Source organism: Streptomyces sp. NPDC048349 (assembly GCF_040651925.1).
Taxonomy (GTDB): Bacteria; Actinomycetota; Actinomycetes; order Streptomycetales; family Streptomycetaceae; genus Streptomyces.
Genome location: NZ_JBEZLA010000024.1, coordinates 1 through 42106, shown reverse-complemented (window position 1 = coordinate 42106; position 42106 = coordinate 1). Strand labels below are relative to the sequence as shown.

The 42106-nt window shown below is 72.6% G+C and carries 38 protein-coding genes, 1 pseudogene and 1 riboswitch; of the genes and pseudogenes, 14 read left to right on the top strand and 25 right to left on the bottom strand.

Annotation, left to right across the window (positions count from 1 at the left end; translation table 11 throughout):
- Window positions 1-775 precede the first annotated feature (775 nt).
- The 16 genes from AB0D44_RS15690 to rsmH all read right to left on the bottom strand — a co-directional run bounded on the left by AB0D44_RS15690 (window position 776) and on the right by rsmH (window position 18866).
- The gene (locus AB0D44_RS15690) at window positions 776-1948 is read right to left on the bottom strand and encodes a DivIVA domain-containing protein (RefSeq protein ID WP_362590209.1); all 1173 of its coding nucleotides are present in this window, start codon (window positions 1946-1948) and stop codon (window positions 776-778) included.
- Between the two features lie 82 nt (window positions 1949-2030).
- Complete coding sequence (locus tag AB0D44_RS15685) at window positions 2031-2327, bottom strand: YggT family protein (RefSeq protein WP_073774433.1); 297 nt, start codon at window positions 2325-2327, stop codon at window positions 2031-2033.
- Between the two features lie 60 nt (window positions 2328-2387).
- On the bottom strand, window positions 2388-3011 hold the full coding sequence (sepF, locus tag AB0D44_RS15680; RefSeq protein ID WP_362590205.1) for a cell division protein SepF: 624 nt from the start codon (window positions 3009-3011) through the stop codon (window positions 2388-2390).
- Window positions 3012-3160: 149 nt separating this feature from the next.
- Window positions 3161-3880, bottom strand: coding sequence for a YggS family pyridoxal phosphate-dependent enzyme (locus tag AB0D44_RS15675; RefSeq protein ID WP_362590202.1), 720 nt, complete (start codon window positions 3878-3880; stop codon window positions 3161-3163).
- 3 nt (window positions 3881-3883) lie between these two features.
- Window positions 3884-4615 carry a peptidoglycan editing factor PgeF gene (pgeF, locus tag AB0D44_RS15670; protein WP_362590199.1) on the bottom strand — a complete coding sequence of 244 codons (732 nt, stop codon included), beginning with the start codon at window positions 4613-4615 and terminating at the stop codon, window positions 3884-3886.
- Entirely contained in the window at window positions 4612-5817 is a 1206-nt protein-coding gene (ftsZ, locus tag AB0D44_RS15665) for a cell division protein FtsZ (protein ID WP_362590196.1), read from the bottom strand. Before ftsZ ends, pgeF begins: the two co-directional genes overlap by 4 nt.
- Window positions 5818-6095: 278 nt before the next feature.
- Complete coding sequence (locus AB0D44_RS15660) at window positions 6096-6800, bottom strand: FtsQ-type POTRA domain-containing protein (RefSeq protein WP_362590330.1); 705 nt, start codon at window positions 6798-6800, stop codon at window positions 6096-6098.
- Between the two features lie 166 nt (window positions 6801-6966).
- Complete coding sequence (gene murG / locus AB0D44_RS15655; protein ID WP_362590193.1) at window positions 6967-8061, bottom strand: undecaprenyldiphospho-muramoylpentapeptide beta-N-acetylglucosaminyltransferase; 1095 nt, start codon at window positions 8059-8061, stop codon at window positions 6967-6969.
- Window positions 8062-8067: 6 nt separating this feature from the next.
- On the bottom strand, window positions 8068-9429 hold the full coding sequence (gene ftsW / locus AB0D44_RS15650; protein ID WP_362590190.1) for a putative lipid II flippase FtsW: 1362 nt from the start codon (window positions 9427-9429) through the stop codon (window positions 8068-8070).
- Window positions 9430-9500: 71 nt separating this feature from the next.
- Window positions 9501-11024 (bottom strand): UDP-N-acetylmuramoyl-L-alanine--D-glutamate ligase, encoded by a 1524-nt coding sequence (murD, locus tag AB0D44_RS15645; protein WP_362590187.1) that lies wholly within the window; start codon window positions 11022-11024, stop codon window positions 9501-9503.
- Entirely contained in the window at window positions 11006-12076 is a 1071-nt protein-coding gene (gene mraY / locus AB0D44_RS15640) for a phospho-N-acetylmuramoyl-pentapeptide-transferase (RefSeq protein WP_362590184.1), read from the bottom strand. Before mraY ends, murD begins: the two co-directional genes overlap by 19 nt.
- Window positions 12073-13497: a UDP-N-acetylmuramoyl-tripeptide--D-alanyl-D-alanine ligase gene (gene murF / locus AB0D44_RS15635; RefSeq protein WP_362590182.1), complete on the bottom strand. Its 1425-nt coding sequence runs from the start codon at window positions 13495-13497 to the stop codon at window positions 12073-12075. The genes mraY and murF overlap by 4 nt, the downstream gene beginning before the upstream one ends.
- The gene (locus AB0D44_RS15630) at window positions 13494-15188 is read right to left on the bottom strand and encodes a UDP-N-acetylmuramoyl-L-alanyl-D-glutamate--2,6-diaminopimelate ligase (RefSeq protein ID WP_362590179.1); all 1695 of its coding nucleotides are present in this window, start codon (window positions 15186-15188) and stop codon (window positions 13494-13496) included. Before AB0D44_RS15630 ends, murF begins: the two co-directional genes overlap by 4 nt.
- Before the next feature lie 46 nt (window positions 15189-15234).
- A complete protein-coding gene (locus tag AB0D44_RS15625) occupies window positions 15235-17067 on the bottom strand; it encodes a penicillin-binding protein 2 (protein ID WP_362590327.1) in 1833 nt (610 codons plus the stop codon).
- 318 nt (window positions 17068-17385) lie between these two features.
- The gene (locus AB0D44_RS15620) at window positions 17386-17808 is read right to left on the bottom strand and encodes a hypothetical protein (protein ID WP_362590325.1); all 423 of its coding nucleotides are present in this window, start codon (window positions 17806-17808) and stop codon (window positions 17386-17388) included.
- Window positions 17809-17906: 98 nt separating this feature from the next.
- Window positions 17907-18866: a 16S rRNA (cytosine(1402)-N(4))-methyltransferase RsmH gene (rsmH, locus tag AB0D44_RS15615; RefSeq protein ID WP_362590176.1), complete on the bottom strand. Its 960-nt coding sequence runs from the start codon at window positions 18864-18866 to the stop codon at window positions 17907-17909.
- A gap of 311 nt (window positions 18867-19177) precedes the next feature.
- Here rsmH and AB0D44_RS15610 point away from each other — a divergent pair, with 311 nt between their 5' ends.
- The 4 genes from AB0D44_RS15610 to AB0D44_RS15595 all read left to right on the top strand — a co-directional run bounded on the left by AB0D44_RS15610 (window position 19178) and on the right by AB0D44_RS15595 (window position 24669).
- Window positions 19178-19729, top strand: coding sequence for a carbonic anhydrase (locus AB0D44_RS15610; RefSeq protein WP_362590173.1), 552 nt, complete (start codon window positions 19178-19180; stop codon window positions 19727-19729).
- A 136-nt stretch (window positions 19730-19865) separates the two neighbouring features.
- Entirely contained in the window at window positions 19866-20876 is a 1011-nt protein-coding gene (locus AB0D44_RS15605; protein WP_362590170.1) for a MoxR family ATPase, read from the top strand.
- Window positions 20876-22255, top strand: coding sequence for a DUF58 domain-containing protein (locus AB0D44_RS15600; protein WP_362590167.1), 1380 nt, complete (start codon window positions 20876-20878; stop codon window positions 22253-22255). Before AB0D44_RS15605 ends, AB0D44_RS15600 begins: the two co-directional genes overlap by 1 nt.
- Complete coding sequence (locus AB0D44_RS15595; RefSeq protein ID WP_362590164.1) at window positions 22252-24669, top strand: DUF3488 and transglutaminase-like domain-containing protein; 2418 nt, start codon at window positions 22252-22254, stop codon at window positions 24667-24669. Before AB0D44_RS15600 ends, AB0D44_RS15595 begins: the two co-directional genes overlap by 4 nt.
- A gap of 301 nt (window positions 24670-24970) precedes the next feature.
- Here AB0D44_RS15595 and AB0D44_RS15590 read toward each other — a convergent pair whose 3' ends face one another.
- From AB0D44_RS15590 to AB0D44_RS15580, 3 genes are read right to left on the bottom strand one after another with little or no spacing between them, the layout of a single operon-like run.
- On the bottom strand, window positions 24971-25594 hold the full coding sequence (locus AB0D44_RS15590) for a TetR/AcrR family transcriptional regulator (protein ID WP_362590161.1): 624 nt from the start codon (window positions 25592-25594) through the stop codon (window positions 24971-24973).
- Window positions 25595-25623: 29 nt separating this feature from the next.
- The gene (locus AB0D44_RS15585) at window positions 25624-27711 is read right to left on the bottom strand and encodes a YhgE/Pip domain-containing protein (protein ID WP_362590158.1); all 2088 of its coding nucleotides are present in this window, start codon (window positions 27709-27711) and stop codon (window positions 25624-25626) included.
- A complete protein-coding gene (locus AB0D44_RS15580; protein ID WP_362590155.1) occupies window positions 27683-28579 on the bottom strand; it encodes an ATP-binding cassette domain-containing protein in 897 nt (298 codons plus the stop codon). Before AB0D44_RS15580 ends, AB0D44_RS15585 begins: the two co-directional genes overlap by 29 nt.
- 172 nt (window positions 28580-28751) lie before the next feature.
- On the opposite strand from AB0D44_RS15580, the gene AB0D44_RS15575 reads away from it, so the two are divergent.
- The 5 genes from AB0D44_RS15575 to AB0D44_RS15555 all read left to right on the top strand — a co-directional run bounded on the left by AB0D44_RS15575 (window position 28752) and on the right by AB0D44_RS15555 (window position 33074).
- Window positions 28752-29234, top strand: a complete 483-nt coding sequence (locus AB0D44_RS15575) for an SAV_6107 family HEPN domain-containing protein (RefSeq protein ID WP_362590152.1) — start codon at window positions 28752-28754, stop codon at window positions 29232-29234.
- 188 nt (window positions 29235-29422) lie between these two features.
- Window positions 29423-30181, top strand: coding sequence for a methyltransferase (locus AB0D44_RS15570; protein ID WP_362590149.1), 759 nt, complete (start codon window positions 29423-29425; stop codon window positions 30179-30181).
- A gap of 289 nt (window positions 30182-30470) precedes the next feature.
- Window positions 30471-30872 carry a DUF3040 domain-containing protein gene (locus AB0D44_RS15565; protein ID WP_069919935.1) on the top strand — a complete coding sequence of 134 codons (402 nt, stop codon included), beginning with the start codon at window positions 30471-30473 and terminating at the stop codon, window positions 30870-30872.
- A gap of 115 nt (window positions 30873-30987) precedes the next feature.
- Window positions 30988-31617 (top strand): DUF4126 domain-containing protein, encoded by a 630-nt coding sequence (locus AB0D44_RS15560; RefSeq protein ID WP_362590146.1) that lies wholly within the window; start codon window positions 30988-30990, stop codon window positions 31615-31617.
- Between the two features lie 32 nt (window positions 31618-31649).
- A complete protein-coding gene (locus AB0D44_RS15555) occupies window positions 31650-33074 on the top strand; it encodes an NAD(P)/FAD-dependent oxidoreductase (protein WP_362590143.1) in 1425 nt (474 codons plus the stop codon).
- 61 nt (window positions 33075-33135) lie between these two features.
- Here the strand turns inward: AB0D44_RS15555 and AB0D44_RS15550 are convergent, their stop codons facing one another.
- From AB0D44_RS15550 to AB0D44_RS15530, 5 genes are all read right to left on the bottom strand, one after another.
- Window positions 33136-34065 (bottom strand): hypothetical protein, encoded by a 930-nt coding sequence (locus AB0D44_RS15550; protein ID WP_362590140.1) that lies wholly within the window; start codon window positions 34063-34065, stop codon window positions 33136-33138.
- 51 nt (window positions 34066-34116) lie between these two features.
- On the bottom strand, window positions 34117-35031 hold the full coding sequence (gene metF, locus AB0D44_RS15545; RefSeq protein WP_362590137.1) for a methylenetetrahydrofolate reductase [NAD(P)H]: 915 nt from the start codon (window positions 35029-35031) through the stop codon (window positions 34117-34119).
- A gap of 89 nt (window positions 35032-35120) precedes the next feature.
- Window positions 35121-35762 (bottom strand): thiamine phosphate synthase, encoded by a 642-nt coding sequence (gene thiE / locus AB0D44_RS15540; RefSeq protein ID WP_362590134.1) that lies wholly within the window; start codon window positions 35760-35762, stop codon window positions 35121-35123.
- 77 nt (window positions 35763-35839) lie between these two features.
- Complete coding sequence (locus AB0D44_RS15535; protein ID WP_362590131.1) at window positions 35840-36205, bottom strand: Rv2175c family DNA-binding protein; 366 nt, start codon at window positions 36203-36205, stop codon at window positions 35840-35842.
- 85 nt (window positions 36206-36290) lie between these two features.
- Window positions 36291-37457 carry an FAD-dependent oxidoreductase gene (locus tag AB0D44_RS15530; protein WP_362590322.1) on the bottom strand — a complete coding sequence of 389 codons (1167 nt, stop codon included), beginning with the start codon at window positions 37455-37457 and terminating at the stop codon, window positions 36291-36293.
- Between the two features lie 134 nt (window positions 37458-37591).
- Window positions 37592-37704, top strand: a riboswitch (TPP riboswitch).
- On the opposite strand from AB0D44_RS15530, the gene thiO reads away from it, so the two are divergent.
- The 3 genes from thiO to AB0D44_RS15515 all read left to right on the top strand — a co-directional run bounded on the left by thiO (window position 37702) and on the right by AB0D44_RS15515 (window position 39868).
- On the top strand, window positions 37702-38871 hold the full coding sequence (gene thiO, locus AB0D44_RS15525; protein ID WP_362590128.1) for a glycine oxidase ThiO: 1170 nt from the start codon (window positions 37702-37704) through the stop codon (window positions 38869-38871). (Overlaps the previous riboswitch by 3 nt.)
- The gene (gene thiS / locus AB0D44_RS15520) at window positions 38868-39068 is read left to right on the top strand and encodes a sulfur carrier protein ThiS (RefSeq protein ID WP_362590125.1); all 201 of its coding nucleotides are present in this window, start codon (window positions 38868-38870) and stop codon (window positions 39066-39068) included. Before thiO ends, thiS begins: the two co-directional genes overlap by 4 nt.
- Before the next feature lie 5 nt (window positions 39069-39073).
- A complete protein-coding gene (locus tag AB0D44_RS15515) occupies window positions 39074-39868 on the top strand; it encodes a thiazole synthase (protein ID WP_362590122.1) in 795 nt (264 codons plus the stop codon).
- 647 nt (window positions 39869-40515) lie between these two features.
- Here AB0D44_RS15515 and AB0D44_RS15510 read toward each other — a convergent pair.
- Window positions 40516-40770, bottom strand: a complete 255-nt coding sequence (locus tag AB0D44_RS15510; RefSeq protein WP_362590119.1) for a hypothetical protein — start codon at window positions 40768-40770, stop codon at window positions 40516-40518.
- Window positions 40771-40969: 199 nt separating this feature from the next.
- On the opposite strand from AB0D44_RS15510, the gene AB0D44_RS15505 reads away from it, so the two are divergent.
- Window positions 40970-41728 (top strand): GntR family transcriptional regulator, encoded by a 759-nt coding sequence (locus AB0D44_RS15505; RefSeq protein WP_362590117.1) that lies wholly within the window; start codon window positions 40970-40972, stop codon window positions 41726-41728.
- Window positions 41721-41843 (top strand): annotated as a pseudogene (locus AB0D44_RS15500) (NUDIX hydrolase); the annotation flags it as partial. The gene AB0D44_RS15505 and the pseudogene AB0D44_RS15500, both read left to right, overlap by 8 nt.
- Between the last annotated feature and the right edge of the window lie 263 nt (window positions 41844-42106).

The following is a 42106-nucleotide window of genomic DNA, read 5'->3' as shown; positions in this document are numbered from 1 at the left end:
GGCCCTGGCCGGGCCCAGCTCTCCGGGTGCGGGCCCGGCCGCCCTGGCCCTGGCCGGGCCCAGTTCTCCGGGTGCGGGCCGGTGGCCGCCTTTGCCCTGGCCGGGCGGTGCCGCTGTTCTCCGGGTGCGGGCCGGTGGCCGCGCCTCAAGCGCCGGCGGGGCTGGGTTGGGTGCCCTTGGGCGGGGTCGGGATCGGGGGGTGGGGGTGCGGTGCCGCCGGGGGGTGTCTCCTCGGCTCGGCGCGTGCGGGCATGTCACGGCCTTACCCGGTGGTTGCGCGCTCGTCCTGCGGGGACACCCCCCGCCGTCCCCACACCCCCACCCCGGCGGATCCGCACCCCGTCTCGGACGAAGCGGGGCCGTGGGGCGGGGACACTCCGGGGGCTCCCCGCAGGACGAGCGCGCAACCCAGGCCGTCTTGCCGAGACCTGGCCGCACGCGCCGAGCCGAGGAGAGCCCCCGGAGGGGCACCGCCCCACCCGAAGCCACCGCTTGCCCGACGGGTCGCACCCCGCCCAGGGGCACCCAACCCAGCCCCGCCGGCGCTTGAGGCGCGACCACCGGCCCGCACCCGGACAACAGCGGCACCGCCCCACCCGAAGCCACCGCCTGCCCCACAGGTCACACCCCGCCCAAGGCACCAAACCCAGCCCCGCCGGCGCTTGAGGCGCGACCACCGGCCCGCATCTACCGCCGGGGAACGGAAACGGGCCGGGCCCGGTGCCCCCGTGGGGGAACCGGGCCCGGCCCGTGACTGCCGACTGCGCGGCGGCGCTTAGTTGTCGTCCTCGTCGATCAGAAAGCCCCGCATGGGAGACGGCGCCTGCTGCATCGGCTGCGGCGCAGCCGGCCGCACCGGGGCCATCGGCTGGGTCATCGCCGGGGACATCTGCTGCTGGCCGCCGTACGAGGGGCCGCCCATCGGGGAGGGACCGCCCATGGGGGACGGGCCGCCCATCGAGGGACCACCCATGGAGTGCCCCATCGCACCGGCCGGAGCCATGGACGGCGACGGCGACGGCGGGAGCGCCGGACCGGCCGGGTTCCGCGGCGGGGCCAGGGAGTCGTCGGCCTGGGTCTCGAGCTGGCGCAGCTGCGACTCCAGGTAGGACTTCAGACGCGTACGGTACTCACGCTCGAAGCCCCGCAGGTCCTCGACCTTGCGCTCCAGCGTGGCGCGGGCGGACTCCAGGGAGCCCATCGCGACGCGGTGCTTCTCCTGCGCGTCCCGCTCCAGCGCGTCGGCCTTGGCACGGGCGTCCCGCTCCAGGCCCTCGGCGCGCGAACGGGCCTCGCCGACGATCTTGTTGGCCTCGGAACGGGCCTCCGCGATCGCCTGGTCGGCGGTCTGCTGCGCCAGCGACAGGACGCGGGCGGCGCTGTCGCCACCGGGGCCCTGCTGCGGAAGCTGCTGCTGCTGGTGCATCGGCTGACCCATGGGCTGCATCTGCTGCCCCATCGGCTGCATCTGCTGGCCCATGGGCTGCATCTGCTGGCCGAGCGGGTTCTGGCCGCCCATCGACTGCTGACCCATGCCCTGCGGTCCGCCCATGGGGTGCTGCTGCATGGGGCCGCCCATGCCCGGGCCCTGCGGTCCGTGTCCGCCGGGGCCGGCGGGCAGCTGCGGCTGGCCGCCGGGCAGCTGCGGCGGGCCCATCTGCGGCTGCTGCTGCTGCGGCGGGCCGGATATGGCCGCGGGCACGGGGGCGCCGGGGCCACGCTGGTCCTGGGGTTCCGGCTTGCGCATGCCCTGCTGCTGCTGGTTCTGCGCGGCGGCACGCGTGGCGGCGGCCAGCTTGGCGCGCAGGTCCTCGTTCTCGCGCAGCAGGCGCGTCAGCTCGGATTCGACCTCGTCGAGGAAGGCATCGACCTCGTCCTCGTCATAGCCTTCTCGGAGGCGGACGGTCGTGAACTGCTTGTTCCGCACGTCCTCGGGAGTCAGCGGCATGTCTTCTTCACCTCTACGTAGTCGTCGGCAGTCGGCAAGACCGTATCGGGACTGTCCCCGCGCGCGCGGAGAAGTTCATCGTTCACACGCTTCTCGCAGCGGTGCTCACGAAGCTGATGAGGATGTAAACGATGATCATCAGAACAAAGAAGGACAGGTCGAGCGCCACGCCCCCGAGACGCAACGGCGGGATGAACCGCCGAAGAAGCTTGAGCGGTGGATCGGTAAGAGTGTAGGTGGCCTCCAGAACGACCACCATCGCCTTGCCGGGTGTCCATGAACGTGCGAACTGGAACACGTAGTCCATGACCAGTCGGAAGATCAGCACGATGAGGAAGCACATCAGCGCGATGTAGACCACCTGTAGTGCGACGCCCATCCCGCGCTTCCCTCTCCCCGTTTCCCGCTCTGTTCCCGGTCCCGTATCTGACGGATCGGTCTAGCTTTGGTTGAAGAACCCGCCCTCCGCGATGCGGGCCTTGTCCTCCGCCGTGACATCGACGTTAGCAGGCGACAGCAGGAACACCTTCTGTGTCACGCGTTCAATACTGCCGTGCAGGCCGAAGACCAGACCGGCCGCGAAGTCCACGAGACGCTTCGCGTCGGTGTCGTCCATCTCCGTGAGATTCATGATCACCGGAGTGCCCTCACGGAAGTGTTCCCCGATGGTACGGGCCTCGTTGTAGGTCCGGGGGTGCAGCGTCGTGATGCGGTACGGCTCCCGCTCGGAGACGACCTTGGGCATGATCACGGGGGCGTTCTTCTCCAGGTTCGTGCGGTCAGGTGTGATGGATGCCACGGGGGCAATTCGCGCAGGACGTCCGTTTTCCACCGGAATTGGGATAGGTTCCCGCTGAGGCGGAGGCTGCACTACTCGTACCGATTCGTCCGATACGGGCGATTGGTGAACGGACTGACGGTCTCGTTCCCGGGTCCGGTCCCGCACCCGCTCCGGTTCGGGCTCGGGCTCGAACTCGTCGTCGGGGTCGTACCCCGGGTTGTCGTACCGGTCGTCCTCCACGAGGCCGAGGTAGACCGCCATCTTGCGCATCGCGCCGGCCATTCTCCGAGTCCTCCGCTCTGTGGTGGATCGCCCTGTCGCAGGTGCTGCTGTGTCACGAATGTCACCAACTGCCCGCGATCCACGTGGTCTGTCCGCCCATCAGCGGTAATGACCATATTTTCTGCTGTGGTCCGACTTTCTTGGCGACGTTACCCGAGCCGGGGTCTCGCGCCGAGTACCGCAGTGCCGACGCGTACATGTGTCGCACCGGCCACAACGGCCTGTTCCAGATCCGTACTCATCCCGGCCGACACCATCGTGGCAGCCGGATGGTCCGCGCGCAGGCGGGATGACAATTCCACGAGCCGCTCGAAAGCGGCCTGTTCGCGTCCGGCGTACGGACCGGACAGCGGGGCGACGGTCATCACGCCGTCGATCCGCAGTCCGGGCGCCGCGGCGACCAGGCCGGCCAACTCCGCGAGCTGCTCGGGCGCCGCCCCGCCCCGCGCCCCCCGCTCGCCCGACTCGGCGTCGAGGGCGATCTGCACGAGGCAGCCGAGTTCGCGGCCCGAGTTCGCGGCGGCCGCCGAGAGGGCGGTCACGAGCTTGGGGCGGTCGACCGACTGCACCACATGCGCGTATCCCGCCACGGAACGGACTTTGTTCGTCTGCAACTGGCCGACGAAGTGCCAGCTGAGCGGCAGATCCGCGCAGGCCGCGGCCTTGGGGGCGGCGTCCTGGTCACGGTTTTCCGCAACATGACGGATGCCCAGCTCCGCCAGGAGTCGTACGTCGCTCGCGGGATAGGTCTTGGTGACCACGATGAGCGTCACCTCTTCCCGCTTGCGTCCCGCGGCCGCGCAGGCGGACGAGATACGTTCCTCCACCCGCGCCAGGTTCTCCGCGAGCTCCGACTTACGGTCCGTCATTTCCTATTCCAACCAGACATATCCGGCGAGCCGCCCGGTCACCCGGTCGCGGCGGTACGAGAAGTGGTCCCGCGACTCCAGTGTGCAGACCGCCGATCGGAGACGATCCGTCACCCCCGCCTCCGCGAGCTGGGCGTGCACCCCGGCGACCACGTCCACGGCCGGAGTCCCCCAGCTGGTCTCGGCCCGGGCGGCCGGCACCGCCTCGGACACGGCGTCCCGCATCCCGGCCGGCACCTCGTAGCAGTGGCCGCAGACGGCGGGCCCGGTCCGGGCGACGATCCGACCCGGCTCGGCGCCGAGGGCGACCATCGCCTCCACCGCGGCGGGGACCACTCCGGCGACCAGCCCGGGCCGCCCGGCGTGCGCGGCCCCGGCGATCCCGGCGACGGGGTCCGCCAGCAGGACGGGGGTGCAGTCGGCGGTGAGCACGGCGAGGGCGAGTCCCCGGCGGGCGGTCACCACCGCGTCGACCGCGGGAACCCCTTCCCCCGGCGGCCACGGTCCGTCGACCACCGCGACGTCGCGGCCGTGCACCTGGTTCATCCAGACCACGAGGTCGGGGTCGAGTCCCAGGGACCGCGCCGCGCGCGCCCGGTTCGCGCGAACGGCGGCCGGGTCGTCTCCGACCGCGCCGCCGAGGTTGAGCTCTTCGTACGGAACGGCGCTCACCCCGCCCCACCGGTCGGTGAAGGCGAAGTGGGCGCCGCCCACGTGGTGCTGCTCCGGTGTCACTTCAAGAAGTCCGGGACATCCAGTTCCTCGGCCGGGCTGTCCTGGTACGGCCGGGCCGTCGGGACCTGCGGCGCGGGGGCCTGGGCCTCGGCCGGGACCGCCTCGACCGGAGCCGGGGGGTCCTCGCGCGGGGTGACCGTGCCGAGTCCGCCGAAGGCCGGGCGGGCCGGCTCGGCGGGGCGGACCGGAGCCGGGGCCGGCTCCTCGCGCTTCGTGGAAGCGGCGCCGATGACGTTGTCCCGGCGGGCCGGGGGCTGTCCGCCGTCGAACCCGGCCGCGATGACGGTGACCCGTACCTCGTCGCCGAGCGCGTCGTCGATGACGGCGCCGAAGATGATGTTCGCCTCGGGGTGCGCGGCCTCGCTCACCAGCTGCGCCGCCTCGTTGATCTCGAAGAGACCGAGGTCCGAGCCGCCGGAGATGGAGAGCAGGACGCCGCGGGCGCCGTCGATGGACGCCTCGAGCAGCGGCGAGGAGATCGCCATCTCGGCGGCGGCCACCGCGCGGTCGTCGCCGCGGGCCGAGCCGATGCCCATCAGGGCCGAGCCGGCCTCGGACATCACGGACTTGACGTCGGCGAAGTCGAGGTTGATCAGACCCGGGGTGGTGATGAGGTCGGTGATGCCCTGGACGCCCGAGAGCAGGACCTGGTCGGCCGACTTGAAGGCGTCGAGCACGCTGACCTGGCGGTCCGAGATGGACAGCAGGCGGTCGTTGGGGATGACGATGAGGGTGTCGACCTCTTCGCGGAGCTCGGCGATGCCGTCCTCCGCCTGGTTCGCGCGGCGCCGGCCCTCGAAGGTGAACGGCCGGGTGACCACACCGATCGTCAGGGCGCCCAGCGAGCGCGCGATGTTGGCGACGACGGGCGCGCCGCCCGTGCCGGTGCCGCCGCCCTCTCCGGCGGTGACGAAGACCATGTCGGCCCCCTTGAGGACCTCCTCGATCTCCTCGCGGTGGTCCTCTGCCGCCTTGCGGCCGACGGCCGGGTTGGCGCCGGCGCCGAGGCCCCGGGTGAGTTCGCGGCCGACGTCGAGCTTGACGTCGGCGTCGCTCATCAACAGCGCCTGGGCGTCCGTGTTGATGGCGATGAACTCGACGCCCTTGAGACCGACCTCGATCATTCGGTTGATGGCATTGACACCACCGCCGCCGACACCGATGACCTTGATGACTGCGAGGTAGTTCTGCGGTGCTGCCACGTCGAAGGCCTCTCGCCTCGAGTTACGTGTCGCCGCCTCGCGGGCCTGCGGTGCGACGACTGATGCCGAAATGGGGCGGTCCGAACGCGCCGACCCGAACCCTCACCCTGAAGTTTAGGGTTAGGGGTGTGTCTGTTCTCTGGACTCTTCCGAACAGGACACTAAGTCGACAAGTAGCGCGTGTTCAACGAACACGCCGAACCTCCCGTTTTTCTTTTCACCCTATGTGATCACCCGTATCGCTGGCCAACCAGGGTGCGTCGCTGTTCGACCTGACGTCAACTCCCGGACACCGCAGGGGCGGTGGGGACGCTCACGTCGAAGTGGGCGGCCTTGGGCGCGGCTTTCAGCAGAGCGGTCAGCGCACGCCCCTTCGCCTCGCTCTGTTCGCCGCTCCCCCACACCACGGTCCGGCCCCGGGACAGCTCCAGCACCACCGAATCGTACGAGCCCACCGTGACCTGCACGGTCTCCTTGGCGATCGGTTCGGGCAGGGAGCCGGCGACGAGCACGGCCTCGTGCAGCAGCCGCTCCTCGTCGAAACGGCGGGCGCTCGGGGAGTGCTTCGCGTTCAGTTCCAGGACCGGAACGCCCGCGGGTGCTTTCGCAACCGTGTCGAATCGCACACCCGAAGCGTCCACTTCCACGAACTCGGCGTTCTTCTTGATGAGCAGGACGGGTTTGCGTTCTGTCACTTTCAGCCCGATCCCGTGCGGCCAGGCCCGCACCACATCGACCGATTCGATGCGGGACAGGCGGCCGCGGACGCGGCTGCCGACCTCGTCGGTGTCCACGCTCACCAGCGGGGCGCCGACCGGAACGGCCGCCGCGGCCAGCACCTGCTCGGGGGTGAGCACCTCGGTGCCGGTCGCGGTCACCTTCTCCACGCGGAGCCAGGAGGAGCCGTAGAGCACCCAGGTGCCGCCCGCGAGGAGGAGCACCGCGGCGGCCAGGGAGGCGAGCAGGGGGCCCCGGCGGCGCAGCCGCGCGCCGGGGCCCTGCGGGCCGGATCCCCTCGACGGCTTCGGGGCTTTGGGCGGTTTGCCGGAGCCGCCGCCCTTGCGGGCGGCCGGGCCGGAGCCCGGGGCCCCGCGCTGTGCTGTCGTCGCTCCGGCCACTCGTGCCCCTCCTGCGTCTGTGCGTCCCGCCTCAGCGGTTGCGGTGGGCCGCGATCGCCTCGTACACCATGCCGACCAGCAGCTCGTCGGCGTCGCGGCGGCCGAACTCGCCCGCGGCGCGGGACATCTCGTACAGGCGGTGCGGGTCCGACAGCACCGGGAGGATCTGGCTGAGCACCCACTCGGGCGTCAGTTCCGCGTCGTCCACGAGCAGGCCGCCGCCGGCCTTGACCACCGGCTGGGCGTTGAGCCGCTGTTCGCCGTTGCCGATCGGCAGCGGGACGTAGGCGGCGGGGAGCCCGACGGCGGACAGTTCGGCGACGGTCATCGCCCCCGCGCGGCACAGCATCATGTCGGCGGCGGCGTACGCGAGATCCATCCGGTCCACGTACGGTACCGGCACATAGGGCGGCATCCCGGGCATGTTGTCGACACGCGGCAGTTCGTTCTTCGGGCCGACGGCGTGCAGGATCTGGATCCCGGAGCGCTGGAGGACCGGAGCGACCTGCTGGATCGTCTCGTTGAGGCGCCGGGCGCCCTGCGAGCCGCCGGAGACCAGCAGCGTGGGCAGGTTGGGGTCCAGGCCGAAGGCGGCCCGCGCCTCGGGGCGGACGGCGGCCCGGTCGAGGGTGGAGATGGAGCGCCGCAGCGGGATGCCCACGTACCGGGCGCCGCGCAGTTTGCTGTCGGGGGTGGAGACCGCGACGGCGTGCGCGTACCGGGAGCCGATCTTATTGGCCAGTCCGGGCCGGGCGTTGGCCTCGTGGACGATGATCGGCACCCCGAGCCGCTTGGCCGCGAGGTAGCCGGGCAGGGCCACGTAGCCGCCGAAGCCGACGACGCAGTCGGCCTTGGTGCGCTCCAGGATCTCCTCGGCGGCCTTGATCGTGCCGCGCAGCCGCCCCGGGACGGTGATCAGCTCCGGGGTGGGCTTGCGTGGCAGCGGTACGGCGGGGATCAGGCCCAGCTCGTAACCGCGTTCCGGCACGAGGCGGGTCTCCAGCCCGCGCTCCGTGCCGAGGGCGGTGATGCCCACTGAAGGGTCCTGCCTGCGCAGGGCGTCCGCGAGGGCGAGCGCCGGCTCGATGTGGCCGGCGGTCCCCCCACCGGCGAGTACGACATGCACCGAAATTCACCGCTCTCCGGACGGACGCTTCTTGACGCGCCGTCTCATCGACTTCCATCTCATCCCGGTCCGCCTCCAGCCGGTCTTCGGCTGTCGCATCGCGAGCGCCGCGCGCGCCGCCGGCTCCTCCCGCGCGAACGCGATGAGCAGTCCGACCGCGAACATCGTCGGCAGCAGGGCCGACCCCCCGTAGGAGAACAGCGGGAGCGGGACCCCGGCGATCGGCAGCAGGCCGAGCACCGCACCGATGTTGATCACGGCCTGCGCCGTGATCCAGGTGGTCACGCCTCCCGCGGCAAACCGTACGAAGGAGTCCTCCGTGCGTCCGGCCACGCGGATACCCGCATAGCCTAGAGCCGCGAACAGGGCGAGCACCGACAGCGTCCCCGCCAGTCCCAGTTCCTCCCCGGTGATGGCGAAGATGAAGTCGGTGTGGGCTTCGGGCAGTTGCCCCCATTTTTCCACACTGGCACCCAAACCGGAACCGAACCATCCGCCCGAGGCCAGGGCGTAGATCCCGTGGACCGCCTGCCAGCAGAGGTCGTTCTTGCCCGGGTCGGTCGCGCCGAGGCACTCCAGCCGGTCCATCCGGTGCGGGCTGGTCTTGATCAGCAGTGCGACGATCACACCCGCGAAGACCAGCACCCCGACGAACAGCCGCGTCGGGGCACCCGCCAGCCAGAGCAGGCCGAACAGGATGGCACCGAGGATCATCGCGGTGCCCATGTCCCCGCCGAGCATGATCAGCCCGAGCAGCAGGAAGGCCACCGGGACCAGCGGCACCAGCAGGTGCTTCCACTGGCTGAGCAGCCCCTTGTCGCCCTTGCGCGCCAACAGGTCGGCGCCCCACAGGATCAGCGCCAGTTTGCCGAACTCACTGGGCTGCAGCATGAACGGACCGCCAAGGGAGATCCAATTCTGGTTGCCGTTGATGGCGACCCCTATCCCGGGGACCTGGACCAGGACCATCAGGAACAGGGTGCCCGCCAGCACCGGATAGGACAGCGCCCGGTGCAGTTTGACGGGCATCCGGGAGGCGACCAGCAGCAGTCCGGTGCCGATCAGGGCGGCCAGGAACTGCTTCTTGAAGAAGTACGCGTCGCCCAGGCCGAGCTGGAGCGCCTTGATCATGGAGGCCGAGTAGACCATCACCAGGCCCAGCACGGTGATGAGCAGCGAACTGCCGAAGATCAGGTAATACGCCGTGAGGGGACGGTCCCAGGCCTTGCGCAGCTGTTCCTGCGTCCGCCTGAGCCGGGTCAGCGGCCCGCGCCGGGCGGGCCGTCGCGCGCTCGCCACAGGACGTTTGCGGCCCTGTGCCTTGACGGCGGACGGCCGCCGCCCCGGCAGCATCTGCTTGACCGGCATCTGTGATCTTCCCCTCCACTCGTACGAGGCGAGCCACCGGCCGGCCGGAGGGAGGGAACCCGTCCCCGAACCTAGGCCTGGGCCGTGTCCGCACCGCTCTCGGCGGCCAGTTCGCGCACCGCGTCGGCGAATGCGTCCCCACGCTTGTTGTAGTTCGCGAACATGTCCATCGAGGCACAGGCAGGCGCCAGCAGGACCGTGTCGCCGGGCTCGGCGAGCCGGGCCGCTTCCCGTACCGCTGCGAGCATCGCCCCAGTGTCGGTCCGCTCGAGGTCGACGACCGGGACCTCGGGCGCGTGTCGCGCCAGCGCCTCGGCGATCAGCGCCCGGTCGGCGCCCATCAGCACCACGCCGCGCATGCGCTTGGCGGCCTTGCGGACGAGTTCGTCGAAGGTCGCGCCCTTGGCGAGGCCGCCGGCGATCCACACGACCGTGTCGAAGGCGGCCAGGGAGGCCTCGGCCGCGTGCGTGTTGGTGGCCTTGGAGTCGTCGACGTAGGCCACCGCGCCGACGTCGGCCACGTGCGCCACCCGGTGGGCGTCGGGGCGGAAGTCGCGCAGCCCGTCGCGGACCGCACGCGGCTCCACGCCGAAGGCACGGGCCAGGGCCGCCGCGGCGAGCGCGTTGGCGATGTTGTGAGGGGCCGGCGGGGTCACGTCCTCGACGTGCGCGAGCTCCTGGGCGTTCTTCTGCCGGTCCTCCACGAAGGCGCGGTCGACGAGGATGCCGTCGACGACACCGAGCATCGAGGGGCCCGGGGCGCCGAGGGTGAAGCCGATCGCCCGGCAGCCCTCTTCCACGTCCGCGTCCTCGACGAGCTTCTCGGTGGCCGGGTCGGCGACGTTGTAGACGCAGGCCACCGTATTGCCCTCGTAGATGCGGCCCTTGTCGGCGGCGTACGCCTCCATGGAGCCGTGCCAGTCGAGGTGGTCCGGCGCGAGGTTGAGCACCGCCGCCGAGTGGGCGCGCAGCGAGGGCGCCCAGTGCAGCTGGTAGCTGGAGAGTTCGACGGCGAGCACGTCGTACTGCTGCTCGCCGAGCACCACGTCGATGATGGGGGTGCCGATGTTGCCGACGGCCGCGGTCCGCAGGCCGGCGGCCTTGAGGATCGAGGCCAGCATCTGGGTGGTGGTGGTCTTGCCGTTGGTCCCGGTGATGGCCAGCCAGGGGGCCGGCTCCCTGCGGGGCGCACCGGCTGCGGCCTGTCCCGACCGCGCCGCGCGCAGCTCCTCGCCGGTTCCGCGGAGCAGCCAGGCGATCTCGACGTCGCCCACGACCTGCACGCCGGCCGCGGCCGCGGCCGCGAACAGCGGGCTGTCGGGCTTCCATCCCGGCGAGGTGACGACCAGCTCGGTGCCTTCGGGCAGTACGTCGCCGGCGCGTGCGCCGCCGTCCAGGTGGCCGAGGCGGACCTCGATGCCCTGCTGCGCGAGCTCGGCGGCCCGCGCACGGTGCGCGTCGCCGTCCCCGTTGTCGACGACGGTCACCACGGCGCCGAGGCCGGCCAGGGCGCGGGCGGCACTGATGCCGCTCACGCCGAGACCGGCGACGGTGATGTTCTTGCCCTGCCAGGAGGTCACTTGTCGGCTGCCCATCCCGCGTAGAAGAGGCCGAGACCCACGATCACGCACATGCCCTGGATGATCCAGAAGCGGACCACGACGAGGACTTCGGACCAGCCCTTGAGTTCGAAGTGGTGCTGCAGCGGCGCCATCCGGAAGACGCGCTTGCCGGTCAGCTTGAAGGAGCCGACCTGGATGACGACCGACATGGTGATGAGGACGAAGAGGCCGCCGAGCAGGGCGATCAGGAACTCCGTGCGGGAGCAGATCGCCAGGCCGGCGAGCGCGCCGCCCAGGGCCAGCGAACCGGTGTCACCCATGAAGATCTTGGCCGGCGAGGTGTTCCACCACAGGAAGCCGAAGCAGGCGCCCATCAGGGCGGAGGCGACGACCGCGAGGTCCAGCGGGTCGCGCACCTCGAAGCAGGCACCCGGGTTGGTCAGGGTCTGCGCGTTCACGCAGGACTCCTGGTACTGCCACACGCCGATGAAGGTGTAGGCGCCGAAGACCATCACGGCGGCGCCGGTGGCCAGGCCGTCCAGGCCGTCGGTCAGGTTCACGCCGTTGGACATCGCCAGGATCATGAACAGCGCCCAGACGACGAACAGCACCGGGCCGATCGACCAGCCGAAGTCCGTGACGAACGACAGCCTGGTGGAGGCCGGGGTGAGCCCGCGCGAGTCGGAGAACTGGAGCGCCAGCACCGCGAAGGCGATGCCGACGATCAGCTGGCCGGCCATCTTGGCCTTGGCCCGCAGTCCCAGCGAACGGCGCTTGACGATCTTGATGTAGTCGTCGAGGTAGCCGACCAGGCCCATGCCCGCCATCAGGAAGAGCACGAGCAGACCCGAGAAGGTCGGCTCACTGGACGTGATCACCTTCGTCAGGGCGTACGCGATGAGCGTCGCCAGGATGAAGGAGATGCCGCCCATGGTGGGCGTGCCCTTCTTGCCGGCGTGGCCGCGGGGGCCGTCGTCGCGGATGAACTGGCCGTAGCCCTTGCGGGCCAGAAGCTTGATCAGCAGCGGAGTACCGATGAGCGTCAGGAACAGGCCGATGACGCCGGCGAACAGGATCTGCCTCATCGGTCGGCGCCCTCGCCCTCGCGCTCCAGCAGCGCCAGCGCGACCCGCTCCAGACCGATCGACCTGGAAGCCTTCACCAGCACGACGTCTCCCGGGCGCAGTTCACTGCGCAACAGGTCGACCGCCGCCTGCGCGTCGGACACGAGCACCGACTCCTCACCCCACGAACCCTCGTTATATGCGCCCAGTTGCAGCCAGGACGCTTCCCTGCCCCCGACTGCGACGAGCTTGCTCACGTTGAGCCGGACGGCAAGCCGTCCCACCGCGTCGTGCTCGGCCAGCGATGCGTCACCGAGTTCGGCCATGGGGCCGAGCACCGCCCACGTGCGTCCCCCGTTCGCCCTGGCGGCTCCGCCCATCGCGGCAAGCGCGCGCAGGGCGGCCCGCATGGACTCCGGGTTCGCGTTGTAGGCGTCGTTGACGATCGTCACGCCGTCGGCCCGCTCGGTGACCTCCATCCGCCACCGGGACAAGGTGCCCGCTCCGGAGAGCGCGGTGGCGATCTCCAAGGCGGACATGCCCAGTACATGGGCCACGGCGGCCGCGGCGAGCGCGTTCGACACGTGGTGCTCACCGTACAGCCGCAAGGTCACATCACTGCACCCGGTCGGTGTGTGGAGTGTGAAGGCGGGCTGTCCCCCCGGGGTCATCCGTACCTCGGTGGCCCGGATGTCGGCGTCGTCCGCTTCGCCGAAGAGGACCGTACGGGCCTTCGTACGGGCCGACATGGCGCGTACCAGCGGATCGTCGGCGTTGAGGACGGCGATCCCGCCCTCCGCCTCGGCCGGCAGGGCCTCGACCAGTTCCCCCTTGGCCTGGGCGATCTGCTCGCGGCCGCCGAACTCGCCGATGTGGGCGGTGCCGACGTTGAGGACGAGGCCGATGCGCGGCGGGGTGAGGCCGGTGAGGTACGCGATGTGGCCGATCCCGCGGGCCCCCATCTCCAGGACCAGGTGCCGGGTTTCCGCCGTGGCCTTCAGCGCGGTGAGCGGCAGGCCGATCTCGTTGTTGAGGGAGCCCGGGGTCCACACGGTGGGTGCGTGGGCCTGGAGCACCTGGGCGATGAGGTCCTTGGTGGAGGTCTTGCCGGCCGAGCCGGTCAGGGCCACCACATCGGTGCCGAGGCGCTCCACGACGGCCCGGGCGAGGGCGCCCAGCGCCTTCTCGACGTCGGGGACGACGATGGCGGGTACGCCGACCGGCCGGGCCGCGAGGACGGCCGCGGCTCCGGCGGCGACGGCGCGCTGCGCGTAGTCGTGGCCGTCGACGTGTTCGCCGGCGAAGGCGGCGAACAGGCTGCCGGCCTCCACCTGGCGGGAGTCGATCACGACGGGACCGCTGACCCGCACGGACGGATCCGGTATGTCGTGGGGCCGCCCGCCGGTGATGTCGGCGATCTCGGCGAGGGAGAGGGCGATCACTGGTTCTCCTCGGCCTGTCGGGCAATGCTCTGCTGGGTCTCGATGGCCGCGCGGAGCACCTCGCGGTCGTCGAAGGGGCGTACGACGCCCGCGGTGTCCTGGCCCTGCTCGTGGCCCTTGCCCGCCACCAGCACGGTGTCGCCGGGCCGGGCGCGCGCGACGGCGGCGGCGATGGCCGCGGCCCGGTCGGCGTCGACGAGGACGGTGCCCCGCTCGGCGGGCGGTACGGACACGGCTCCTTCGAACATCGCGGCGAGGATCGCGAGGGGGTCCTCGGAGCGCGGGTTGTCGGAGGTCAGGACGGCCACGTCGGCGTACCGGGCGGCCGCGGCGCCCATCGGGCCGCGCTTGGTGGTGTCGCGGTCGCCGCCGCAGCCGAGCACGATGTGCAGCTTGCCCTCGGTGACCTCGCGCAGCGCGCGCAGGACCGATTCGACGGCGTCCGTCTTGTGCGCGTAGTCGACGACGGCGAGGTACGGCTGGCCCGCGTCCACGCGCTCCAGCCGGCCGGGTACCCCGGGGACCGCGGCGACGCCGTCGGCGGCGGTCTGCGGGTCGAGACCGGCGGCGGCGAGGGTGACGATCGCGGCGACCGTGTTGGCGACGTTGAACGGGCCGGGCAGCGGCGCGGCGGCCCGTACCCGCTGTCCTTCGGGGCCCAGCAGGGTGAGGGTGGAGCTCGCCGGTCCGAAGACGACGTCCTCGGCGCGCCAGTCCGCCGCCGGGTCCCCTGCGGCGGAGAAGGTGACGACCGGGACCGTCGCCTCCTTGGCGAGGCGGCGGCCGTACTCGTCGTCGAGGTTGACCACGCCCAGGCGGGCGCGGCGGGGCGTGAAGAGCCCCGCCTTCGCCTGGAAGTAGTCCTCCATGTCGGAGTGGAACTCCATGTGTTCCGGGCTCAGGTTGTTGAAGACGGCGACGTCGAAGACGCAGCCGTCGACGCGGCCGAGCACCAGGGCGTGGCTGGAGACCTCCATGGCCACGGCCTCGACCCCGCGTTCGCGCATGACCGCGAAGAGGGCCTGCAGGTCGGTGGCCTCGGGGGTGGTCCGCTCGGACTTGATGCGCTCGTCGCCGATGCGCATCTCGACGGTGCCGACCAGTCCGGTGCTGCGGCCCGCCGCGCGCAGGCCGCCCTCGACGAGGTACGCCGTGGTGGTCTTGCCGGATGTGCCGGTGATGCCGATCTGGAGCAGGCCCTCGCCGGGACGGCCGTAGATCGCGGCGGCGAGTTCGCCCATCCGGCCGCGCGGGTCGTCCACGGCGAGGACCGGCAGGCCGGTCGCGGCGGCGCGCTCGGCGCCCGCGGGGTCGGTCAGCACGGCGGCGGCGCCGAGGCCGGCCGCCTGGGCGGCGAAGTCGGCACCGTGCGTCCTGGCTCCCGGCAGGGCCGCGTACAGGTCACCGGGGCGCACCGCACGGGAGTCGTGCGTGATGCCGGTGATCTGCGCTGCGCCTGGCGCTCGGATGCCCAGCAGGGTGGCCAGCTCGCCCAGGGGGGTCGGGCGGGCGGTCACGGGCCGGGGCGCTCCCGGCGGCGCTGCCGGGGCGTCTTTCTGGGTGGTTCTGGGCTGATCAGCGTGGGGCACGGCGGTGAGCGTACCGGGCGCGGCGGGGCGCCCGCGAAGTGAGGGCCCGGGCTCGCCGCCGGCGGCCGACTGGTTCCCGGGTTTGGGGGTGATCGTTGTCACTGGTGGTGCCTCACGCGTTTCTGGCGGGCCGGCCGGGTGCTGGGGGTCACCGGCCGGGCTGCGGACTGGGCTGCGTACTCGGCTGCGTACTGGGCTGCGGGGCGGGCTGCGGGGCCGGTTCGAAGGTGACCGGGAGCCCGGCCGGCGCGGTGCCGGTGGGGGCGACCTGGAGGGTCTTCAGGGCGAACTCCATGACCTTCTTGTAGATGGGGCCGCAGATCTGGCCGCCGAAGTAGCTGCCCTTCGTGGGGTTCTGGATGGCGCAGTACACGGTGATGCGCGGGTTGTCGGCGGGGGCGAACCCGGCGAAGGAGGCGGTGTAGCCCTTGTAGCGGCCGGTGGCCGGATCCACCCGGTTGGAGGTGCCGGTCTTGCCGCCGACCCGGTAGCCGGGGATGCGGGCCTTGGTGCCGGTGCCCTCTTGGTCGTCGACCACCGATTCGAGCATCTCGGCGAGGGTCTTCGCGGTCTCCGGGCTGACCACGCGGTTGCGTTCGGGCGCCGGGGCCGGTGTGAAGCGGCCGTCGGGGCCCTTGGTGCCGCGGACCAGGGTCGGTTCGATGCGGACCCCGCCGTTGGCGATGGTCGAGTACACGGAGGCCGCCTGCATGGCGTTGAGGGACAGGCCCTGGCCGAAAGGGATCGTGTACTGCTGGGAGGTGGACCAGTCCTCGGGCTGCGCGAGGATGCCGCGGGACTCGCCGGGGTAGTCCAGGCCGGTGGGCCGTCCGATGCCGAACTTGGTCAGGTAGGAGTGCAGGACCTTGTTGGACTCGGCCTGGGTGGCGCCGAGCTGGCCGGTGGCCAGGATGGTGCCGATGTTGGAGGACTTGGCGAGGACCCCGTTGAGGGTCAGGTACCAGGTCGGGTGGTCGATGTCGTCCTTGAACAGCCGGTCGCCGCGGTGGAGCCGGTTGGGGACCTCGACGTGGGTCTCGGGGGTGGCCTTCTTCTCCTCCAGCACGGCGGCCATCGACATCACCTTGGCAGTGGAACCGGGCTCGTACACGTCCTGGAGCGCGGCGTTGCCCATGGCGGCGGAGCGGGCCCGGGTCAGGTCGTTGGGGTCGAAGCCGGGCGCGTTGGCCATGGCGAGGACCTCGCCGGTGCGGGTGTCCTGGACGATGACGTACCCGCGGTCGGCCTCGGACTTCTGGACCTGCTCGGCGATGGCGCTCTGCGCGGCCCACTGGATGTCGCGGTCGATCGTCAGCTCGATGTCCTGGCCGGGCACGGCGGGCTTCTCGCTGGAGCCGGCGGTGGGCACCCGGCGGCCCCCGGACTGGGCGTAGGTGATCTCGCCGTCCTTGCCGGACAGCTTCTTGTCGAGGGAGGACTCCAGGCCGCCGGCGCCCTTGCCCTCGGCGTTGACGTAGCCCAGTATCCCGGCGGCCAGGTCGCCGCCCGGGTACACGCGCTTGCTGCTGTTCTCGTTGAACACCCCGGCCAGGACGTTGGCGCCGGGGCCGTTGTTCTTCTTGTCGGCCGCCGCCTTCTCCGCGAAGACCCGCTTGAGGTCCTTGATCTGGTTCCAGACCTGGGGGGTCTGGCGCTGGGCGAGGACGACGTAGCGGGTGTTCTTGGTCTTCAGCCGCTCGGCGAGCTCCTTGGCGTCCTTGCCGAGGATGGGCGCGAGGAGGGCCGCGGCCTGCTCCGGGGCGTCGGGGGCCTTGCTGTCCTGCGGGGTGAACATCTTCGGGTCGGCGGTGATGTCGTACGCGTCGACGCTGGTGGCGAGGGCCACCCCCTTGCGGTCGGTGATCTCCCCGCGCTCCGCGGCCAGTTTGACGCTGGTGTAGCGGTTCTTGGAGGCCTCGGCGGAAAAGGCCCGGGCGTCGACGGCCTGGACCTGGAGCAGGCGGACGACGAAGGCCAGCATGACGAGGGTCAGGCCGACGCTGACCAGGCGCAGGCGGGGGCGCGGGCTGCCGAGCCGGATGGTGTGCGGCGTGCGCTGCGGGGTGGGGCGCCGGGTCGCGGGCCGCGAGGCCGCCGGGCGTGCGGTGGCTCCGCCGCGGGGCCTGCCGGGTCCGGGCACCCGCCGCCGCGGATCCCCTGCGGGGCTCACGAGGCCACCGCCGTCACCCGGGCTGCGTGCCCAGCGGTCCGGCTCCGCCCGGGGGATCGGGGGGAGGGCGGGGTGGGGCAAGGCCCCGCAGGGCTGAGCAACGGAACCGCGGCCATCGGCGTCACGACGTCACCTGCCTGGGTTGGGGGTGGGCTGCTGCGGGGGCTGGGACCGGGGGGCCGTGGCCCCGGGGATCGGCGTGGCCGAAGGAGCGGCCGAAGGGGCGGCCGCGGCAGGGGCGGAGGGCGGCGGGGACGGTGCGGGCGGCGGCTCGGCCACCGCCGCCGTACCGGCGACCGTGCCGTCCGGGCCGATGAAGACCGGACTGCCGCCCGGGACCAGGCCCAGCTCCTGCGCCCGCCGCTGCAGCGCGTCGGGCGCCGAGTACCCGTCCACGTCACGCTGCAGCGCCTGCTCCTCGTCCGTGAGCGCGGTGGTCTCCTTCTTCAGCCTGCTCAGCTGGAAGGAGCCCTCGTTCAGCGCCGAGTTCAGCAGCAGGAGGCTGATCAGCCCGCCGGCGAGCAGCGCCACCACCAGCAGGACGAACGGCATCCGCGCCGCCTGCCCCCCGGGACGCGGACCGGGCCGCGGGCGGACGGGGCGCCCGCCGATCACCCGGCCGAGGCGCGTGACGGCCTTGCCGGCCTTGGTCACAGCCGCGCCTCCCGGATGCGTTCGACCCCGCGGAACCTCGCCGGGGCGGCCCGCCGGTTCTCGGCGATCTCCTCCTCGGTCGGCAGCTCCGCGCCGCGCGTCAGCAGCTTCAGCTTCGGCTGGTACTTCTCCGGGACGACCGGCAGCCCCGGCGGGGCCGTCGAGGCCGCGCCGGCCGCGAAGACCTGCTTCACGAGCCGGTCCTCCAGCGAGTGGTACGAGAGCACGGCGATCCGGCCGCCGACCGCGATCCGGTCCACGGCCGCCGGAATGGCCTTCTCCAGGCCCGACAGCTCCCCGTTGACCTCGATGCGCAGGGCCTGGAAGGTCCGCTTGGCGGGGTTGCCGCCGGTCCGCTTGGCGGCCTGCGGCAGCGCGTCGCGGATCAGTTCGACCAGCCGGGCGCTGTTGGTGAAGGGCTCCTTGTCCCGTTCCCGGACGATCGCGGACACGATCCGCTTGGCCTGCTTCTCCTCGCCGTACTGGCGCAGGATCCGCACGAGCTCGCCCGGGGCGTAGGTGTTGAGCACCTCGGCGGCGCTGATGCCCGTCGTCTGGTCCATCCGCATGTCCAGCGGCGCGTCCTGCGCGTACGCGAACCCGCGGTCGGCCTCGTCCAGCTGCATGGAGGAGACGCCCAGGTCGAAGAGAATGCCCTGGACGGCCGGGATGCCCAGGCCGTCGAGGACCTCGGCGAGGTCGGCGTAGATCGCGTGGACGAGGGTGGCCCGGTCGCCGAAGGGCGCGAGGCGCTCGCCGGAGAGCCGCAGGGCCTCCTTGTCGCGGTCGAGGCCGATCAGGTGCACCTCGGGGAACCGGGTCAGCAGGGCCTCGCTGTGGCCGCCGAGGCCGAGGGTGCAGTCGACGACGACGGCCCCGGGCCTCTCCAGCGCCGGGGCCAACAGGTCCAGGCACCGCTGGAGCATCACCGGGACATGTCGGGACTCGCTAGTCAAAGCGCCCTCTCAGATAACGGCGCGGCAGGCATACGCCGCGCCGCGCACGCGGAGTGTTACCAGGGGGCCGGGCGGCCGGTCAGGGCCGGGCTCCGGCCGGTTCGCGTCACTTTAGTGCAACGGTCGCCGCGGTCAACGAACCGCCCCGCGCGGCGTGCGGACGGCTCCGACCGAACCCGCAAATGCCGCGAATCACTCGGACGGCGGCCTCCTCGCCACTCCTGTGGGTTAGCTCACAACAACCCTCGTTGACCTTCTTTGTCCACCCTCACCCCGTGCCCGCACCTGCTGTGACCACTAACGTCGTAGGCATGACGACTTCCGTACCCCTGCCCGCCGACTCCGCGCCGCTCGCCGCCGAGGCCGGCTCCGTCACCGATCGGCTGGTCGCGGCGAACCGGCGGTACGCCGCGAAGTTCACCGACCCCGGCATGGACGCCCGGCCCGTCCTCCAGGTGGCGGTCGTGGCCTGTATGGACGCCCGCCTGGACCTGCACGCGGCCCTCGGCCTGGAACTCGGCGACTGCCACACCATCCGCAACGCGGGCGGCGTGGTCACCGACGACACCATCCGCTCGCTCACCATCAGCCAGCGGGCCCTCGGCACCCGCACGGTGATACTGATCCACCACACCGGCTGCGGTCTCGAACGTCTGACCGAGGATTTCCGGCACGAGCTGGAGGACGAGGTCGGCCAGCGCCCCGCCTGGGCCGTGGAGGCCTTCCGGGACGTGGACCAGGACGTCCGCCAGTCCATGCAGCGGGTCCGCACCAACCCGTTCCTGCCCCACACGGACGATGTGCGAGGCTTCGTCTTCGATGTGCACACGGGCCTCCTGCGGGAGATCGATCCCAGCTCTTGAGTGACACAAGGCCGTAACGCCGTCAACAATGCGGGGTGACGCCCCCCGGGGAACCCCCCGGGGCCGGTGTCCGTGTGTGGGGTGGGCCGGTCATGCGCCAAGGCGTCGGCCCTGGAAACGGGCCGAGGAGAATCAGGTGACGACGTATGACGACCGAGCGAGCCTCGCGGATCTGACCAGCACGGCGGAGCGGGTGCGCCGGTCGGTCGAGAGCGTGATCGAGGGCAAGCCCGAGGTCGTCCGCCTCGCGCTGACCGTGCTGCTCGCCGAGGGACACCTGCTGATCGAGGACGTCCCGGGCGTCGGCAAGACCATGCTCGCCAAGACGCTCGCGAAGTCCATCGACTGCTCGGTGCAGCGCATCCAGTTCACGCCGGACCTCCTCCCCTCCGACATCACCGGCGTCAGCATCTACGACCAGCAGCGCCGCGAGTTCGAGTTCAAGCCGGGCGCGATCTTCGCGCAGATCGTCATCGGCGACGAGATCAACCGCGCCTCGCCGAAGACCCAGTCGGCGCTGCTGGAGTCGATGGAGGAGCGTCAGGTCACCATCGACGGCACGACCTACGCGCTGCCGAGCCCCTTCATGGTCGTCGCCACCCAGAACCCGGTGGAGATGGAGGGCACCTACCCGCTGCCCGAGGCCCAGCGCGACCGCTTCATGGCCCGGGTCTCCGTCGGCTACCCCAGCCCGGAGGCCGAGCTCCAGATGCTCGACGTGCACGGCGGGCTCTCCCCGCTCGACGACCTGACGGCCGTCGCGCACGCCCACGAGGTCGTCAAGCTCATCGAGGCCGTGCGCGAGGTCTACGTGGCCGAGCCCGTCCGGCGTTACGTCGTCGACCTCGTCTCCGCCACCCGCAGCCACCCCGACCTGCGCCTGGGCGCCTCGCCCCGGGCCACCCTGCACCTGCTGCGCGCCGTGAAGGCCTCCGCCGCGCTCGCGGGCCGGGACTACGTCCTGCCCGACGACGTCCAGGCGCTGGCCGCTCCGGTCCTCGCGCACCGCCTGCTGCCCACCGCCCAGGCCCAGCTGAACCGGCGCACCGCCGAGCAGGTCGTCGGCGAGATCCTCCAGCGCACCCCCGTCCCGGCCGCACACGCCCGCGGTGAAATGCCGCCCGGCGCGGGCATCCGGGGCTTCTGATGGGCGCCGGTGCCCCGAGCGGCGCCGGCGGCGGGGCCGACCGCGGCCAGGGCGGCGGACTGCGCGCGTCGCTCTCCGGCCTGACCACCCGCGGCCGCTCCTTCCTGGCCGCCGGGATCGCCGCGGCCGTGTGCGCCTACGTGCTGGGCCAGGGCGCGCTGCTGCGGGTCGGACTGCTGCTCGCCCTGCTCCCGCTGCTGTGCGTCTACGCCCTGCACCGCACCCGCTACCGGGTCTCCGGCAGCCGCCGGCTGACCCCGGGGCGGGTCCCCGCGGGCGCCGAGGCCCGGGTGCAGCTGCGCATGGACAACACCTCGCGGCTCCCCACCGGACTGCTGATGCTGCAGGACCGGGTGCCCTACGTCCTCGGGCCGCGCCCGCGGTTCGTCCTGGACCGGGTCGAGCCCGGCGGCCGCCGCGAGGTGTCCTACCGGGTCCGCTCCGACCTGCGCGGCCGCTACCCCCTGGGCCCGCTCCAGCTGCGGCTGGCCGACCCCTTCGGGCTGGTCGAGCTGACCCGCTCGTTCAGCAGCTTCGACACCCTGACCGTCATCCCGCGCACCGAGCCGCTGCCGCCGGTGCGCCTGTCCGGCGAGTCCTCCGGCTACGGCGACGGCTCCCGGCGCTCGCTGGCGCTGGCCGGCGACGACGACGTGATCCCGCGCGGCTACCGGCGCGGCGACGACCTGCGCCGGGTGCACTGGCGCTCCACCGCCCGCTACGGCGAGCTGATGGTGCGCCGCGAGGAGCAGCCCCAGCGCAGCCGGGCCACCGTCCTGCTCGACACCCGGCAGCTCGCCTTCGAGGGCGCCGGTCCCGACTCCGCCTTCGAGTGGGCCGTCTCCGCGGCCGCCTCCAGCCTGGTCCACCTCCTGGAGCAGGGCTACGCGGTCCGGCTGCTCACCGATACCGGGGACAGCGTGCCCGGTCCGGGCGGCGGCGGCTTCTCCTCGGGCGGGCACGAGTCCGCGGAGGCCGCCGGCCTGATGATGGACACCCTCGCGGTCGTCGGGCACTCGGACGGCGCCGGCCTCTCCCGGGCCTACGACGCGGTGCGCGGCGGGGGCGGCGGCGGTTTCGGCGAAGCCGGCGGTGACGGGCTTCTCATCGCCTTCTTCGGAGACCTGGACGACGTACAGACGGAGCTGGCGGCCCGGATGCGCCAGCGCACCGGGGGCGCCGTGGCCTTCCTGCTGGACTCCGCGACCTGGGCCGGGCAGCCCGCACGGGACCTGCCCCCGGTGGAACAGCGGCTGCACAGGCTGCGCGACGCGGGCTGGACGGCGCTCGCCGCCCCTCCCGGGGCCGCCTTCGGCGAGCTGTGGCGGCACGCGGGCACCACCGCGTTCGGTACGGGAACCTCGGGAGGCCGGGTATGAGCGGGCGCGCGAGAGTGACGCTGTTCGCGGCGCTGGCGACGCTGCTCACCGCCTGGTCGCTGGTCCCGCTGGTCGAATCGGCGGGCTGGCTGCTCCAGGCGGCGCTGCTGCTGGCCGTGCAGAGCGCGGTGGGGGCCGGGGCCCGGCGGGTTCCGCTGGCGCGAGCGCTGACGGTGGCCGCGCAGCTGCTGGTGTCGCTGCTGATCCTCGCGGTCCTCTTCGCCGGGAAGGGCGAGTCTACCGGGAGCGGCCCGCTGGCCTACCTGGTGACCGACTTCGGGGCGCTGTACCAGCGGGGCGTGCAGGACGTGAGCGAGTTCGCGATCCCGGCCCCGCTCACGGACGGCATCCGGCTGCTGCTGGTCTCCGGGGTCCTGCTGATCGGGCTGCTGGTGGACACCCTGGCGGTGACCCTGCGCACGGCCGCCGCGGCGGGGCTGCCGCTGCTCGCGCTGTACTCGGTGGCCGCGGGCCTGTCGGGCGGCGGGAACGCCTCCTGGTTCTCCTTCCTGCTGGCGGGCTGCGGCTACCTGATGATGCTGCTGGCCGAGAGCCGCGACCGGCTGGCGCAGTGGGGCCGGGTCTTCGGCGCGGCCCCGCGCGAGCGGGTCTCGGCCGCCTCGGGGCTGGGAAGCGGCAAGGAGGGGCGGCTCACGGCCCCGGTCCGCACCGGTCGGCGGATCGGCGCGGTGGCCCTGGGCCTGGCGCTGGCGGTGCCGGCGGCGCTGCCCGCGCTCGGCGGCGGACTGATGGGCGGTCCGGGCGACGGCGAGGCGGCCGAGGGCGGTGTGGGCGGGACGATCTCGGCGGTGAACCCGCTGGTCTCCCTGCAGAGCAACCTGAACGCGCAGGACAACCGGGTGGTGCTCAAGTACCGGACCGACAACCCGCAGCAGGGTGAGCAGTACCTGCGGATCCTGGCGCTGGACGAGTTCAACGGGACCAAGTGGGAGGCCTCGGGGCGGGCCCTGTCCGACGTGCCGCCGCGGCTGCCGAACCCGCCCGGCCTCAGCGGGGACGTCCGCCAGTCCGCGGCCGAGGTGCAGACCAACGTGTCGGCGGCGGACAACTACACGCAGCGCTACCTGCCCATGCCGTACCCGGCGACCTCGGTCGACATCAAGGGCAGGTGGCGGTTCGAGCCGGCCGGGCGGACCCTGGTCGGCGACCAGCTGGGCAAGGACAGGTTCCAGAACGTGCAGGGGGCGCAGTACTCCGTACGGAGCCTGCTGCTCAAGCCGACGGCGCAGCAGCTGCGCAACGCGCCGGAGCCGGATCCGGCGGTCCTCGCCGAGTACACGAAGCTGCCGGAAAACCTGCCGCAGGTGGTGCCCGACACGGCCCGCCAGGTGACGCAGGGGGCGAAGGACGACTACACGCGGGCCGTGAAGCTCCAGGACTTCTTCGCCGTGAACGGCGGGTTCCGCTACAACACGAAGACGGCCTCGGGCACCGGTCCGCAGGCGGTCGCCCGGTTCCTCGCCGACAAGGAGGGCTTCTGCGTCCACTTCGCGTTCTCGATGGCGGCGATGTCCCGTTCACTGGGCATCCCGGCGCGGGTGGCCGTGGGCTTCACCCCGGGCGAGAAGCAGTCGGACGGCAGCGTCAACGTGTCGATGCGGGACGCGCACGCCTGGCCAGAGCTGTACTTCGAGGGCGTGGGGTGGACCCGGTTCGAGCCCACGCCCCGGGCGGGCATCAACGTGCCGGACTACTCCCGGGCGCAGGCCCCGGCGGCCCAGCCGTCCGCGCCCACGGCGCTGCCCTCGCAGGGGGCGGCGCAGCCTTCGGCCGCGCCGTCGAAGGCGGACGACTGCCCGCCGGAGCTGAAGAAGCTCGGCGAGTGCGGTGCGACCGCGCCGAAGCAGGACGCGTCCGGTGGCGGCGGCACCTCGCTGTCGGCGGTCCTCGGCTGGGCCGGGGCGGCGGCGGCGGTCCTGGGTCTGCCGCTGCTGCCGCTGCTGTGGCGCAGCCGGGTGCGGGCGCGCCGGCTGGGCGCCGGGGAGGTGTCCGCGGCGTGGCGGGAGCTGGGCGACGCGGCGTGGGACGTGGGCGTGCGGCCGGACGAGGCGCTGTCGCCGCGCCGGGCGGCCGTTCGGATGGCCGACCTCGGGCGGCTGGACGCGGAGGCCGCGGCAGCGGTGCACCGGGTCGCGGGGGCGCTGGAGCGGCGCCTGTACGCGCCCCCGGCCGCGGCCGCCTCCTACCCCGGGCTGGCGCAGGACGTCCTGCTGGCCCGCGCGGGCCTGCTGGCCGGGGTCGGCGGGCCGGCCCGGCTGCGTGCCCTCCTGCTGCCGCGCTCGGCGGCCCGGCTCGCGTGGTCGGCGTCCCGCCGTTGGGCGTCCCTGGCCTCGGCGGTCTCCGCGCGCCTGACGGCCCTGCGCCTGCCCCTCCCCCTGCGGGGCCGCGGCTGACGGACCCCTGCGGCGGCCCGGAGCACCCGGCGGACGCACGAACGCGGCGAGGCTCGATCCCCCCGAGCCCCGCCGCGTTCGCGTACTGCGTCACGGAGGAGGTACCCGGTCCGCTCCGCAGCCCCGTGTCGGCGGTGCGGGCCGGGCCTCCTGTCCGTTGCCCCCAGTCTGGCGTCCGCGCAGGTGGGGGCCCATCCGCGCAGGTACTCATTTCCGTGCCTAGGTACGGATACTCAGCCGCCGCGGCGGGCCCCACCAGTTGTACGGGCTCCGCCGCCCGGGCGGCACCGCCGACTGGGGGTCAGTGCCCGCTGACCCGGCCCCGCAGCAGCAGCGACAGCGCCGAGTGCACGTCGTCCAGGGACCGCTCGCTCTGGAAGGACTGCCAGTCCAGCGCCGCCACCAGCACCATCCCCACCAGCGCGGCGGCGGTCAGCGGCACGTCGATCTCGGCGCTCAGCTCACCGCGTTCGACGCCCTCCCGCAGCACCGTCTCCACGACGGCCACCGCCTCCTGCCGGACGACCATCAGCGTGGACTGCCACGCCCGGTTGGTCCGCCACAGCTCGGCCACGTACAGCTGGGTGAAGGCCGGGTAGCGGTCGATGAAGACGAGGCCGGCCCGGATCATCGCGTCGAGCGCCTCGACGCGGCTGCCGCCGCGCGCCTCCGTCTCCTCGGCGGCGGTCCGCAGCGAGACGGTCAGCAGGCCGACCCCGTGCCGCAGCAGCTCCTCGAAGAGGTCGTTCTTGCTCGCGAAGTTGTAGTAGACGGTGCCCTTCGCCACGCCCGCGCGCTCGGCGATCTCCTCGACCGTGGTCGCGGAGAAGCCCTGCTCGGCGATCAGGGTGACGGCCGCTTCGTAGAGCTTCTGGCGGGTCGCCTGCCGCCGGCTGCCGACGGCGGAGGTGCTGCTGCGTTCCATGGCGCTGATTCTCACAGGTCACCGGCTCCTCAGAGGCTCAGTTCCGGGTGCAGCCGGTCCATGGTCCACACCTGCTTGCCGCGGGCGGCGAGTGCGGTGAGGGCCAGGGCGCCGGCCGTGAAGGCCACCAGGACCGCGCCGCCCTGCCACACGGGGGCGAGGTCGCCGCCCGTGATGAGGCGGCGCAGGCTCTCCACGACGTACGACATCGGCAGGTACGGGTGGATGGCGTTGAAGAAGCCCGGGCTGGTCTGTACGGGGTAGGTGCCGCCCGCCGAGGTCAGCTGGAGCATCAGGACGGCGAGCACCAGGATCCGCCCGGCGGCGCCGAACTTGGCGTTGAGCCACTGGACGATCGCCGCGAAGCAGCCGGTGACCAGCATCAGGAAGCCGACGGTGAGGGCCGGGCGGGCCATCTCCAGGCCGAGACCCCAGTGGAGCACGGCCATGAGCAGGCCCACCTGCGCGGCGCCGAGGCCCGCCACGGGCAGCCAGCCGGCGAGGGCGATCCGCCAGGGCGAGGCTCCGGCGGCCAGGGCCCGGCGGTTGAGCGGGGCGATGAGCATGTAGGCGACCATCGCGCCGACCCAGAGGGACAGCGGGATGAAGTACGGGGCGAAGCCGGTGCCGTAGTTGGGCGCCTTGTGCAGGGACTGGTTGGCGAGCCGGACCGGATCGGCCATGACCTCGGTGCGGGCGTCGCGCTGCTGCTGGTCGTAGTCGGGGATCTTGTCGGCGCCCTGGTGCAGGCCGCCGGCGAGCTCACCGCTGCCGTCGACGAGCTTGTACATGCCGCCGCTCAGGGTGTGCGCGCCGTCGCCGAGCTTGCCCACGCCCTCCTGGAGGGCGCCGGAGCCGGTGGTGGCGGTGCCGAGGCCGGTGTGCAGCTGGGCCATGCCGGAGGCGACCTGGTGGGCGCCGTCGTTGAGGGCGTTGACCTCGGCGACGGCCGCTTCGAGGTCGGAGGCGAGGCCGGGGGCCTTGTCGACGAGGAGGCGGGCCTTCTTCTCCAGGTCCGTCAGCTGGGTGCGGAGCTTGGCGACGTCGCCGTTCGCGTTCTTGACGAGGGTGCTGACGTCCCCGGCGAGTTCGGCGGCCTCGGCCGCGTCGTCCTTGATCTTCTTCAGGTCGGGGCAGGAGGCCAGGTGCGGCTCCTTGCCGGGGGTGACGCAGTGCTTGGTGTAGTACGCGTCCGCGCCGGCGGAGGCCTTTTTGGCGGCGGAGGCCGCGGCCGGGGCCTTCTCGGCGAAGGTGTCGAGGTGGTTCTTGACCACCTTCGCGGTGTCGGCGACCAGCTCGGCGGTGTCCGCCAGGTTCTTGGGGTCCCGGACGAAGGGGCGGGCCTTGTCGGCGGCGCCGTTGACCGTGTTGGCGAGCTTCTGGGTGCCGGCGGCGACGTCCTTGGAGCCCTTTTCCAGCTTGGCGGCGCCCGAGTTGAGCTTCTGCAGGCCGCCCGCGAGCTCGCCGCTCTTCTGCTCGGCCGTGTCGAGGCCGTCGGCGAGCTCCTTCGCGCCCTCCTGGGCCTTGCCCGCGCCGTCCTTGAGCTGGTCGGCGCCGTCGGCGGCCTCGGCGGTCTTGTCGTGCAGGTCGGAGAAGTTCACGAAGATCTTGTCGAGGAACCCGCGGGAGGCATTGGTGGACGCCGCCGAGCGGACCTCGGAGAAGACGGTGCGCGAGATCGAGCCGACGATGTAGTTGTTGGCGTCGTTGGTGCGGACCTGGAGGGCGCCGGTGGCGGGGTCCTCGCCCGCGCTGGAGGCGATCTTCTCGCTGAAGTCGGCCGGCATGGTCAGGGACAGGTAGTACGTCCCGTTCTCCAGGCCCTTGGCGGCCTCCTGCGCGCTGACCTCGTGCCAGTCGAAGGTCTTGCTGTCGTGGAGCTTCTTGGTGATCTCGTCGCCGGCGTCGATGCGCTTGCCGTCGACGGTGGCGCCCTGGTCGGAGTTGACGAGGGCGACGGGCACCTTGTCGAGGCGGCTGTACGGGTCCCAGAAGGACCAGAGGTACAGGGCTCCGTAGAGCAGTGGCAGCAGGAGCAGCGCGACGAGGGCGGCCCGGGGCAGCTTCCCCCGCCCGAACCGCTTCAGCTCAAGCGCGGCCAGCTTCGGCGAGCGCATCGTCCGCCCCCTTCGTGTCTTCGGTGTCGGTGTCGGTGTCCGTGTCGGTGCCGGTGTCCGTGTCCGTGTCGGTGTCCGGGTCGGTGCCGGTGTCCGTGTCGGTGTCCGTGGCCGTCCGGGTGCCGTCGTTCTCGGCTGCGGCCCCGGCCCCGTCCGCCCCGTCGGCCGGCCCCGCCGGGCCGGTCCGCAGGACGAGCGCATCGTCGGGGGCCTCGCTGCACACCGCGAGGACGGTGGTCCCGGCGGCGGCGACCCGGCGGAGCAGGGCCCAGGCCTCGGCGCGCTCGGCGTCGGAGAGCTTCAGGTCGAGGTCGTCCAGGGCCAGCAGCCGCGGCGAGCCGAGCAGGGCGATGGCCACGGACAGCCGTACGGACTCCAGGCGCTCCAGGTCCCGTACGGAGGTGCGGGGCCCCTTGGGCAGGGTGGCGAGGTCCAGTCCCGCGGTGTCCAGGGCGGCGGCGATCCGGGCCGCGGCGCTCGCGCGGCGCTCGCCGCGGGGGCGCAGCAGGGCGCGGACGGGACCCTCGTAGCGGCGCTGGAGCAGGGCGCCCTCGCGCAGCTGCTCGGCGACGGTGAGGGCCTGGTCGAGCTCGTTGACCCCGCTGACCGGGCCGAGGGCGGCGATCCGGCGGACCGCGGCCATCCTCTTCGGCAGTCTGTGGCGGCCGACCTCGGCGTGTCCCTCGGTGGGCTTCATCCGTCCGGTGAGCGCCAGGAGCAGGCAGGTGCGGCCGCTTCCGGAAGGGCCCTCGACCGCGATGAGCGAGCCGGGCTCCGCGTCGATGCCGATGCCCCGGAAGGCCCAGCCGCGCGGTCCCTTGAGTCCGAAGCCCTCGGCTTTGACGGCCGCGCCGTGCGGGCTGTCCACACCGTCCCCCTTCTTTTTAAACTGACCGGTCAGTTCAAAAACTACCAGCTTTCTTCGCACCAGGTGCCCAGCGGGGGGCAGTTACCCCCACAGAACCCACAAAATCGCAGGTCAGCGCGATTGTCAGTGGGGGCGGTCACGATGGAGGCAACGCATCGACAGGAGGTTCGTCATGGCCACACCGTCCCCGTCCCCTGTCCACCCGGTCCTGCGGAGGTCGGCGGCTCCGCCGGCAGCCCTCGACCTGCTCGCCAAGGCCCGCAACGGCCTGGCCGAGGCCGCCCTGCTCCCCCGGCCCAACGAGCGGTACGCCACCGCCCACCTGGCCGCGCTGCGCGCCGCAGCCGCGGTGCTCGCCGCCCGCGGGCGGCCCGAACCGGTGAACCCCCGGCGGCGGCCGAGGATCCGCAGCGCGTGGGAGGTCCTGCCGGAGATAGCGCCGGAGCTGGCCGAGTGGAGTGCGCTCTTCGCCTCCGGCGCCGCGCGCCGGGCCCGGGCCGAGGCGGGGATACCGGACGCGGCGGGCAGCCGGGACGCGGACGATCTGGTGCGCGCGGTCTCGATGTTCCTGCGCCTGGTGGAGCGGATGCTCGCGATCCAGCCGCCGCAGCAGACACTGCCGCAGCCCCGCCCGGAACGGCCCGAGGCGGGATGAGCCGAAGGGGGCCGAGGAGGGGTGAGCCGAAGGGGCTCGAGGCGGGATGAGCCGAGGGGGCCCGAGGAGGGGTGAGCCGAAGGGGCCCGAGCCCAAAGACGGGCCCTGCGTGCGGAAGGCAATAAGGTGGGGCCGGGTGGGGCACTGACCGCTCACCCCTTGCCTACCGCGCCGAGGAGCCATCTGCCGTGTCGGACACTTCCCGCCCCCGTGCCTCCCTCCGCACCGCCGTGGTGTGGGAGGTCCTCAAGGAGGCGCTCGACCGCCGGGTGAAGGCGACCGGCCGGGATGTCCTGGACGTGCTCGACACCGGCGGCGGCACCGGGAAGTTCGCCGTGCCGGTGGCCCGTCTGGGCCACCGGGTCACCGTGGTCGACCCCAGCCCGAACGCACTGTTCGGGCTGGAGCGCCGGGTGGCCGAGGCCGGCGTCGCCGACCTCGTCCGCGGGGTCCAGGGCGACGCCCAGGGCCTGTTGGACGTGGTCGAGCGGGACGCCTACGACGTCGTGCTCTGCCACGGCGTGCTGGAGTACGTGGACGACCCGGCCGAGGGCGTCGCCAACGCGGTGGCGGCCCTGCGCCCCGGCGGCGTCCTGAGCCTGCTGGCCGCCGGACTCGGCGGAGCCGTGCTCGCCCGCGCGCTGGCCGGGCACTTCACGGAGGCCCGTACCGCCCTCACCGACCCGGCCGGCCGCTGGGGCTCGGGCGACCCGGTGCCCCGCCGCTTCACCGCCGAGACGCTCGCCGAGCTGGTCGGCGGGGCCGGCCTGGCGGTCGGCGCCGTCCACGGGGTGCGGATCTTCGCCGACCTCGTCCCGGGTGTGCTGGTGGACACCGAGCCGGGCGCCGTGGAGGCGCTGATGCGCCTGGAAGAAGCCGCGGCGGAGCTGCCGGCCTTCCACGCGGTGGCCACGCAGTTGCACGTCCTGGGCGAGAAGCAGTCCTGATCTGCGATCTTCCTCGGGCGGAGTCGGCCACACACCCTCCGAACCGCCGATCGGCCCCGTATGATCGGGGCAGTGACCGGCATGGCGGACGTGCCATTGGGGAATAAGCGCCTCAGTGACCGTTCCCGCGGCGGCACGGATCGTTTTCAAGCTGGTCCAAGACTGATCCACGACTGATCTATTTGAGAACGTGGCGTAGAGGGCGGGTATCACGGGGGCGATTCCCCGCCTATCCTGAAGGGGACCCCTGGTCGCTACCCCCCGCGACCGACGGATGAGGAGGACTCCCGTGCCGCTCTCGGAGCACGAGCAGCGAATGCTCGAGCAGATGGAGCGAGCGCTGTACGCCGAAGATCCCAAGTTCGCGACAGCGCTTGAGGGAAGCGGGCTGCGCACGTACACCCGGCGACGGGTCTACCAGGCAGTCGCAGGCATTGTGGTCGGTATCGCGCTCCTCATGGCCGGTGTGATCTGGCAGGACGTGCTCTGGGTCAGTGTGGTGGGGTTTCTCGTCATGCTGGGCTGCACGGTCCTCGTGGTCACCGGTTGGCGCAAGGCACCCAAGCCTGGCGAGCAGCCCGTCTCCGGAAGTGCAGGCGGTTCGGCCCGTGGCCAGAACCGGCAGCGTCGGTCGATGATGACCCGCATCGAGGAACGGTGGCAGCGCCGCCGCGACGAGCAGGGGCAGTAGCCCCGGACAGCGTGCGTGAGGGGACGGAAGCCTGCGGGCTTCCGTCCCCTCACTGCTCTGCGGCCGTTGCGCGGTGTGCCCGCTCTGGCCGCCCTTTCTACGGCATGATGATCAGATGAGTGTGCTCCCCCTGGTCTTCACCAGCGGCTGGGCCAGTGGGATCAACGCATACGCCGTGGTCCTCCTGCTCGGCATCTTCGGCGCGACCGGCCTGACCGACGAGGTTCCGGCCTCGCTGCAACGCACCGACGTGCTGATCGTCGCGGGCGTGCTGTTCCTGTGCGAGGCGGTCGCCGACAAGATCCCGTACGTGGACTCGGTCTGGGACGCGGCCCACACCGTGATCCGCCCGGTCTCCGGCGCCGTCGTGGGCGCGCTGCTGGCCGGCCAGAGCGGTTCGCTCTCCGACATCGCCGCCGGTGCGGTGGGCGGATCCACCGCCCTGGTCAGTCACTTCGTCAAGGCCGGCACCCGGATGGCGATCAACACCTCGCCCGAGCCGCTCAGCAACATCGTGGTGAGCACCGCCGAGGACCTCGGGGTGGCCGGCCTCGTCACCTTCGCGATGTTCAACCCCGAGGCCGCCGCGATCATCGCGGCCGTCCTGCTGGCCGCCGGCCTCGCCCTGCTGATCTTCCTCTGGACCCGGATCCGCCGCTTCCTGCGCCGCCGCGCCCAGCGCCGTGAGGAGAAGCGCCTCGCCGCCGAGGCCCGGGCCCACACCACCGGGGCCCCACCCCGCTGACCCTGCCGACCGCCCTCGATAGGCTCCTGCGCATGGCACGAATTGCGGTGATCGGCGCCGGGATGGGCGCGATGGCGACGGCGGCCCGGCTGGCCGTGGCAGGGCACCGGGTGACGGTGTACGAGCGCGGGGCGACGTACGGGGGCGCCGTCGGACGGTACGAACGCGAGGGCTTCGCCTTCGACACCGGACCCGGCCTGCTGCACCTGCCCGCCGTCTACCGCGACCTGTTCGTCAAGACCGGCAAGCGGTCGCTGGAGACCTGCGTGGACATGGCGCAGGTGGACCCGGCCGTCCGGCACGTCCTGCCGCACCACGGCGTGGACGTCTCCCTCCCCGGCGCCTCACGCGGCGGCGTGGCCGCCGCCCTCGACGCTGCCTTCGGCCAGGGCGCGGGCGAGCGCTGGAACGGCGTGCTGGGCCGTGCCCGCGACGCCTGGGACGCCACCCGCCGCCCCCTGCTGGAGGAGCCGCTGCCTGCGGATCCCCGGGCCCTGGCCGCCGACCCGTACCCCGCCCTGCGCCGCAGCGGCCTGCTGCGCCGGCGGCCCCCCACCCTCGCCGAAGTGGCCGGCCGGGAGCTGGGCGGCGGCCTCGGGGAGCTGCTGACCGGCCTGGTGGGCGCGTACGGGATCGACCCCGCCCGGGCCCCCGGCTCCGCCGCGGTGCTGCCGTACATGGAGCAGACCTTCGGCAGCTGGTACGTGCGCGGCGGGATGCGCGCGCTGGCCACCGCCGTCCACGAGCGCTGCCGGGAGCGGGGGGTGGAGTTCGTCTTCGGCGCGGAGGTCCGGGAGGTCCGCACCGCCGGGGGCCGTGCGGCCGGTCTGCTGCTGGCCGACGGCAGCGAGGTGGAAGCCGACTCGGTCGTCTGCGGGATCGACCCGCGGCTGCTGCCGCAGGCCCAGGGGCCCCTTCCGCGCGAGGGGGTGCCCGCCCGCGGGGAGGACCTGCCCAGCCGGCTCACCCTCTTCCTCGCCCTGAGCGGCGCCCGCCCCGCGGGAACCGTCCACCGCACCCTCGTGCACTCCGCCGGCCTGGACGTCACCGTCCTGCGCCCCGAAGACCCTGCGACCCGCCCCGACGCGGACCACGAGGCGGTCACCGTGACCGCCGTGTGCGGACCGGGGGACGCGCGGGACGCCACGCCCGAGGGGCTGCTGGAACTCGCCGGGAAGGCCGTACCGGGGCTGCGGGAGCGGCTGCTGTGGCACGAGGCGCACACCCCCGCCGACATCGAGGCGGCCACCGGCGCCCCGGGCGGCTCGGTGCCCGCCCCCGCCCTCGCGGGCGCCGGGGGGCGGCTGCTGTACCCGGCCAACACCACGGCCGTGGCGGGGCTGTACCGCGCGGGCGGCTGGGCGCATCCCGGCGGCGGGCTGGCGCACGCGGGGATGACCGGCGCGCTGGTGGCCGGGCTGATCGTGGAGGGCGCCGGGTTCCGCGGCTCCCAGTGACCGGCACCGGCACGGGCTCGTGGCACCGGCTCCCGGTGACCGGCCCGCGTCCGGCCGGGTCTCAGTAGCGGTACTGCTCGTACTCGCCCTGCTGCGGGTACGGGTACTGCTGCGGCTGCTGGGCCTGCTCGTCCGCCGGGTAGGGCTGGGCGCCCCCGTCGGTGGAGCGCTGCTGCGGGACCCAGACCCCGCCGGGCGGGGTGTCCGTGGAGTACTGCTGCTGCCCGTAGTCGGGGTACTGCGGGTAGGCGGAGTACCCCGCGTAGTTCGCGTCGTTGGCGTAGTCGTAGGCCCCGGGCTGGCCGATGCCCCCGCCGGTGCCGATGTACGGGTCCGAGTAGGCGGCGTAGACCTGCTGCTGCTCGCCCGTCTGATAGCCGCCGGAGTAGTCGTACCCGGTGCCCCCGCCCTGGCCCGTGGGGTCGTAGTAGGCGGCGTACTGGTGGGCGTCCTGCTCGCCCGTGCCGAACTGCGGGGCGAAAGCGGCCGTCTGGCCCGCGTCGGGGGCGAAGCTCTGTATCCCGTAGGAGCCGGTGTCGTCGGGCATCGGCTGCGGGCTGTAGACCTCGTCGGCCGCGGCCTGGAACTGCCGCGCGGAGGCGCGGACTTCATGCCCGTCGGCGGCCCCGTCCACGGACCCGTCCGCGCCCTCGTACTCCAGCGCGGTGACCCGGAGCGCCGGTTCCGGACGCGGGCCGCCGGAGCGGCGGCGCCCGGACTGCCGTACGGGTTCCCCGCCGCGCCGCAGCGCCCAGCCGGCCTCGAAGCCCTTGCGGAAGGACAGCGTCACCAGGGTCTGGCCCACCGCGAACGCGGCCGCGCCGGCGCCGATGACCGGCACCGACGGCAGGACCACCCCGGCGACCACGCCGAGGAAGCCGGTGAAGGCGAGCAGGCGCCAGCGGAGCCGGGCCTTGTACTGCATCAGGACCTCGGCAAGCAACCACAGCGCGACGAAGCCGAACGCGATGTAGAGGACCGTCATACCCATGCATGGCCCCTCTCGGTACGGCCGGCCGCCCAGGGAACGGGGGCCCGCCGGTCAGGCCCGCTGGTGCAGGCCCAGGTTCTCGTAGATCTCGAGAGACGCCGTGGAGTTGTTCAGCGTGATGAAGTGCAGCCCTGGGACACCCTCGGACAGCAGCCGCGCGCAGAACTCCGTGGCGAACTCGATGCCAATGGAGCGTACAGCGGCCGGGTCGTCCTTGACGGCGAGCATGCGGTCTTTCACGTCCGCGGGGAAGAGCGCGTTGCTGAGTTGGGGCAGCCGGTCGAGCTGCTTGATGCCCACAACAGGCATGACCTCGGGGATGATCGGGGTCTCGCAGCCCGCCTTCTCGACGCTGTCGCGCAGCCGCAGATAATTCTCCGGATCGAAGAACATCTGGGTGATCGCATAGTCGGCGCCCGCGCGGCACTTGTCCACGAAATACCGGATGTCCGTATCCCAGTCCGTCGAACGCGGGTGCATCTCGGGGAAGGCGGCGACGCCGACGCAGAAGTCGCCGGACTCCTTGAGCAGCCGGACCAGGTCGGCGGCGTAGTGCACGCCGTCCGGGTGGGCCTTCCACTCGGCCATCGGGTCGCCCGGCGGGTCACCGCGCAGGGCGAGCATGTTGCGGATTCCGGCGTCGGCGAACTGGCCGATGACGTGGCGCAGCTCGGCGACGGAGTGGTCCACGGCGGTGAGGTGGGCGACCGGGGTCAAGGTGGTGTCCGAGGCGATCTGCTCGGTGGCCCGGACGGTGCCGCCGCGGGTGGAGCCGCCGGCTCCGTAGGTCACGGAGACGAAGCTCGGGGACACCGCCTCGACCCGGCGCAGCGCGTTCCAGAGGTTGCGTTCGCCCTTCTCCGTCTTGGGGGCCCAGAACTCGAAGGAGTACGAGCGCCCGGACGCGAGGAGGTCGCGGACCGTGTGTGCACGATCCGACCAGGTGGAAGCGGTACCAGAGGCCATACGGGCAGGTTAGACGCGGCCTGCCGGTCACCGAAGCGGTGTCCATGTTTTGGACACGTTTTTGGACACCCGGGCTGCCGGGGGCCGCCCTAGCCGAGGCGGGCGCGGACGCGCTTGGCCAGGTCCGCGGCGGCCGCACCGGGGTCGGAGGCCTCGGTGAGGGCACGGACCACGACGACGCGGGTGGCTCCGGCGTCCAGCACCTCGTCCAGATTTCCGCTGTCGATGCCGCCGATGGCGAACCAGGGCCGGTCCTGCTCGAGCGAGGCCGTGTACCGGACGAGTCCGAGGCCGGGGGCGTGGCGGCCGGGCTTGGTGGGGGTGGGCCAGCAGGGGCCGGTGCAGAAGTAGTCCACGCCGGGCTCGGCCACGGCCGCGTCGACCTCGGCCTCGGCGTGGCAGGAGCGGCCGATGAGGACGGAGTCGGGGCCGCCGAGGATGGCGCGGGCGGCGGGTACGGGGATGTCGCCCTGGCCGAGGTGGAGCACGTCGGAGCCGATGGCGTGGGCGACGTCGGCCCGGTCGTTCACGGCGAGCAGCTTGCCGTGGCGGCGGGCGGCCTCGGCGAACACCTGGAGGTGTTCGAGCTCCTCCCCCGCCTCCATGCCCTTGTCCCGGAGCTGGACGATGTCCACGCCGCCGGCCAGGACGGCGTCCAGGAACGCCGGGAGGTCACCCTGCCGCTTGCGGGCGTCCGTGCACAGGTAGAGCCGGGCGTCGGACAGCTGCATGGGTGTACCCCCCGTGATGGAGGCGGTGTACGGGCCGCCGGGGCCCGCACACCGCGGTGGAGCGGATGCGGATCGGGTCAGAGGGCGAGCGCCTGGGCGCGACGCTTGACCTCCGTGCCGCGATTCTCGCTCAGCGCCTGCGCGGGGGTGCCGGGCAGGGTCGGGTCCGCCGTGAAGAGCCACTCCAGGATCTCCTCGTCGGAGAAGCCGTCGTCGCGCAGCACGGTCAGCAGACCGACGAGGCCCTTCACGACCTTGTCGCCGTCGATGAAGGGGGCCGGCACCTGCAGGGCGCGGTTCTCACCCCGGCGCACGGCGATCAGCTGGCCCTCCTTGACCATCTGGCGGACCCGGGTCACCTCGATGTCGAGCATCTCCGCGATGTCGGGGAGGTAGAGCCATGAGGGGACAAGGGAATCGATCTTTGCGTCAATCTCGGTCACGGGGACAAGCCTGCCACCTCGGATCGGCCGCCGGTACCGGAGCGAGCCGTCCGGGTCGCGGAGCCGGTCGCCCGCGGCTGCGCGGTCAGGCCGGTGCCGACTTCAGCGCGGTCCCGGGGTCGCGGACCTTGGCGGGGTCGACGGGCACCCCCGTCTCGATCAGGCGGCGGCCCTGCGCCAAGTCGCGGGGCCGGCCGACGGCCAGGACCGCCACCAGGGCGCCGTCCGCCAGCCAGCACACCGACCAGGCCGGATCCGCCGGGTCGCCCCGCCACAGCAGGGTGTCGGCCCCGCCGTGGTGACCGGCGTACTGGACGAAGCGTCCGAACTGCTCGGACCAGAAGTACGGGACCGGGTCGTAGGCCTCGACCGGCTCCCCGGCCAGGATGTTCGCGGCGACCGTCCGCGGCCCCTGGAGCGCGTTGTCCCAGTGGTGCACCAGCAGCCGGGTGCCGTAGCGGGCCGAGGGGAAGGAGGCGCAGTCGCCGACCGCGTACACCCCGGGCAGCGAGGTCCGCAGGTGGGCGTCGGCGGTGACCGAGCCGTCCGCGCCGAGCTCCACGCCGGTCCCGGCCAGCCACCCGGTGGCGGGGCGGGCGCCGATGCCCACGACCACCGCGCCCGCCGGCAGGGTGCGCCCGTCCGCGAGCAGCACCCGGCCCTCCTCGACCCCGGCGACCTTCGCTCCGGTGATCAGCTCGGCGCCCGCCTGCCCGTACCAGCCGGCCATCGGCTCGGCCACCTCGGCGGGCAGCGCGCCCGCCAGGACCCGGTCCGCGGCCTCGACCACGGTCACCTCGCAGCCCGCCTCCCGGGCGGCGGTGGCGAACTCCGCGCCGATCCAGCCGGCGCCGACGACCACGACCGACGGCGCGGCCGCCAGCACGGGGCGCAGCCGCGCCGCGTCGTCCAGGGTGCGCAGCAGGTGCACGCCCTGGACCCCGTCGGTTCCCGGCAGGGTCAGCGGCTGCGCACCGGTGGCCAGGACGAGGACCTCGTAGGGGACCGGCCCCGCCTCGGTGTCCAGCTCGCGTGCGGCGGCCCGCAGCCCTGTGACCTCCACGCCGAGCCGCAGGGCGATGCCCAGCCCTTCGAAGTCCACGTCGAAGGCCGAGTCCTCGGCCTTGCCGAGCAGGACCGCCTTGGACAGCGGGGGCCGGTCGTAGGGCTGGTGGGGCTCGGCGCCCAGGAGGGTCAGGGGCCCGGTGAATCCGCGCTCGCGCAGGGCGACCGCGGTCTGCACACCGGCCATTCCGGCGCCCACGATGACGACGCCGCTCTCAGTCTGTTCCGTCTGCTCGTTCACCTGGACACCCTATTCACCTGACGGGCCGTCAGGAATAGGCGCCCCTTACCCGCCGTCCACGGCGGGGTTAGTCTGGCCACCGTACCTATCGCGGGAGTCCGGGCGCACCGGGCTGAGAGGGAGGCTGGACGGCCTCCGACCGTACGAACCTGATCCGGGTCATGCCGGCGAAGGGAGGGGCTGGACGCCCATGCACTCATCTCGAAAGGGATCCGACGTCCTCGTCATCGGGGGCGGGATCATCGGGCTCGTCACCGCCTGGCGGGCCGCCCGGCGGGGCCTGCGCACCGTACTGGCCGACCCGGCCCCCGGCGGCGGGGCCGCCCAGGTCGCGGCCGGGATGCTCGCCCCCGTCACGGAGCTGCACTACGGCGAGGAGGCCCTGCTGGGCCTCGGCCTGGCCTCCGCCGCCCGGTATCCGGAGTTCGCCGCCGAGCTCGCCGAGGCGAGCGGCGGTCTGGACATCGGCTACCGCGCCTGCGGCACCCTCGCCGTCGCCCTGGACGCCGACGACCGGCTCCACCTGCGCGAGCTGCACGCCCTCCAGCGCCGCTGCGGCCTGGACTCCGAATGGCTCACGGGCCGTGAATGCCGCCGCCTGGAGCCGATGCTGGCCCCGGGCGTGCGCGGCGGGCTGCGCGTGGACGGCGACCACCAGGTCGACCCGCGCCGGCTCGCCGCGGCCCTGCTGGCCGCCTGCGAGCGCGCCGGGGTGGGCGTCCACCGGGCGGGCGCGGAGCGGCTGCTGGTCGCCGGGGACCGGGCGGCCGGCGCCCTGCTCGACGACGGCACGCAGCTGCGGGCGGACCAGGTGGTGCTGGCTGCGGGCTCGCTCAGCGGCCGGCTGGCCGGCGTACCGCCGGAGGTGGCGGCCCCCGTACGGCCGGTGAAGGGGCAGGTGCTGCGCCTGTCGGTGCCGCCCGCCTACGCGCCGTTCCTGTCGCGGACCGTGCGGGCGGTCGTGCGCGGCAGCCACGTCTACCTCGTGCCGCGCGAGAGCGGCGAACTGGTCATCGGCGCCACCAGCGAGGAACTCGGCTGGGACACCACGGTCACGGCGGGCGGGGTCTACGAACTCCTGCGCGACGCCCATGAACTGGTGCCCGGCATCACCGAACTCCCGCTGGTGGAGACCCGGGCGGGACTGCGCCCCGGTTCCCCCGACAACGCCCCGCTGCTCGGCCCGACCGACCTGCCGGGCCTGCACCTGGCCACCGGGCACTACCGCAACGGGGTGCTGCTGACCCCGCTCACCGGCGAGGTGATGGCCGATCTGCTGACCACCGGCGAACTGCCGCCGATCGCCCGCCCCTTCACCCCCCGCCGGTTCTCCGTCGCACGTCAGGAGTCGTACGCATGACCATCTCCGTCAACGGCGAGCCGCGCGAGATCGCGGCCGGCACCACGCTCGACGCGGTGGTCGCCACCCTGACCGCGGCGCCCTCCGGGGTCGCCGCCGCACTCAACGAGACCGTGGTCCCCCGCGGGCAGTGGCCGGCCACGCCGGTGGGCGACGGCGACCGGGTCGAGATCCTCACCGCGGTCCAGGGAGGCTGAGCGAAATGGCGGACGACCTCTTCACGCTCGGCGGCCGGACCTTCTCCTCCCGCCTGATCATGGGTACGGGCGGGGCGCCGAGCCTGGACGTACTGGAACGGGCCCTGGTGGCCTCCGGCACCGAACTCACGACGGTGGCGATGCGGCGGCTGGACCCGACGGTCCAGGGCTCCGTCCTCTCCGTGCTTGCGAAGCTCGGCATCGCGGTGCTCCCGAACACGGCCGGCTGCTTCACGGCGGGCGAGGCCGTGCTGACGGCGCGCCTCGCGCGGGAGGCCCTGGGCACGGACTGGATCAAGCTGGAGGTGGTCGCGGACGAGCGGACCCTCCTGCCGGACGGGGTCGAGCTGCTGGACGCGGCCGAGACCCTGGTGGACGAGGGCTTCACGGTGCTGCCCTACACGAACGACGACCCGGTGCTCGCGCGCAAGCTGGAGGACGTGGGCTGCGCGGCGATCATGCCGCTGGGGTCGCCGATCGGGTCGGGGCTGGGCATCCGCAACCCGCACAACTTCGAGCTGATCACGGAACGGGCCGGGGTCCCGGTGATCCTGGACGCGGGGGCCGGCACGGCGTCCGACGCGGCGCTGGCGATGGAGCTCGGCTGCGCGGCGGTGATGCTGGCCTCGGCGGTCACCCGCGCCCAGGAGCCGGTGCTGATGGCTGCCGCCATGCGGGACGCGGTGTCGGCGGGGCGGCTGGCGTTCCGCGCGGGACGCATCCCCCAGCGCCGCTTCGCCCTCGCCTCGTCCCCGACCTCGGGCCTCCCGACCCTGGACCCGGAACGCCCGGCGTTCTAGGGGGCGGGGGGTACGGGTTCACGCGTGCGCGGGACTTTCACCCCCTCGAGCAGCCGCCCCCGGCCCGCGGTTGCCCACCCGCCCCCTCGGCGGCGGTGCGGGGCGGACCGTCTTGCCGGGCGGGGGCTTCGGGGGGCCTGATTCCGGTCGATGCCGATCAGGGAGGGTTTGGGGGTTTCCCGCCAGTCCCATAGTCCTTCCGGGCCGGGCCGGCCTGTCAAGGGCGCTCCTTCGTCGCGTCGCTTCGCGATGGCCTCCGGCCACCCTTGACAGACCGTCCCGCCCCGGAAAGACAAGGACTGACGGGAAGCCCCCAAAAGAACGGTCCACTGGTTCACGATCACAGCCATTCGCCATCAGGGACCGGCTCCCAGGTTGCAGGGAGCCACGCCCCCGCCCAGCCCCATGACCCCCGAAGGCGGGGCCGGCGGGCGCATCAAATCGCTACGCGCTCCTCACATCTCAGCGTCCGACGGCCGTCCGGGGTCCAACCCGCACCAGACAGCGACCAGAAGCACCCGGCGAGACGGGCGGCGCGTCAAATCGCTACGCGCTCCTCCTATCTAGGCGTCCGGCGGCCGTCTGTGGCTCAACCCGAACCAGACAGCGACCAGAAGGGCATTCCACGCGGTGGGCGCGTCAGATCGCTACACGCTCCCCATCGACCGCGTCCGACAGTCGTCTTGAGCTACATCGGCGGGCTGGATGTTGTCGACTGCGGTGGTGAATTCGCGGCCGGAAGTGCCCCGGATGTACGCCAGTTCCATCCAGTGCTCGTAGACGACGGAATCCGACACGTTCTCGTTGATCACGGCCATCAGTTCGCCCTCGACTCCGGACGCGATGTCGCGCACCCGACGCCGCAGGAGTCGGTGCGGCACGTACTCGTAGCACTCACTCATCGGACACCTTCCCAAAGGTGTCGAGGAAGCGCTCCCAGCCGACCAGCGCCCGGTCGAGCAGATCCGAACTGGGGTTGACCACTGCGGCCACCCATACCAACGCGTCCGTGGCAGGGGCTGTTGTGTCGACCGGACGGGACGGGCAGTGCGCTATCCCTGGCCATAGGGTGTCTAGAGAAGAGAAGGAGTGATCGGTTTCATGACCACCCAGGGCAGCGCCCGCCGGCCGAAGTACCAGCGGATCGCCGATGCGCTGAGGACGGCCATCCAGTCGGGCGAGTACAGGCCGGGGGACCGTCTGCCAGGCGAGAACGATCTGATGGCCACGTACGAGGTCGCCCGGATGACCGCACGTCAGGCCCTCGGCGTACTCCAGAACGAAGGCCTCGCGGAGGCGCGGAAGGGCGCTGGTGTCTTCGTCCGGGCGTTCAAGCCCCTGCGGCGGCGCGGTATCCAGCGGCTGGCACAGGAGCAGTGGGGGTCGGGCCGTTCGATCTGGTCCACCGATACGGAAGACCGAGAGCTCGTCGTCGATCAGATCGATGTGCGCGAAGAGGAGGCGGACAGCTGCATCGCCGATGCCCTCGACATTCCCCCAGGGTCTCGGGTCTGGGTGCGCAGCCGTCGCTTCGTCCTTGATGGCAAGCCGGTGCTCTTCGCAATCTCGTACCTGCCGTCGGACCTCGTCGCCGACTCTGCCATCACCCAGACCGACACCGGCCCCGGTGGCGCGTACGCGCGCCTGGCCGAGCTGGGCCACAAGCCCGTTCACTTCCGCGAGGAGGTGCGCTCCCGTATGCCGTCAGCCGACGAGGCCGAGCGGCTCGCGCTCACCATGGGTACGCCTGTCATCCAGATCGTCCGCACGGCGTTCGCCGAGGGCGGGCGGGTCGTTGAGGTCAACGAGATGATCCTGGACTCCGCTTCCTACGTGCTGGAGTACGACTTCGATGCCTAGTCCGAAGCACTCCGTATTGGTCGCCGGCGCGGTGGTGCGTGACGACTGCCGACTGCCGGCGATCCGCCGAGCGGACAACGGGACGTGGGAGCTGCCTGGCAGAGTGCTGGAGCTGGCGCTGTCGCGTGATGGAGACGCTCATAGGGACGGTGGGCGGCATATGAGCAGCCCGCCACGACTGTCGGACGCGGTCGGTGGGGAGCGCGTAGCGATCTGACGCGCCCCACCGGCCCGGATGTGCCTCTGGTCGCTGTCTCGTGCGGGTAGTTCACCCCAGACGGCCTGAGGTTGTTCCGGTTTGGCGGACATCCGGAGATCTGGGCGCGTGCCCGGGAAGGGATGTCCATGATGGAGAACATGGCGAACAGGAAGCCGCGC

What these genes read in the sequence shown, in the direction of transcription:
- AB0D44_RS15600 (WP_362590167.1), top strand. Translation starts at nt 20,876, where the DNA reads ATGGGCGCCGGTGCCCCGAGCGGCGCCGGCGGCGGGGCCGACCGCGGC.
- AB0D44_RS15585 (WP_362590158.1), bottom strand. Translation starts at nt 27,711, where the DNA reads ATGCGCTCGCCGAAGCTGGCCGCGCTTGAGCTGAAGCGGTTCGGGCGG.
- AB0D44_RS15550 (WP_362590140.1), bottom strand. Translation starts at nt 34,065, where the DNA reads ATGGGTATGACGGTCCTCTACATCGCGTTCGGCTTCGTCGCGCTGTGG.
- AB0D44_RS15560 (WP_362590146.1), top strand. Translation starts at nt 30,988, where the DNA reads ATGAGTGTGCTCCCCCTGGTCTTCACCAGCGGCTGGGCCAGTGGGATC.
- AB0D44_RS15620 (WP_362590325.1), bottom strand. Translation starts at nt 17,808, where the DNA reads ATGCCGTTCGTCCTGCTGGTGGTGGCGCTGCTCGCCGGCGGGCTGATC.
- AB0D44_RS15530 (WP_362590322.1), bottom strand. Translation starts at nt 37,457, where the DNA reads ATGGCCGGTGTGCAGACCGCGGTCGCCCTGCGCGAGCGCGGATTCACC.
- AB0D44_RS15575 (WP_362590152.1), top strand. Translation starts at nt 28,752, where the DNA reads ATGGCCACACCGTCCCCGTCCCCTGTCCACCCGGTCCTGCGGAGGTCG.
- mraY (WP_362590184.1), bottom strand. Translation starts at nt 12,076, where the DNA reads ATGAGGCAGATCCTGTTCGCCGGCGTCATCGGCCTGTTCCTGACGCTC.
- metF (WP_362590137.1), bottom strand. Translation starts at nt 35,031, where the DNA reads ATGGCCTCTGGTACCGCTTCCACCTGGTCGGATCGTGCACACACGGTC.
- thiE (WP_362590134.1), bottom strand. Translation starts at nt 35,762, where the DNA reads ATGCAGCTGTCCGACGCCCGGCTCTACCTGTGCACGGACGCCCGCAAG.
- AB0D44_RS15590 (WP_362590161.1), bottom strand. Translation starts at nt 25,594, where the DNA reads ATGGAACGCAGCAGCACCTCCGCCGTCGGCAGCCGGCGGCAGGCGACC.
- AB0D44_RS15510 (WP_362590119.1), bottom strand. Translation starts at nt 40,770, where the DNA reads ATGAGTGAGTGCTACGAGTACGTGCCGCACCGACTCCTGCGGCGTCGG.
- sepF (WP_362590205.1), bottom strand. Translation starts at nt 3,011, where the DNA reads ATGGCCGGCGCGATGCGCAAGATGGCGGTCTACCTCGGCCTCGTGGAG.
- AB0D44_RS15610 (WP_362590173.1), top strand. Translation starts at nt 19,178, where the DNA reads ATGACGACTTCCGTACCCCTGCCCGCCGACTCCGCGCCGCTCGCCGCC.
- AB0D44_RS15555 (WP_362590143.1), top strand. Translation starts at nt 31,650, where the DNA reads ATGGCACGAATTGCGGTGATCGGCGCCGGGATGGGCGCGATGGCGACG.
- AB0D44_RS15595 (WP_362590164.1), top strand. Translation starts at nt 22,252, where the DNA reads ATGAGCGGGCGCGCGAGAGTGACGCTGTTCGCGGCGCTGGCGACGCTG.
- AB0D44_RS15675 (WP_362590202.1), bottom strand. Translation starts at nt 3,880, where the DNA reads ATGACGGACCGTAAGTCGGAGCTCGCGGAGAACCTGGCGCGGGTGGAG.
- AB0D44_RS15625 (WP_362590327.1), bottom strand. Translation starts at nt 17,067, where the DNA reads ATGCTGGCCTTCGTCGTCCGCCTGCTCCAGGTCCAGGCCGTCGACGCC.
- ftsW (WP_362590190.1), bottom strand. Translation starts at nt 9,429, where the DNA reads ATGCCGGTCAAGCAGATGCTGCCGGGGCGGCGGCCGTCCGCCGTCAAG.
- thiS (WP_362590125.1), top strand. Translation starts at nt 38,868, where the DNA reads ATGACCATCTCCGTCAACGGCGAGCCGCGCGAGATCGCGGCCGGCACC.
- AB0D44_RS15690 (WP_362590209.1), bottom strand. Translation starts at nt 1,948, where the DNA reads ATGCCGCTGACTCCCGAGGACGTGCGGAACAAGCAGTTCACGACCGTC.
- thiO (WP_362590128.1), top strand. Translation starts at nt 37,702, where the DNA reads ATGCACTCATCTCGAAAGGGATCCGACGTCCTCGTCATCGGGGGCGGG.
- murD (WP_362590187.1), bottom strand. Translation starts at nt 11,024, where the DNA reads ATGGGCAGCCGACAAGTGACCTCCTGGCAGGGCAAGAACATCACCGTC.
- AB0D44_RS15685 (WP_073774433.1), bottom strand. Translation starts at nt 2,327, where the DNA reads ATGGGCGTCGCACTACAGGTGGTCTACATCGCGCTGATGTGCTTCCTC.
- AB0D44_RS15515 (WP_362590122.1), top strand. Translation starts at nt 39,074, where the DNA reads ATGGCGGACGACCTCTTCACGCTCGGCGGCCGGACCTTCTCCTCCCGC.
- AB0D44_RS15505 (WP_362590117.1), top strand. Translation starts at nt 40,970, where the DNA reads ATGACCACCCAGGGCAGCGCCCGCCGGCCGAAGTACCAGCGGATCGCC.